Raw genomic sequence first — 57,671 nt, forward strand, 5'->3', positions numbered from 1 at the left:
ATCAAAGGCAATGCCAGAGTTGATGGGTGGGTGGAAATTTGGCACTCCACTATTCGCGGCGACGCCACCATCAATGAAGGCGCCGTGTGCGAATACACAACCATTGGCGGGAATGCGTATCTCAACAAGTACTCAGATATTTTGGTTCTTCAACCCACCCACGAAACAAGCTGCCCCGTCACCGTTTACCGCACCACCACCGGCCACGAAATCCACACGTACCACGGCACATGCACAGCGGAGACGTTCCTAGAAACCATGGATGCGTGGCTTCGTAAGACAGAAAGCGAGGGCGAAGAATATCACCGCTGGTTCACCCTCTACTTAGGCTGGCACCGCCTGATTTGTGATTACGTTAAGTTGTGGGCGGCGTCGACAAGCAAAGAAACCTCTTCCCTGCTTTACAGCGACGATCGGGACACCATCATTCGCGGGCTGGAGCAGATCACATTCGACACCGACTTTGCCGCCATCGAACCGGCGATCTGGCGCTTAACTAGGCTTGACGACGCCGACATCCAGCACGCCCTCACAAAAGCGTGCATCAAATTTCCACACCGCGACTACCTAACAAATTTCCTCATGGACCGGATCCGCGACACCAACGAAGAGCACTTTTGGACGCGGTATGATGCGGTGTGGGTTGCGCTGTACGGCGACATCAGCACCTTCGGTTATGAAGACACATTCCTTGAACTTGCCAGCGGCGGTGCGTGCAGCGACCTAGCTATCGCCGTGCTGTGTAAACACGAGTGCCCAGCGGTGATCCCGCTGGTGGAGAAAAACCTTAAAAGCGGCGCCGACCCCGATCTTTACAATGCCATCATGGGCACCACATCCCCAGAATTCGCACATTTAAGGATGAACTTGATCAGCGAAGAATTACAACAGGTTTTCCACCGCTATTCCACCCACCCCAGTTTCATTAGTGCCGGGCGACTGACCTCAGTGGATCAGCTCGGCTCCATGGACGAGACGCTCCTTAATGCGGCGGTCAACTCCCAGGACAAACACAGCGTGGAAATACTCCTTCAACACGGCGCTGATGTCAACGGCCCAGGTGAAATGGGGTTCACCCCGCTGCATAATGCCTGTCTCCACGGCAACGTGTCCATCGCGCGAGTATTGCTCGACCACGGGGCGAAGGTGGGGCCAAAAAATGAGTTCGGCTACGATGCCCTGCACTATGCCCGCGAAGGAAGCCACGACAAGAAAACGGCGAAAGCACTCACGGAGCTGCTGAAACGTCCTTAACAATCTAGTCGTCGAAAAGCATGTGGAACCACTATCCAACGCAGAAGAATTCGCTAAACCCTGGCCAGCATTCTTCCCCAACGATTTGCTTCGCAATCACTGTTGTTTGTTTATGAAACTCCGGATTCTCATCGCACGATGGAACCTTTAAATCCGCAATTTCAAGGAAAGCGCGCAGAAACTCAGAAAAACGTGGTGCGAGTTTATACTTATCCCAACTGCCGGGAAGCATCCCATACACAACCCCAGTTTCTAGTTGCACAAATGCTGGTCCTTGTTGGATTTCCGTTCCGAAGAAAATGCATTCCCCGAAGTCCCACTCGGGGTAGAGCTCAATTTCCTTGGTCTGACGGTTTTTAAACGTGGCCCACCCATCCGATCCATTAAGACTCTTCGCAAACGGGTTGAATTCAAAATACTTGCCCTGTTTGGAACTCACATAGTCGTCGAAGGCTAGGCGACTGTAAAACTCCGCGATTTCACCACGCGGGTGTGTAAAAAGCGGCGGCGCAGCTTCTAATTCCCGTGCCGGGACCAACTCGACCGATGGGTTTCTGGGATTTCTTTGACTCCATTCGATAAAACGCTCTAACAATTGGTCGTCCATGCATTTCTCCTTGTTGCTGCCAACTATATCCAACGGATTATCCAAGCGAAAATGCCGTGAGAATTTCAGACACTGCTCATGTAACTCACATGGGCGGAAACTATCATGACGCACAAGCAAGGATTTTTAATAACGATTGGCGAATTAGTGTCTGATATCCATTTCGAGCTGACAAGCGAAACTAAAACCAATAGCCAGGGCGAACTTCTGTATCGTATCCGCGCTATTCAGGATATTCCCCTGCGGTTTGTGAGTGAAGGGGACTTAGGCGGTTGGGTAAGTTCCACCCACACTGCTGACGGGAAGCCACGTATAGGTCGAAACGCCTGGGTGGAAGACGACGCTGAAATATTTGATAATGCCAGGGTAACTGGTCACGCCCGGGTGGGTGACACCGCGATAGTGTGTGGGAATGCTCGGGTGAAAGGTCGCGCACGGGTGCGTGGTGCGGCACAGATCCGCGATAATGCAGTGATTCGTGGCGCCAGCGTCATCATTGGTGCGATCATTGACGAACACGCACGTATTGGCGGTGAGGCGCAGGTGTGTGGCACTGTATCCGGCCACGCGTGGGTGACTGAGCAGGCGATTGTTAGTGCGTCGAGCAGCATCACTGGTTCAGCGGTCATTGGTGGTAGAGCTACGATTGAAAATTCCTTTGTAGGCGGCCGAGCAAAGGTCACAGGCACCGCCCATGTCATTGAAGACAGTCATATTTACGGCAAAGCCCGTATTTCGGGCATGGCGTGGGTGTGCGGTTCGAGTGTTGGCGGAACTACCCGGATCACGGCTGCCATACCAGCGAAAATAACCATCGGAGGTTCCGCTGACATTAGTCACCCATCCCAGTGTTTCGTTTTCGGGCCGGTGGGATTCGGTGAGGATATGGTCACTGTTTACCGCAAACGAAATCGAAATGTTGGCGTGCAGTGCGATGTAAAACTCAGCAAAACAGAACGCACTATTTTAGATGCAGCCAAACGCCAGGTGTTGCGAAAAACTCCTGACCTCAAGTTGTGCTTTGAACTCACCGATGAATTCCGCACGCTTGACGACGGCACCCGGGTCTACCGGATTCGCGCGACTCGTACCAATAGTTACTTAGGGGTCGCTAAAGGTGATCTAGGGGGTTGGGTGTCGAGCACCCATACTGCTGATGGCACACCACGCATTATTGATTCCTGGGTGGCAGGTAATGCAATCCTGCGTGACAATGCCCGGATCGTCGAAGAGGTATTGGTGCAGGATAATGCCATTATCAAAGATGATGCGTATCTTTTCCGCGGCGCCGTTGTCAGCGACGATGTTGTCGTTGGCGGTTGCACAACGATCACGACTGTTGCTGAAATTAGGGGCAAGTGTGAGCTTTCCGGCGGTTCGCGCGTATATCCATATGTCCTGCAAAAAATCACCGGACCAATCGAAGATGCAAACATCCGCACGTATGCCGACCATCGGCGCTTTGATTCGAAAGACATGATTGTCACGGTTACTCGGTTGCGTAAAAATCGAGCCCACATTGGGATTTTCAATCCCGCAACGGAGTCGTGGTCGAAGGTTAATACCGCGCAGTTCATTTTGGATCCAACAAGCACAGGTGTTCCTTCTGAGCTGCACCAAGAGATACTTGAGGCGTTACGGGATTGGGAGTGTCAGCACGAAAGTAGCATTTTACTCAACCAAACAGAGCCGTTCCGCAACGGAGTTTCCTTTAAATTGCATAAGAAGTAGTGTGCCCCCTCCATAAATTGGGTAATCTATATAAAAATTCGCACATTTGCACGAAAAGAGGAACTCTTCATGACACGGCTGTTCACCGGCACTACTTTGCTTGACGACGATGGACTCGACCTCGCACTGGCCCCCGGCCTGGGTATCGAAGGACTGGAAGCCTCCCCTAGCTTCTTCCACGGCTTCGCCACCCATCCGCAGGTTTTAGCTCGTGGACTAGTTACCCTGGCAGATATCACCGCAACCAGGTATTTCAATTATGTTCCCACCAGCGAACGCGACCCGATCCTCTCCGCCCACGGCGACCGGCTTCGTGCTGAGTGTTTTTCCGCTTGCAACGGCGTCTATGCCTGTTTAGAAATCAATGAGCAGGGGTTAGACGGCGGCGAAATTGGCCGCGGCACCACCAACGTGGACTTAAGCCCCGCCTCCCGCGCGGTTTTGTCCGCCTTACCCGCACAATCATTGCTGCATGTCGATGTTGGTTCCGAGGGTCTAACCGCTTCCACCCCTACAGAATCGCTTACAGAACGTCCGGTTGAAATGCCGGAGCGTTGGGTTCGGGCTTTAGGAAATGCCTCCAGCATGCATAAGGAATTTGAAGAGGTTTTCAGCGTTCCACAATCTGGTGCCAGGGCTTTCTTGGCCAGCCTGCCTTCCGCCACCGGTACTGGCAAGGCTGGTTGGCTTAGCAATCAACGCGGCACGGTACGTGTTTCCGCCCGCAAAATGCCAGGTGGTGTTCAGGTAAACGGCTTGCACCGGTTGAGCGCATTGAAGCGGCTGCTCACCCACGTACAAAGCATGAGTTTCCACGCCCCGACCGAGTCGGATTCCGTTGCCGGAGCAATGGTAACTCTCGAGCTACCTGGTGCTCGCCTTACGTTAGGGCTCACCGACCAGGAATGGCGTGGACATTCCGGTGAAGGCTCCTTGCTTGTTGATCTCGCTAAACCAGAAGTTCGGGAGGACGCAGCATTACTGAGTGCCTTATTATCTTTTGAACCCATCATCGATGTCGATCGCCTTGCCCGCGAAGCGGCTCTGAGCACAAAGCGAGTGGAAGCCGCGTTGGCGGTTTTGGCTGCTTCCGGCCGGGTGGGGTGGGATATTCACGACCACGCATACTTCCACCGGGAGTTGCCGGACAACCCAGACGCAATTGAAAAGGCCAATCCCCGGTTGGTGTCTGCCCGTAAGCTCGTGGCAGACAATGCGCTACGGCCGTTGGAGGGCTCGCCCCGCACATGGATCGTGCGTTCCAGGGATGCAGAGTACCAAACCACGCTGGGCGAAAACCCCGAAGCACCTGAAGAAGGCGCTCGTTGCACATGCTCGTGGTATCTAAAACATGCCGGTAACCGAGGCCCATGCAAGCATGTTCTCGCGGCAAGCATGGTTTCCTCGATGAAGCCGGAAGAAGCCATTAGTGCACTTTAGATACGAAGACTCATTTCGCGATGAGGAAGCCAGACGATTCTTAGATGCCTTCGTGTCGGAGATTCGTTCTGGCGCCACACATGGTGATGGTGTGACCCGTAAAGTTCTTGTTCCGGGTTGCAGCCACCGATTTTGATGCTAACCCCACCGCAATCCCCGAGTCGTTTTTCCACTTTTCCTGCACCGTAGCGCGGGAGATCTTCGATCAGGTCACTGTCCTGGGTTCCCCACTTGCCAAGCAATTGCAGAAAACCGGAAGCATGGATCTGCCGAGGATCAACACCGCCCAGGCCAACGATGTCCTCGCCACAATCACGATCAAGGAAGAATCCGAGGAAAACTATCGCATTGCCCTGGAATACCTCTGCCAAATCCTCGACATAGCTGATTTTCCGCGCAGCTTTTCCTTTAAATTTAGAGGCCCACGGAAGGAATACCTCAAAGGATTAGCCTGCAACTGCATCAATCAATTCTTTACTTCTGCGGCCGCCTATCCCCAACTCCATCCGCTCATCGCAGACTACACCCGATCCGCGATGCGGCTGGACGAGTGGTATTTGAACCTTTCCGACAGCGCATATATTCCCTTGGTTTGTGATTTGGTTGATTATGAGCATCAATATAACCATCATGCATTCATTAAGGCTTATATCCAACGGCATGGGTTCACACCAGATGCCTTGCGCATCCTAGCTTCCTGCCCGGAGGCGGAACATGTGCCAGCGTATGCGAAACGAGTAGCACATGCCGAAATCCTCAAGACCATTTTGACGCTACCTGACGATACGCGCTGCGGGGAATGAAGATGCCCTCTTCCAAAGATCTTGCCCCGCTTTACGACGAAATCCTCGCACGCGGCTGACTCACTACCAGTGGTGGTGGTTTTGTGTGGTTTTTTCGGTGTTGTGCGTAGGTTTGTCCTTTCATGTGGGTGGGGTGGAGTGGGATTGTTGTGAGTGTGGTTTTTCCGCCGAGGGTCCAGGTGACGCTGTTGTCTGGGTTGAGAGTGTAGCTCCAGGTGCCTGCGCCTTTCAGAGTGTGGCATCGGTGGCAGAGACTGAGGAGGTTACGTGCGGTGGTTGGTCCGCCATCACGGTGGTTGATGGTGTGGTCGCGTTCGATGTGGGTGAGGGTGCGGTTGCATAGTGGGCCGCGGCACTGGTTGTCTCGTAGATCGAGGTAGCGTTTCATTCCGGTAGGGGTTTGGTAGCTTTCGCTGGTACGTGATTTTTCGCTATCAAGGTCACGGTAGTGGGTGACGAATTGCCTATAGTAGTCGGCGGTTTCTGTGTCGACTGCGCCTTTACCGGGAATATAGAAGTGTGTGTTGTTCGTGGTGTATAGGTTGATGTGCACGCTAACCGAGGTTGTGCTGGTGATAAAGTGTGTGAATGCTTCCTCCAACGAGCAGTGCTGTTGGTCCGCGATTGTTGCAAGCGCGGTGGTAAATACCTCGGCGGTGACATGATCGGTGACAGCAGTGATTTCTGTTAATCCCGCTCCGATATCGACGCAACGTATTTCTTTTTCAGCAACGTGATCTTGTGCTTCATCGACGCCGTAGATATCTTCTATGATCCTTAGGCTTAGCTTCTTCAACCCGGCAGTTGTGGGTAATTGCTGATGGGAGTGTGTGGGGGCTAGGTTTGCAACCAAAGCGGCGTCGACGTCCGGGAGGGTGTCGTCGGCAAGTGAAAACAGTGGCTGAAGTAGCGCCCGTAGGTGCTGCATATCGAAAGCCCACGTTGTGGTGTGCCAGTTTTTCAACGCTGGCAGTTTGTCCAAAAACAGCAACGTGTGGATGTTATTACCTGCAATATACGCGCTGGTGCCGGTTTTTGTTGCCACCAAAATTGGGTAGTGGAACATGTCCGCATCCCACACATCGTCCGATACATACCGAGCCCACATACTAAATTCGTGTTCGTGCAGCTGCATAGTCAGTTGCGCATCGATGTCGTCGGGGTCGCAACAGGTATAAAACCCACGGTGAAGATTCATTGCTCCTCTCCTTCCGACGGTTATCTAACATGAATGCGATACCACCATTATAAAATACATGTTCGATTATATTCAATACCCATAAAAGGCAATCCCACCCGCGTTTTACCCCCAACAATCCTAATCGAACATAGTTACATCCAGATTCCACATGCAGCGTTTGCAGAAAAACGTTAGGCTAATCACTATGCAACGCCTTAACCCAGCTCTACCCAAAGCGTTGAAAGTATTCCGAAAACTCAATGGAAAGCTAGGCTCACCAGCTCAAAACGCGGCGGCACGCGAAGGCCTTCTCACCGGCGACATCGCCTACTTCGACCGCGACGCAACAGGTTTTCATCGGTGGATTCTGCCAGATTTCTTCGACAGCTGGCGCTTTCTTCCCAGGTTGCTACCGTTTGCGATCCGGCTAGGAATCAGCCCAGAGCGTATGAGGGATTTTCGATTTACCACCCCCGACACCACACTCACCCTCGCAGCCATACACTCCCGTGGTGCTGCATACGCGCAGGAATGCGCCACGGTGGTGTCACGCACACATGCATTTCGCTATCTTGCGAAAGAACTAGGCGTTGCCAATCCACCGCTTGTCACCTGGTCTAAGCAGATGAGCGAGAACATAACGTGGATTGAAAACAACGTTCTCTACCCGTACTACGACCTCGCCGACTCTGGGGCCACTTATCACCTAAAACGCGGCGGCATGAACCTTGATGAGGAACAGTTATGGTTTCTCATCGACTTCGCCCACACCGTCGCACACAGCGACCACCCCGATGCCACGCGACTTTCGGAACGCATCTTCGACCTTGTCTGTGCGTGCGATGAACTCGATCCCGGCGCGATCAAACGATACAGCGGAATCCCCATCCCCACGGAGCTCGCTCATCTTCAAACCGAAAGCGTGACAGCGCACGCGGAAAATGGCCGGATCACCATCGACTTGCGCGAACCCACCGATCAGATTCTCACATTTCTTATCCGGCTTCTCAGCGGCACCGATTTTCCCCAAGACTTCACGCTCACGGTTCGCCACCGCGGTGAGACCCCGCAGGAAAAAACCATGTCGGAATTCTTAGAACGATTCGAATCCTCACCCCTGAAACCGCAGCTAGAGGCCGTGTTAGGTCGGGATGATAGCTTCTACATCTATAGGTAGGAAAAACATGAAGCTTGCAGAATCACTCACTATTTTCAAAAGTCTCGGCTGGCACGAAGCAGCAGTGACTGACGCCCCCACCTTACCGCTCGGTACCCCTGAGCAACAAAAGCTGGCACTTGCCGGGTTGCGCTCCGGCGAATGGGGGCGCGGCGGGCGCACCAAAGAAAACCCCCGCTACCACTGGATTAGTTATGTGGAGGGGCATGAAACAATGCTCACCTACTTCGCCATCCGACTCGGAGTGTCCATCCCCCGCACTCTCGAACTCCTGCGCGGTGAACACACCGACACAAATGTCGCCGTCATCCTCTCGCGGGGCGAAGAATTCGCCACCACCCTGGTCAAACGTGCCGCACGGATACAAGACGACCGCTTCAACATCGCCCACACGATAGTGAAAGTCGGCCTCGAAGTAGACTGCACCGATGATCTGCGTTACCTGCACTTGTGGGCCGCACAAGTCCGCGAACACCCCGAACTGGCGCACACCAGATTCTTCGAACACGCGCACGCCACACTGGGGCTCGCCACCCGGGCGATCGCTGATCTCGTCACCCACGCCTACAGCACACACATCATCACCCGCGACCAAGCCTTCGAACTGGGACTTTATGGGCTTCGACTATCCGCACGCCCCAGCGACCGCAACCAGTGGGCCACATTCCTAGCCAAAGAACTACCCATCACCGACGCCGAACTTATCCACCACAAAGGAACCATCCTTGGCGCCCTCAGCACGGGGGATGCCACCCCCATTGAACTTCTTGGATTGCCGCTACTCCCCCACCTAAAGGGGCAAGATTTTATAGAAGCAGCCCTCGCCTGCCTCTACGCCAAAACAGCCCAAGCACAACTGAAAACCTTGAGCCTTATCGAAGGACGGGAGCTAGATACCACGCTGCAAACACGGGTGGCGGAGTTGGCGGCGTCGACAAACTCGAAAGTGGCGAAGAAAGCCTCAGCATTCCGCCCACCGCTCGTTAAAGAAAAACCACCCTCCGACCTATGGCGCGACACCCCACCGGTGTGGCACATGCCCCGCTTCGACCGCCCACCCGCCGCCGTGGACGCGCTGGTGGCTGAGCTGCCGCACATCAGCATCGACCGCAGCCGCTGGGAAACATTCGTCGATGAACACGCCGAACGATTCCTCGCGGGGCTTGTCGAACTTGCCGCCAACAACCCCGCCGCCGCACGGCAAGCAATAAGCGGGACTGACGAACATATTTTCAACGGGCTGCTGCACAAGTGGGCGCACGGGCAGGAAATCACCTTGGACGAACGCCACACACTGGACCGAATCCACTGCGTGATGGCGGTGCTCGGAAAAATACCGTGCATGCTTTCCGAACCCAGTTTCGCCGACCTCAGCATCAGCTTGCCGGATCTATGCGCCCGCCTCGCCCGCTACCAGGAGTCGGGGACGGCGGTCTTGATCGCGGATTTCCTGCTCGCCTTGTACCGGCTGCGCCTCACCGACGATTCCGCCAGCGTGCCGGAGTTTCCCATCCCACTCATACATGTCGACGGAACGCGGATCGACGCCGCCGCAGGTGATGTGCTACGCAGCTACCTCGATGACCCCGTGATCGATCGTGGGATCTACCTCCATAACGGCGTACACCCACGCTACCGCCATGAGATTGTGGCGCTACCGGAATCCCTCACGTCGGTACCAGGGCTTTACCCTAAGGATTTCGCAACCCACAACATTTCCCTTGATGCTGCCAGTTTCCCCACGTTCGGCGACTCCGTACTGCTCGATGTGGGGCGGGGGCTTGTACCCCAGAGTGCTGTGCGCGCAACCAATCGTGCGGAGCCGCTAAGCCGGGCCGCGGCAACCAACCTGCTCAGCGTCCCCGACACCACCGCTGCTATTCTCGCGTGGGAACGCGGGCTACTCATCCCAGGCCGCATCGACCTTGAGTACCTCGACTGGCAGCCAGGCGTGACCCACATTGCGGATTTAGTGGGCACAACCTGCGAGTTAACCGAACAAGGGCTGCTGAGCGTGGTGTGGCCACTGTGGGACGCACTGTTGGTTTACGCGGTGGCCCAGAAACGTCTCCCCAGCGGAATCGTCGACGTGGTCCGCGCCATGGGTGAGTATTTTCAGTGTGTTCCCGTGTCACAGCGGGACTGCCCAGGTTTACGTGCGCTCGCCGCAAAATCGGGGAAATCGGAATCCGTGGTCAAAGCTCGAGAAATAGTGGAGAAGCTGTGATGAACCCAATTCCAGTAGTGCTTTTCGACGCCCCCAAGTGCGCCTGCGAGGTGTTTGCCTCATGCACGTAGTCCAGTTCATCGACACCACACTCACCACCCGTAACAAATCCAACTACCAGAAGGTGGTGGAGCTGGTGCACGAGCACCAGCTGGACTACCTGGATAACCCCACGTATCTGCGCGCATGGTACTACACTATCCGCGCGATCACTCACACGGATGAGGTGGCCTGGCGGTTCTTCGACCACCTCGTAGCCGCCGCACGAATCTTAAAATCAACCTGAGTGACGAGATTTCCTTAGGCCTTGAGCTCGGTTATATAACCCGCGACCAGGCCATTAAGGTGGCAGCAATCACGTGGCATGGAGGGTCCATGCTGCGCGAACTTCACCTCACCGATGAGGAGCTGATCCGCAACGCGCACCTGTTCGTCTCTCACGACAGCGCGGTGGTTACCGCGTTTGGGCACCGCATTCTCACGCTCATCGACGCCCCCGATATTGCCCGCGCGGCCCTCGCCGCGGATACGAACACCGCGGTTCGGGAAACCTTGCGAGTGCTTGGAGACGCTGCGACCGGCGTCGACAAGCTTCAAACTGAGCTGAAAGAGTTGTGCACAAGCGTGGATAGCCAGATTGCGCAGCTCGCCGCTGTATTACTGGGACGCCCCGCCGCCACACCCACTTGCGAAATTCACCCATCGCCACCCGTGTGGCAGCCACCTGCGCTCACACATGACATCCCGGCGCGTTTTTTCGTCACCCGTGTGGAAGCACACACGTGGGTCGACCCGCTGACGGCCTGTGCGGACTTAGGGCAGGAGTTTTTAATCTCCACGCCCAGCCACGCGGATTTCAGTATTGCTGCGGATGTTTTCATTGATCGACTTCGGGCGTATGCGCGGGCTGGACAGCCGATTCTGGAACCGGATTTCGTGTTGGCACTGGGCAGGTTACGCATCCACGACGCCGACCAGGTCGCACGTCAGGTGGTGGGTGTGCGTGTGCCGCTTTACCCGGATCCGGGTGTGGATGCCGGCCAGCTCGCCGCCGCCTACGCACACGACCCGTTTCGCGATCCTGGAATGCGCGGGTGCTACGGGAAGGACGTGGAGTATCCCGCTTCGCTGTCGGTGCTGCCTAACCGGTGGGCGGGGAACAGCTACGATCACCGCGCATTCCCCCGATTTGCCGACAGTGCGTTTTGCCGTTTCCTGCACGACCCGGAAGGATTGGAGGGCGTGGCGTTTGCTGGTAGCCCGCTTCCAGCCCCGGCACTTGCTGCCCTGTTCCGGTCGAGTGCGAACCAGGAAACGATCGAAGCGGCGTGGCGGCGGGGGCTCGTGTGGGAAGGCAACATTGACGCCGCGCTTTTCGACGCCACCACCCTGTCCCACGTAATTACCCTGTGCTACCGGTTGGCGCAAAAGGGAATGGCGGGGTTTGTGATCAAGCTCCTGTCTGAACTTTCCCAGTGCTTTCCGGTGCAGGAAGTGGCGGACGCCTTGGTGAATGTGCGCAGGTGTGTAGAACAAGGCCGAAAGTAACGGCGCGTTTCGTGATGAGGAGCCTTTCAGGCTTCTGGTTGTTCCCGCCACTGCTCACGTTGACTTCAAGAAAAAAGCTGCTTTTCCCATCTACATAGCAGGCACGTGGGGTTTTAAGCTGCACAAATTCAAAAATTTATCCCTCTGTTTCTTCACCTCAAATCCTCAACTAGGGGTCCAGAGAAAAGTCACACAGAAGTGGATCCGTGAAAATGCTGCAATGTGGTTACTGATTGTGGAAAGCTGGAACGATAAATAACCACCAGTTTCCTTATTGAGAGGACGTTTCGTGGAAGATATTCACTCCCGCAGCGAGTTTGTGCGCTTCCTCGAAAATTTCCGCGCGGAATTTCAGAGTTCTGATTTTGAGAACACTACGTTGGAAAATTTTCTTGAGGCCATGCAATTCTGGATTGAAGATATGGATGGTTACTACCAGAACATGGGCAAACCAGAATGCTTAGGGGAAGAAACCCTGACATGGCAAATGTTGGTTGATATTTTGGAGGCGGCCCGCATCTACGAGTGATGGTCTATTCCCGCACCTCTGCCTGGTTCTGTCGGGGATGATGAATCCGCTGGTGAGCATGGACACGATTGGGGGCCATGTTGGACCTGTTTATTAATATCTAGAGATGTGACCGCTAACCCCCACCTCCACGACGCCCTTAAAATTTTCCGCGAGCTGGGCTGGGCTGATGCCTCCCAAGAACACGCCTTGGATTTGCCGCTGGGTTCAGCAGAGCAGCAGCGGCGTGCCGTTGCTGGATTGCGCACGGGTGATTTTGGAGAATTTGGCTCGTACCCGGATGGTTCCTTCGGGTGGCTTTCGTACGTGGATGGCCATGAGTTCATGTTGGGGCTGTTCGCTATCCGGTTGGGAGTTTCGCCACGTCGTGCCTGTGAGGTTCTCTCCTCTGGGGAGCTTGGGGTGGCGGTGGATGTTCTTGCTGATAGGGGTGAGGATTTTGCCTTTCAGTTTGTCACTGCGGCAACGAAGCGCCGTGTAAAAAATCCCCTCGTGGTGTTGGGGTTGGTGGAGCGGTTCCAGCTGCCGGTGCCGGAAAACCGCTGGTATGTGGAAGCGTGGGTGAACAACTATGAAAAAGCAACCGACCGGTTTTTAACTCACCTGGGTGTGTCCCTTGCCCACAGCACACAGTTTTCTGGTCAGGTTCTCACATTCGGAGTTCGGGAGGGTTTTCTCACCCGCGATGAGGCGGTCACCGGTGCGTTTTTGGTGGGTTGAGCACCACGAGGAAAGCCACGGAAAGGCGGGCGTGGACGAAAATTCTTGTTGAGGAACTTGCGGTCACAGGAGAAGAAATGCGAGCCTACCTGCCGCAGCTTGAGCAGGTTTTGTCCACCGGTGACGGTGTACTCATCGAAGCCTTCGCTTTGCCGCTGATCCCGATTGTGTCAGATGAGGAGCTTATTCCCCTCGCAGTTGCCGCACTCTACGCGAAAACCGCGAAGGCCAGGCGAAAAGTGTTAGCAAAGCTCAAGCACCGTGTCCTCCCTGCCGAACTCGCCAAGCGCGTAGCCGAATTGGAAGCAGAACTACACTCCACTAAGAAACACACCGCACCGAAAAAACCTGTGCCTGTGCTGGACATTCCCGTTCTTGACGATGAGCTTTTCGCCCTCAAATGGCCAACCCCCGCGAAGCCGGCAAATGATATTCCCGCTAGCTCCGGTTATACTTTCCGCCTTGAACAAGACTTCAGCTTCACAGTGATCAACCCCCACCATGAGGAGAAAACCCACACCCCCGCCCCGTACTGGGCCAAACATGTTGCACACAACCATGAACTCGGTGGGATCTCCTACCCCACCCCAATCCTGATCGCGGTGATGCTGGGCTGGTGCATAAATCCCCGCACCGCCAAAGACGCCCGATGGGAATTCCGCAATCTCATCACAACCAGTGGCGCCACCGCCGCCGACACCCGGATTGCAATCCGTGGGCTGATGACCAGCCCACAGTTTAACCCCAGTGCGTTCGCCCCCATTGTCAAAGAACACTCCCCGCTTCTTCCCGTCCTCTACCCTTTGATTACCGAGCCCCTCAACCACAACATCCAACCGTGGGTCAATAAACTCCTTGACGTGCTGATCCATCACGCCGACGTCCTCCTGGCCGCCACCCGTCGCGGCCACATTAACCCAACCGAATGGGGTGGACTGGCTCAGTTGGCGGCCACGACAAAATCCACCACCGCTCGGACCAAAGCGAGGCGACTGGGTGAGTTTTACGCCGATGGCAGAAATTAAGCGTCAGCCGCGATGTCCATTACCACAACGTGGGCACAGGCGAATACTGTAATGAGGACACCGCTAATTGGCAGATATTCTATCGGCCACCCGAATTTATGAATAACCTCGTATGACGAACATTAGAACCCCTGGATACATTCACAACCCGCACGACTATTGGTTACCCACCCCGCCGCTGTGGGAGCTGCCGCAGTTTCAGCGTGGCAAGGCAACCGAAGCGGAAATCTTCGCGTTGCTGGAGGTACTCGGACCGTGTGAGAAGGTAGTGCCTTGTGTGGAAACCGACCAGCTTTTAGCAAGGTTGGTTGAGCGGGGTTCGCTGGACCGGATTTTCCTGCCGGAAACCATGTGGAGTGCTCAAACGGAAGATTTCTTCTTCACCCACGTTCGCGGGGTGCTCGATCACCTAGGTGAAGTGCCGTTTCTGCTATCGGAACCGTCGTTTGTTGATTTAAGTATTTCCGCCTCAGATCTTGTTTCCAGATTGCGCCGCTACAGTCAATTGGGACTAGACGCACTGGAAACGGATTTAGTGCTTGCTCTGTGCCGGATTGATGTCGCGGGCATTGATGTCGCTGCGGTAACCGATGAGTTGGCTGGCATTGATTCTGAGGCGGCTATCCGGGCAATCGAGTACATTAATGATCCAATTATTGAGCCGGAGTTGGAGTGGACGTCCATCCCTCATGAAGCGTGGCGGGTAGCTTCCCCTCCAGGACCGGAAGGTTTGCTAAGTATCGGATCGTTTCCGCATTTTGGTGCAGCCGCGATGAATCACGATCATTTTCGAGACTTCAACGAACACGAGAAGGGGTTGTATTTCGCCCAGGTGGCGCGTCGAAAAGCACCGTTGTCGGCGGCGATGGCGATAAATCTACTGGCGGAATTGTGTTTCGATAATGTGCCGGGGCCGGTGGATAAGGCCGTGCACGACGCTTGGGAGCGTGGGCTTCTTATTCCCGGCGAGCTTGATTGGGCGATGATTCATTGGACCAGCAATCTCGATTCCTTAACCTGGTGGGATCAGCGGTTGTTTATGCTTGCGGAGGAAGGGTTGTTGTCCGTGGTGTGGCCAGTGTGGGATCAGATCGTTGCGACAGCTGCGACCGCCAACCGCAAAATGCCGATGGGAACGATCAATGTTGTCAAAAATATGGCAGCGTTTTGGGGTGTTGCGCCGTCGCATGGGATTGAAGCGTTGGCGAAGCGCCCAAACCAGTCGCAGGCGAAAAAACTAGCCCGAAAAATCCTGGCAGAGAATGCTTGACGACGACTGATGCGGCGTCGAAAAGCAACATCCTCACCACATCAATTTTTAAATTGACCACAATTTAATTTTGGAGCGGTTGTATTGATCATCACAAGACGCTACATACTCTGTCCAAATCGATACAATGCTTCTTGCCGTAATCCACTGTACGAGAAGGTTTCCTAGCATGACGTTTTCGCAAGAGGTTCTCAACCGCCTCCACGCCCTATCAGCCACCATTGCCGAGCATGATGGCACACTTTTGAGTGCTTTATCAGCGATTTCGTTCCCCAAACCCCCCAAAGCGAAATATTTTACCGACCCGTGTTTCAGTGAATTCGAAGCCGCTTTGATCCTGCAAACCAATCGCGAAAACCCCCGCGACGCCATCACCTGGTACGACATCGAGTGGAACCCCTACACAATCACCCCGTTTACACCAGGCACCGCCGACTTCGAAGAATGGGACGGGATCGCAGATGGTCTCAAACCACAACTCAAAGTCGATCACGAAACCCCAACCCTGATTGCTATCGCAAACCACCTTGGAACCGGCTACGTCGTTGTGGCCGAAGACCCCAACCCAGAAGATCCCGACGTATACGTTATTGACCACGATCTTTGGCTTGGCGAGATTGACTATGACATGAAGTTCTCCGAGTTCCTTGACCGCTTCGCCACAGAAGAAGAATTCCAAGACGAGGTCGCCGACTACTTCCGCACCATCAAAGACGAACCACCCTTAGAAACCTACATCCAGGAATATGTGAAAACCAACCCACACCTCCACGACGCCGTAGCGGTGTTCAAAGAACTCAACTGGCATACCGCCAAAATTGAAGACGCACCCACCCTCCCACTCGGCACCACTGAACAACAGGAACGAGCATTACGTGGGCTCGAAACAGGCGACTGGGAAGCCTACGCCGACATCCCAGGATTCGGCCACACCCGAATTCCCGCCACCGACGTAGACGAAGAAATGCTCGGACTCTTCGCAATCCGATTAGGAGTCACCCCGAAACGCGCAGCCGAAGTGATCTCTGATAGATACGGCGAACAGGTGGCAGCAATCGTGGAAAAACGAGGCGCTGACTTCGCCACCGAATTTATCAACCACAGCAGCACAAGGTTTCCGTACATTGCCGTCCGCCTCGTCCTCACGATGGGGCTCACACCACCAACCTCCGAAACCTACATCGAGACATGGGCCAGTATGCTCAAGAACACATCTCTGCATCCAGATTTCCTGAGGATTCTCGTTACAAAATTCCAACCAAGCTTCGAACAACACTGGAACATAGCGAAAAACACTCCCGCGGCGTCCTTGGTCATTCCAAACGCCGTTGCCGGTGGGCTGCTGGATCGGGATGAGGCTATTGATTGTGCATTCCGCAGCCTTGCTGAAAGCACCCGCCCATCAGATCGGAAAAAATGGGTTATCGTGATCGCCGACGATCTAAAGCTCAGCGCACCTGAGCTACACAAGTATCTGGACACCATCACGAAAGTCGCAGCAACCCACGAAACTGTGGTCATAGATAAGCTTGTGCTTGACTTGCTGCCGATTCTCAGCGCTGAAGAATTGTCCGCACTTGTTCCACACGCGTTGCAGGCAAAAGCCGCGAAAACAAGGAAAGCTGTGGTCGCGTGCTTAGCGTCACGGCCGGAGCTGAAAGAATCACTGGCACCAGTGATCGCAGACATCCCTAGCGCTCAACAGCTTTTCGACGCCTGGGAGCGCTCACGAAAATAACGCATCACCGCAGTTCACACAAGCGTTCGCTCACGCACGGATTGCTTTTCACCCAAGGGGGCAGACACGCCCCCTAGTCTTCGTCGTCCTGGTCGTCCTCGTCGTACTGGTTGTTTCCAACAACCTTGAAATCAACATGGCAGGCAACCAGCTCATCAGCGGCGTTATAGGAATAAACAACTGGGTAGTGCCCATCACCCCAACCAGAGTGGCTGATAACAATGCTCGCACCATCAGCACACCCCGGGATGGGAATGTTCGCCATTGCTACTTCATAGTGATCAGAATCGTCGATGAAATCCCACCACCCCACAGCGTTGTCATCTTTCGGCCAGATAAAATCCTGCGCTTTGTCCTGCTCTACACATATCTTGGCGGCATCAGCATCCACAAGACCGACCGTGGCGGAATCAACCCCCACTCCCCAAAACCCCTCGATGGGCGTAGGATCAGCCTCACCAACACCGACCGGCCGGGCGAGCCGATAGGTCACAGCAGGCTCGTCACGCACAATGATGCTTAAATATGCTTCCCGTTCATGCGACCAATCTTGTTCTTCAGACACATCAGCCACCGTGACCTTCACCGGAAAGGTGCCGCTTAGAAACGGAAATACGTAATCTTCGGAGAGGGTGAAAAACGGATCGCACGCTTCGATTTTTCCTGAACTAATCGTAATCGTGCCCACATCAGCCACACGCAATTGCCACGGACTATCAGAATCTTGGTCGTAATCCGACCCCACGCTGCAAAGCGGATAAAAATCTTGCGCTTCCATACCGGAAATTATAAAACCCACCAGTACATGTCCACAGACGTTTTTATCTCACAGAATTTTCTTCATGATTGATAGCGGTGCAGGTGAGCTCGGATATGCTCTCGCATAAATGGGATCGTGAAATCAAGCACCCCGTGACGCACAGGCTTAATCAACCCCCGGTTGATAAGCCTGCGCCGACGTGTCGAAAGCTGGGTTCACCGGTTTCCCCATATGCTCAGCTATCGCACCGAAAGTGATTGCCTCTTCCTGCTGCGCCCTTGCAACCAGAAATTCCAGCTCACGCTCAGGAAGGCTGCGGACGGCAGGCATGTGCACTTGGGTGCCCATCCGTTCAATCACCAGCGGCACGCTCGCGTCAACCGACTCTATCGCGATTGTGCTTGTTTCAGAAAACAGCCACGCCACGGACCCGATGAGCTGAATAAGATAGGCGTAACCGTGGCACAACTGTGTAGCACGAGCTAATGCATCCGGAGTAAACGCTTTATCCCCCAACTTCGCGGTTGCCTGAAGTATCGTGGCAACCTCATCATCGGATAAGTCTTCGCAACTAAAGGGCACGGCGCGGCGTAGAAAAGTTGTCCCAGGATGTTCTAAAAGCGCGTTGATTTCGTGGGGCAGACCCGCGAAACAAAATGCAATATTGAGATTCTTACGAGCCACGTGCTGAATAACCTCACTCAGCTGCCGCAACTGTTCAGGGGATGCGGACTGCACCTCATCCATCGTGATAAACACACCGCTGTTTTTCGCCGTAAGTATCTCGCAACATCGACTGAAGGTCGTGTTTTACCTGGTATTTCTCTGATTTTTCAACCCCCACCGAACCAAACTTACCAATGTTTATTTGGTTGATGTTGATGGCGTGACCGCCAGGGTTTATGCGAAGCAAAAGTTCCGGCAAAACGGTCTGCTCCAGCTTGTCGATCATGCTTTTCGACGCACTCGCCTGCACAACTTCCCAACCCAAACGCTCGGCTTCAGCTTCAGCTTCATTCAAGAAAACGGTCTTCCCCGATCCCCGCAAACCACTTACAAGACTAAACCGTTAAGCGGCACCCACACCCTCCCGCAGCGCATACTCGACTTGGAGCAGGATGCCTTTGCGCCCTGCAACAATGGATGGGCTGATACCAAAAGTGGGTCGAAACGGATTGGAAACCATATCAACGATACTATCACCCCACGTCAAAACCTATGCCTGTGCGATTTGTACGATTCCAGCAAGGGGTGATGATAAAACTCATCTTCGAAACTGCTTCGATTCAAGGTCGATTAGCTAATACTTAATCCCACCAGCTACAACCGAAATGGCAAGCTACCTTAGCCCAACTCTTCTGGCGGAGTGATTCCAAGTGCAGTACACCAAGCAACGCCCAACTCGGGGCCAGCTTCTTGTGGTGATTGATACTTGTCTTCGGTGTCAGTAGGCAGGCTGGCGTAGGTTTCGACGAATTCTTTGATTGCTTCCTCCCGCCCCGGATACCTAGCGCTAAAGAAACTGACGAACTCTTCCAGGTTGTTTGCCGGGACTTCCGCCGGGTCAAGATCATAGACCAGGGCGGGGTTAGTGCCGAAGAAATATGTGACAGCTTCTCCGTCTTCGGGCGCTATATCAATTGAGAATAAGAATGTATCGGCGATGCTAAACATCCAATCCTCTTCTGGCCCAATGCCAGGGTCGGACAGGTTCCACTCGCCGTCGATAAGTTCCCAACCAGCAAAGTATCCCACGTTAAGCTCTCCTTATGCTTTCCGATTACACCGTTACGGTTTCAGTTCCGTTATTCAACGGTACTGAATGGGGACACTCCTACCCCCATATGAGTGGATCGGTGCAAGGTCATGTCAGGGTGCCCAGCTAGGTTAATTCACGTACAACACGATCCTCATTAGGACGATATGGTGAAGCTTAATCCACAGTTATTCGACGCAGTTGCGGTCTTTCGTGAGCTTGGTTGGGACGGCGCCGAGGTTAGCGATGTTCTTTCCCTTCCGCTAGGTACCAGTGCGCAACGCGCACGTGCTGTAGCTGGGTTGCAATCAGGGCAGTGGTATCAGCCGAAAACCGACGGGCATGCGTACTGGTATGAGGGATGTACCGGTGTCAGAGAAAAGCTCCTGGCATTATTTGCGGTTCGCTGCGGGGTGACCCCGTCGCGTGCTGCGGAGGTTTTAGAAAGTGTTGATACCGCCGTTATCGCGGCTGTGGTTGCCGAACGCGGCGCCGATTTTGCTCAGGATTTCATTGCGTGCTGCGGTAGAACGCGCCGCCGGCTGTGGACGAAGGGCTTAAGTACATTTGGCACGGCATTGGTTTTCCTCGTTCACGATGCTCACTTACCGGTGCCTCAGGACGTGGAATATCTGACCGATTGGTCGATTGTTGCTGCGCGGCAAATGTTTCGGGTGAATTTCGAGGAAGCCGCCTCCCATCATGTTTTTCCGCCGAAAAGCACACTTCTTCCCCGGTTTTTAGAGCACGTCCGCCAGGCCATAACCGCTGGTGTGGCGATCACCGGGCCATTCGGCATGGTTTTCACATCTGCTACACGGGTGGGCAGGCTTGAACGGGAAACTGCTGTGGACTTGGCGTTTTCTGGCCTAAGTACCGCGATCCGACCCAGCGAACGCAAAGAGTGGGCAAAGATTATTGTGTCGGAACTTCGTTGTGACCCCACAGAGATGCTTGGACGGGTGGACGAAATCGTGCCACTGGTTGCAACCGGCGAAACTACCTCGGTGGAGTCTTTCGGTATACCGCTGCTCTCGCTTGTCGACGACATGGTGCTGCCGGACCTTGCTCTCGCCGCCCTGTATGCCACTGCGAAAAAGACGCTGCACCGTGTCATTCGTGCGCTTGCCGATCGACCGGTTCCTAGCGCCGCTGTGATCGATGCCCTCCAGCCACGGCTGTCGGAGCTTGCTCAGGACGCATCACATAAAGTGGCCGCCGATCTCCTTGCTTCGTGGGGCAACCAGGTAGAACCTGAGCCTAAGGTGGAACCTGCGATCGTGGAGTGGCCGGAAACCCCGCCCGTGTGGCAGCTTCCAGCATTTCACTGCGACGATGTGGACGTCGATAAGCTCGTGGTGCTTGCCAGCAGGGATTTCTGGCCCGCCGACGTAGAAACCGAACGGTTCTTTGCCGCACTCATCCGGCTTGCCCATACCGATCTTGCAGCAACCCGCGCGGCGTTACGACGGTGTGACATACATCGAGCACAGTGGAAAGATTTCGATGAGGAATTCTCGTTGCATGACGCCCGCACTAACGCCTTGCTGGCCTGCTACCACCAGATACCGTGTAGTTTGAGCACCCCCAGCTTCGTGGACCTTTCGATCACCGTCGCCGATTTCGCACAACGCGTCCGCGAATACGCTAAGGCACAGGTGCCGGTCTTGCTTCCTGATCTCGTGCTGGCGTTGTGCCGGTTGCGCGACGCCGAAAACGCCTCGTTAGTAACCATCGACCCCACGGTACGGATTAAACCAAAACATGGAATGCCGTTTCGGGCGACCGTGGCAGAGGTTTTCACATCCTTTACCGCGAAACCGGTGGAATCATTACCGAAACGCAACCCCCGATGTGAAAGATTTTTCCACGACGACGATCAATCATTCATGGCATCGGTGAGTGAGTTATTGGAACTTGAGTCCTTTAGCTGGTGCGTTGATGCAGACCACACTACGTTTCCAACCAACCAGACCGTGAGCGGGTATCAATTGCTGTGGGAGAAAACCACTAATCGGAGTCTGGCCCACCACGCGCTGCAAGTGGCGCGGTCAGAAAAGCCGTTTGCCCCACACGTGGCGATCAATCTGCTGGCGGTGTGCCGCGCAACCACACCAGAAATCACCGAACAGTGCGTCACCGCAGCACTTCACGCATGGCAACGCGGTTTGATTCGCCCTGGCGCCACGGATTTCAGTTGCCTGGATTGGGCGGAAAAGCCCAGCAATGTGCCAAGTTTCGTGGCGGCACTGGTGGAGCTTTCACCACACGGCCTGCTTCCAGTGACGTGGCTAGTCTTTGATCAGATCCTTGCCTATTCCGCTAGGCAACCACGATTGATCCCAGGAACTGAGCAGGCCCTTGCGGCGCTGGAGAAATTTTTGCCCAGCGTAATCGCGGCAGTCTCAACAGGACACGCACCACGGGAGGTACTGACATTGCCGGGGCTTCGGGCAGTTGCGAACCGGCGTGGTACAACGAAATCAACCGTGGCAGCACGACGGATTCTCCGCAAGGTGGAGGGATGAACCAGATGAACATCAATCCGAAATTCTATGATGCAGTGGCTATTTTCACCGAACTTGGCTGGGGAGAAGCGGAAATATCCCAAGCGCCTGTTTTGCCGATCGGCAGTCCCGAGCAACAAAAAGCGGTGGTTTTCGGCTTGGAGTCTGGGGATTGGCATCAGCTCGTAGAAAAACCGTCCGGGGCAGTGTTCTCGGAATTTATTGCCGACGTTGATGAAGCGATGCTGGCGCTTTTTGCCATTCGGTGCGGGGTTTCCGCCCGGCGCGCTGCACAGATCCTCGTGCCATGCGACACGGAAATCCTGTCCGTAGTGGTCTCCCAGCAGGGGAAGAAGTATGCCGCTGTTTTTATTTCCGAGGTTTCGCTAAAGGATTTTCGCCGGTGGGAACACGCGATTTCCACTTTTGGCTCAGCTACGGTCGCGCTGGTTGCTCAGTTGGGACTACCGGTTCCGCACTCGCTGGAATATTGCAAAGACTGGGCGGCTATTGCGGCGTTTCGCTTGGCGGGGATTAAAGTTCCCGGTGCGGAGTTCTTCCCCCATCATGTATATCCAAGCCGTGACATCGTGACCACTCGGCTAGCTGAGCATATTGCCGCTTGCCTTGAGGTTGGGGTTCCGGCAACCGGCCCGTTGGCGGCGGTGATCCCGGCGGCAGTTCAGCTTGGTGCCATTACCCGCGAGAAAGCTATTGATTATGTTTTCTTAGCGCTCGACTGCGCGAACCGTCCCGCTGACCGCAAAGTGTGGGTCGATGTTCTCATCGTGCAGCTACGTGTTAGCCCTTCCGAGCTTGGTGCATATGTCCAGCAAATTATCGCCTGCGCTCAGACTGGTGAGGCACCTGTTATCGAAAAGCTGGTAGTGCCGCTGTTTCCGGTTGCCCATGCCGCCACGGTGTTACCAGAGCTGGCGCTTGTGGGGCTATATGCGAAGACGAAGAAATCCCGGACGCTCGTTTTACAAGCACTACGCGATATCTCTCCATCGCCGCAGTTTATCGACGCTTTATCCGCCCGGCTTGGTGAGCTCGCGACCCAAACGCACACTACCGAGGCAACGCTTGCTGCTGAGCTTCTTTCCCGGTGGAATATCTCCCCTGCCCTGGATTCGCCACCTGACTGTCTGTGGCAGCCCACCCCGGATTCGTCGCAGTATTCCGGGATTTCCGTCGAACCTGACGACGTTAAAAAGCTAGAATCAGCAATTTTGTCATTGACTTGCCAGCCGGTAATCAGTGTTGATTCTGCCATAATCGAGTTTTTACGTATCCTTCCGCAACTATCAGACCAACAGATAGCCAGAAGATTGCAGTGGGTAGATGACGGACCTCCTGACCTGGGCCTTAAGGCGCTTGGTGTGGTAGTTTCCGTTCCCACTATCGGCCCGCACACAGCGATGGCGCTGATCGATAGTCAACGAAGCGGTAAGCCGAAGGTTACCGCAGATTGCGCCACCGCACTGGAATTGGCTTGGCAACGTGGCCTTTTGCTGCCGGGGGCCGCCGATTTCGCGGGTTCTCACGTCGGCTTTCACCATATTGGCTCCCTTGTTACTGTGCTGACGCAGCTAGCGGAAACTGCTGGCATGTTGTCCATCGTGTGGCCACTTTTCGACGCCATGCTTGCTGCCGCAGCCACCTCACCCCGCCTGCCCGCTGGCACTACCGATGTGGTCAGAGCCGTTGCCCAGTTCTTGCCGCACGTTATCGACGCAGTCCAGGCGGGCACGGCTTCACCTGCAGTGATTCAGCTGCCGGGCGTTACCGCTATCGCCCGGAGGCAAGGTAAGTCGCAAGCTGTCGTTGCAGCCCAGAAAATCCTAGCAGCGCTTCCAGCACCCGCCTGTGATGATTCATCGCCACCAGCTGATCCGCTTATGCCCAAATCGGAGTTTTCGGTTCTGTGGCCCCGAGGCGCCGGGGAGCAACCTGCGTTACCGGATGGGGTTTGTGTGAGCATGTCACTTGCGCCAACAACAACCACGGCAAACACCATTACCTGCACATTGGACGTGCCGGGTTACGAATCGCCATTATTCTTCTTACCTAGCATTGCACTGTTTAAACCTGAGCTTTCCAACCCGCTGGTTTTATCCACACGTGAAGAGGGCGAACCAGAATACGCCTGGCTATGGTGGAAAGATGGCGTGATGGCGGTGATCGACGCTGCCGCGGTGCGCGGGATAACGACTGAGGAATCCTCACCGATACCGGATAGCTTTACGACGGTTTTGGTCGCATCACTTTCCGGCGATCATGATGTGTGGCTTGCCCGACATGCTATTGAAAGCGCAATCAAAGCTGGGCGGTTTGGTGCTGCTGCCATAGCTAATGCCATGCGGGGGTTATTACCATGCCCCGATTTTTCACCCGGCCGGGCATTATATGTGCTTGAGCACGACCCCAGTTTGATGCCCACGTTGTGGCCGATGATTACCGAATCGCTAAAATTTGCTGCCAGCGAATCAACCCCGCCCCGCTGGATCTCCCGAATTTTAGATTGTGCCATCGACAATGCTCCGCTTCTTGCCACCGCGACCATCCAGTCGATCATTCCAACCATTGAATGGGACGCTGTGGCAAAATTGGCTGCCGCCCCTCGGAAAACTGCTACCCGAACCAAGTCGCAACGTCTATTATCAATCCTGCCCGTTGAATCATGACCGCATACCACCATGTCCGATAAACAGTATAAAATTCCCGCAACCGTAGATTTTTGTTCTGATTCTGTCACGGTGACAGCCGAGGTTGATAAGGCGCTGATCACCGTGCGTGTAACAAACGAATCTGAATCGGCGTACCGCACTGCCTTCGAGTGGATTATCCACGTTTTGTGTTCCGCTAATTTCCCCGACAGCTACGCGGTGGAGTACTCAGGTCCCACATTGAGGTTTCTAGCTATCCCTCACCTGCCTAAGGCGGGTATCAACCAATTATGTGCCAGTGCAGCTGCCTACCCGAATCTGTTACCAGTGCTTAAAAAATACGCCGAATGCGCCATCGCTGAGCACTGTCTTTATACCAATCTCACCGGTTCGGATCGGACGATGCCTGGCGGATTCGCCGTCTACGCACTAGGTATGGCTGATTTCGATTGCGAAGGTCTCATCATCGATTACTTATGTTTGTTAGACGGCGACGGGCTGAAAGCCCCGCAAACAAACAACAAGGATTTCGTACTCGCCTATATTCGCCGCTACGGTTTTACTCCCCGCGCATTACGCTATTTTTTCACGAGCCTGATTAATATCGACGACTTCTACGAACCAGGATTCGCCCAGCTGATTGCCACCGAGGAAAGCATTGCCGCGCTGTGCGCCCTTATATATCAAGACGAAAACTCCTTACCGTTCATTTCGCCGCGCGGTTTACGGTTTATTTTCGGCCCCACCATCGAAGCAGACCCAGCACAGTTTATCGCTTCCGCCGAACCAGCACTTCGTAGCGGTTACCAACAGATTGTGGACCACTACGAAAAATGGAGTGCAGTTCTTAGCTAGGCAATACCGGGCTTCGTCAGTGCCAGCACGATTGCGTCGGCGGCAACGATGTCGGAAGTAACCAGGTCTGGAACAATGTCGGCTAGTCTCGCCCAGGCAGGGGTGGCGGCATCGAGGGTTTTATTCGAAGTGATAAGCCCATGCGCGGACATCCGTGATGCGAGTGCTAAGACGAGAGAAACAACTGGCGCTAATGACCAAATGTTTTCCTTCGAGTCGGTGTCCACCCCATCGAGCTTGTCGAAGCGAATCCGGGCAAGGGCATACAGTGCCTTATTGGAGCTGCGCAGCGTCCGCAGCAAAGTGACGGCGGAGGAAATTAGTGTTTCGGAGCTGAGCAATTCCCGCAGCTTGTCGCGGGAATTGAACGATTCAAAGACCGCGAGCAGCCGGGTGGAATCATCCATGACGGCACCAGGGACGATGTGCTCACCGAATACCTGATTGAGCAAGAACCGTTGCTGGGCTGGGTCCATGCCAGCGACCATGACGGTGGATTTATCAATGCATGCGGTATCCAAGGTGGTGTCGCGGGCGGTTTTGAGTGTGTCGATCAGGTTCGTCCCAGCCAGCGCTGAAATCTGCCCCAGAAGCTCTTTGACCTGTGCCTTATCCTCTTTGGCGTAGCCTTCGGTGCCGTAGAGGTCGCTGAGCTCACCGAGCAGTTCCAGGCTGCCGATCCAGGCGGCAAGGTGGTAATTGGCTTCCTGGTTCTCGTCGGTTTCATCAGGTGTGCTAAACCGGCACCGCACCAAACCGGTTTCGATGAATCGGCCTGGCTGTTGGTGTGAGTCAACGAGTGATTGGGACAATCCGCGCAGCGCTGCATTGGGGTTTGCGTTAAAGACGGTGCGTACCGCGTTTATTGCTTCTTGGCGTTGCCCGCCGGAAGCCAACATGTCCCACAACACCGGCATGACAGCATCACCTGTGGGAACCTCATCCGATTCACCAGACATGAAGGCAGACAAAGAACCCAGCCCACCATCGTTGGTGCCGAAGAACCCTGGCTGCTCAACAACTGTTGCTTCCGGGCCCGGTGCCACCGGGGTGCGCAGTACGGTGAATGGGTCACGGGTATGCAATTGCACGATGAGGTTGCCTGCATTGACATATTCGTCGGGCAACGTCACCGAGTTGTCTGTGATGGCGAAAGTGTCAGCGGGTTGCCACGGTGCGGTTTCCGGCCAGACCCACACGCCAAGATTGGTTGCGCTCTCCGGGTGCTCATGCTTGACGACGATCTGCTTCCCCTCAAGTGTAATGGTCGCCGGTTCGGTGGTTTCCACGTCGGCTAAAGCAACGGAGATTCGTTTATCCGTGGCGGGATCGGTCCATTCCAAATCCACCCGGCCCTTGGGGAGGATGGTTGTGGTCGAGACGATGTTCTTCATCGGGGCGATGTAGGTCAAGCCGCCGTCAAGGGTGGTGAGTTTAGTGGTTTTCACCGGCTGACCGTGGTGATTGCGTACGGAGATTTTTGGATCCCCTAAAACGCCCGCGCCGCGTACCCGCACCACACCGTCTATATCAACCATGCGTGGGTGTATGGTCATTCGGCTGGCTCGCCACATGGCGGGTTCGGTAAGAAGCGGAAATTCAAAATTAAGCCGTGGTGGATTGAACCGAAGTGGCAGTAAGTCGCCTTCGTCGGTGGATACGACAAAATCTGCACCAGGCTCATTGGATTTAACAACGGCGTGGGTTGGCTCGACGGCAAAAGGTTTATCGCTGGGTTTGACGATGAGTGTGGATTCGCTAAGCCCGCCACTTGCCGGGATACGGAAGGAACCGCACAGCCCAGCGTAGGTAGTTACGGTACGCATCCCTTCAACGATGGCAAATTCGTGCCGGAACGATTCATTGCGCGGCCCCCGCATCCGCACAAGGTATTCACCCACCCAGGGGGCGTCGTAAAGCTCCGGGTCGAATACTTCGAAGATACCGCCCTCGGCGGGCACTTCCAGCGGCTCCGGTTGCGTGATCTCTTCGCCCGCGGTGCCCACCCCGGCGAATGAGGAAATGGACAGGTGCCACATTTCGGTGCGGCCCGACGGGGTCGGCGGGAATTCCGCCAACAGCGACTGGGAATGAACCTTCAGACCGCCGGTTGTGGTTACGTGCGGGGTGGCGTCATCGGGGGTTCTAAACATCACGCGCTGGCGGGGGTCAACCACCCGCAATAGGTTCAGATCCGGTTGGGCGCCAGGCTCCAAGGCGATCAGCGAGTCAATATCGGTAAGCGAAAGATTGTGACACACCCACCCGTCCCAACCATCGATGCTAAACGACGACTCCGGCGTGATGTCGTTTCCATGCACCACATCCACGAGTCGGGTTTCTGCTGGAACAAGGGCGCGAAGTCGCTTATGGTGTAGTGACTTTTTATCGGTAACCGAACCGCCACGTTTGTTAAAAAGCAACAATGGGTCTTGCGTGTTGACCACCGGAACGTTCCAGGTAATACCGTTGGCCAAGTCCTCCACGGTGACTTCCCGCACCGCTTTAGGCAGGGTGATATCTAAGGGCTCGGAAAACCCGGTAACATCCCCCCAAGCGCGGCCGGTGCGATATACGGTGGTTGAACCTTCCAAGCTCACCCGCCACGTGATTTCCCCACGGGCGGGAACCCGCTGTTCAGGCAAGCGCAGACACACTTTTTTGCGGGTGGAGTCGAGGATAAGCCGCGGACGCATCTCACGGTTGGCCACACCAACTGCGGATTCCCGATCCTCAGTTCCGACCGGGCGTTCCCGTAATTCCGCGACCACTGCTTCATTAAGGGCTGTGGGAAGTTTCGGCTCAATATGTCCCCGGCCACGATCGAACCAACTGTGTGGGTGACTAATAGTGAAATTCCGTAAGGCTATAACCGCATCGAGGTAGTGTTTCGCTATTGGTGAAGCTGCGTAGAACCCAGCAAAATACGTCGGTAGCGCAAACGTATCCGCGTCAAATTCCTCAGTTTCGACTGCGCCTAGCGTATTATCCAGAACCTCAAGGAGCTTGGGCACTTCGGTATTAATGATGCCAGCATGCCAACACAGGCTGGTAACTGGATCGACGCCCTGGCTTGACCCGAAATCGGCCAACCCCATTACGCTTAAGTACTCCCCTAGTTTTGCTTCCAGAAGAGAATCAATCTGGGGGATATATTCGGCAGCTAGCTGGAGTCCACCAAGATACTCAGCGGTGAAGGTTTCCGGGTCTACCATTTTGGTGGCCCTACCTACCATAGTGGTGATGAAGGTTGCAGGGCTCAACCCCACAAGGGCGGATAGGTCTCCACCGGCTTTTAGCTGCCGAGATAAGAAAATCCCATAAAGTTTCTCAATTTTTTCTAGCTCATCGCTGGACAAATCCACGCTGGCAACAATGGAAATTGTGTCGTGGCTGAGTTTTTGCGACAACTCCAGTTCACTTTGGGTGGCCCACCCTAACAAGGAATCGGTTAAGTCTTTGATGGGGTGTTCCAACTCGCTCATGAATGTAGCGTGCCCTTTCGTTGTCTAAGAAATCCTTCTACCAGCCCACTATAAGCCGAAAAACAAGGCAGTAGGCACCGAATGTATTATTTGTTTCTACTAAGAGTCAACTTAAGATGATGGGGTCATTCGCTGTGAAATCACCCGGGTCACTCCGTCCCCACGCATAGTCACCCCATACAGCACATTTGCCACATCCATTGTTGGTTTTTGGTGGGTGATAACAATCAACTGGGAATCTTTACGGAGCTGCTCAAACAGCGCAATCAGCCGCCGCAGATTGACATCGTCAAGCGCGGCTTCCACTTCGTCCATCACGTAGAACGGACTCGGCCGGGCCCTAAAGATCGCCACTAACATAGCCAAAGCTGTGAGCGATTTCTCACCACCGGATAGCAGTGATAATCGCTTCACTTTCTTCCCCGGCGGTCGCGCTTCCACCTCGATTCCGGTGGTGAGCATACTTTCCGGCTCGGTAAGCACCAAGCGCCCCTCGCCGCCCGGAAACAGCGTGCTAAAGACCTGCGGGAATTCCGCCGCCACGTCATGCCAGGCATCGGTGAAAAGCTGTAAGATCTTCGCGTCAACCTCTTCAATCACGTCGGTTAGGTCTTTCCGCGCCTGCTCCACATCGGCCAATTGGGTCGCCAAAAACTCGTAGCGCTCTTCCAACGCTTTGAATTCCTCCAGCGCCAGCGGATTCACCTTGCCGAGCGCCGATAGGTCCTTTTCTGCCTGCCGCAACCGCGCGGTTTCTTCCGCCAGATCGAAATCCGGGCCGGGACTGTAGTCGCGGATGATGTCGGCAACCGGAACCCCTAATTGCTCTACTAATTTGGCCTGCGCTTCCTCCAACCGGACTTGCGCCTGGCTGCGCGCTATCTCTGAGTTGTGCGCAGTATCGGTCAACCGGTTAAGTTGGGTGCGCAGCGCATTAACTGAATCCTTGGCGGTTGAAAGTTTTGTCTGCAAACCAGTCCGTTGGTGGTGAAGTTCATCACGATTGGCGGTTGCCCGCTCGGTGGCATCAAGGGTTCGGGCATAGAGGTCTCGCGCACACGTTTCCACCACCTTGGCAACCTCGGCTTGGTGGCGTCGCCGCTTGTTGGCCTGCTCGTGCCGGGCTTTGGCGGCTCGCTCGTGTTCTGCTTGTCGACGCAGATTATCGCCCTTATCTCGGATAGCCTCCGCCCGCTCCTCCGTGGTTCGAACCTCAAGACGTGCTTCCATCTCCATTGCTTTAACCTGCGCCAAAGCCGCCGCCGCCTCATCACGGGCCTGGGTGGAAGGTTCTTCATCAGTGGTGTCTGATTCCACCCGTGCCAATCTGTCCGTGACCTGAGTTAAGGACTCGGAAAGCTCGGCTACCCGCAGCTCCGCCTGCACCGCCTGCTGAGCGGTGCGTTCATGTTCTTTTTTATTGGCGTAATACTGGGCTTCCAGCCGCGACTGGTCTTTCCGCAGCTGTTCTAACACTGCTTCCTGCTCCCGTAATGCACTGGTGGCACCGGCTGCCGCTACCCGGCTTTCAGCTGCTGTTTGTTTCGCGCCTTCGAGGGTTGCCGACAAACCGGTCAATTGGCCTTGGATTTCGGCTAATTTCGCCGTGTCTGCATCGATCTCGGCGGCAAGCTCCACCGGCGAACGGCTTCCTTGGCCTAGTTCCGCCCAGTTATGCCCCACGATCTCCCCGGCCGGGGTGACCGCCCGCAGCCGTTCATCGGCGGTGACCACGGCCAAGGCGTGGTCAAGCGTGGAGCAGAAAACAACATCGGCCAGCATCCGATACACCGCCGACCTCACGGCCTTATCGACGCAGACGTGCTCCAAAAGCCACTGTGCTGCGCCGGGTAGGGTGGCATCAATGTGCCAATCGGACACACCGGTAGCGGGGTCGGTGATAACCACCGCCGTACGCGGAATAGCGGTGGCTGCCTTAAGGACGTCGAAAAGCGAGCGCGAACCAGTGACCGCTTCCGCACAGCTGCCCAGCGCAGCGGACAACGCCTTGTCGACGCCCGCCGGAGCACCCGGTTTCGGCTTTACATAGTGCGCAATGGAAGTACAGTCGGCCCCATCAAGCACCTCAGAAATCGGAACGGTCTCCTGCCCCACCTGTTGGCTCAGCGTGTCAATCCGCGACTGCAACCCCGACACGTTTCGCTCCAATGCGCGTTGTTCATCACGCAATTGATCCAATCGGTTCTCCGCCGCTTCCGCCTCCGCAACGCTACGGATATGTTCGTCCCGAAGCGGCTCAAGTTCCAAAACTAACGCATTAATCCGGTCAACGCATTCGCGTACCTCCTGCTGCGCTACATGGGTACGTTCCAGCGTCGATTCCAGCAACTCATCGTGGCGGGCAACCTCGTCCCTCGCCGCCTTAAGCTGCGCCTGAACAGATTCCTCCTGCGCCAACAGCCGAACCACACCTTCCCTGCGATCCGCAATCGCCCGGACCTGTGCCAAATGCTCCCGGTCTGCTTCCTGTGCAATGGCCTCGCGCTGGTAGACCTGCTCTTGAATGCTTTCCAGCCGCTCCGCTGCAATCGCAGCTTGCGCCGCCAATTCCTCATACTCGGCATCGGCACGCTGCGCTTTAGCCACTAACTCATCCGGATCCGGTCCAGTGTAGGCAGTCTCCTGGAAACTATTCTTCCGATCCGCAGCGATCCGAATCGTCGCGGAAATCCGCTCCACCAACGACGAAAGTTCAAACCAAATCTGTTGCGCATGCTCCGCCTGGGGCACCACCAACTCAAGCTCATCCTCGATCGCCACCTGCGACTCGGTTGCGGTTTCCAATTGGGCAGTGACATCCTCAACCTGCTCTAACAGCATACGCGCCTGCGACTCGGCACTGCCCAATGCTTCCTGCAGTTCCACCAATCGGTGGCCAGCCAGTTTCAACCGCGCATCCCGCACATCTGCCTGCACGGTTGCCGCCCGGCGCGCTGCCTCTGCCTGCCGGGCGAGTGGTTTCAACTGGCGCCGTAATTCTGCGGTGAGGTCGCTGAGCCGATCCAGGTTCGCTTGCATGCTCACCAATTTGCGTTGCGCTTTTTCTTTTCTACGGCGGTGTTTTAACACACCTGCCGCTTCTTCGATGAACGCCCGTCGGTCTTCCGGCCGGGATTCGAGGATTTGCGCCAGCCGTCCTTGTCCGACGATCACGTGCATTTCTCGCCCGATGCCGGAGTCGCTTAAAAGTTCTTGGATGTCCATGAGCCGGGCTTTGGTGCCATTGATTTCGTATTCACTGGCACCGTCGCGGAACATGCGCCTAGTGACGGAGACTTCGCTGTAGGCGATGTCGAGCGCACCGTCGGAGTTGTCGATGGTGAGTGTTACTTCCGCCCGGCCAAGTGGTTTGCGGTCACCGGCGCCTGCGAAAATGACATCTTCCATTTTCCCGCCGCGCAGCGTTTTTGCACCTTGTTCCCCCATGACCCAGGCTAGTGCGTCGACAACGTTGGATTTTCCGGAGCCGTTGGGGCCAACAACGGCGCAGATGCCGGGCTCGAATTTTAGGGTCGTCGCGGAGGCAAAGGACTTAAATCCTTTAAGCGTCAGCGACTTCAAATACACCCGTGGGATTGTAGCAAAGGCTACGGGTGTTTCGGTGGAGCACCACGGCTAGGCTGGTACAACCACCGCAATATCTGGGGAAGCTAGCGTACCTCGAAGCCGGTTATTCCACGCGCCGGGTTCCATTGGTGTATGACCCGTTCTACTGATCCGGGGCGGCGGTAGGTGCGCACTGCGTCGGGGATCTCAAGCCGGTGCAGCAATTGTTCGCAATCTTCTTGTGCGCCTTCTACAACAACACAGACCCGGCCGTCGATAAGGTTAGTGGCGGAACCCGATAGCTTAAGTTCTTTCGCCTGACCATAGACCCACCAGCGAAATCCAACGCCTTGAACAAAGCCGTGTACCCACGCCGTGAGTCTAATGTCAGCCATGATTTGTTTCCCTTTAACTTGGTCTTATACTTCGGTGACGATCTTGCCGCCCCGACGGCACACCGCATCGGAGCCATCCCAGCACTCGACATTCTTCAGTTCGGGCAGCATATCCCGGTGGAAGATCGGATCCAGTCCTTTGCGTTTCTGTTCGTTGTAGTTTTTCAGCAGTTTCACCGCTACTCCACCCAGCGGCACGATGGCGATCAAGTTAATGACCACCATGATTGCGGCAAAGGTGTCGCCCAATGCCCACACTAACGGAACCGAACCTATCGCACCGCCTAGAACCCACAGCATGACAAAGGCACGGAAGCCAGTCATCACGGCTTTAGATTGGGTGAAAAACTCCAGGTTAGCCTGGGCGAGATAATAATTACCAATGATCGAACTAAAGGCGAGGAAGAACAAAATGATTGTGACGAAGTGAATGCCCCACTCGCCAACCTGCCCAGCTAGTGCTTCCTGGGTCAACGATGCGCCGGACACTCCTTCGCCGACGGCGGGATCGCCAAGCAGGATGATGAATGCGGTGAGCGAGCACACCAGGAGGGTATCGAAATACACGCCGAGGGTTTGAACCAGGCCTTGTTTAACCGGGTGGGAAACGGTTGCGGTAGCAGCGGCGTTCGGCGCAGAACCTTGGCCTGCTTCGTTGGAGAACAACCCCCGGCGCATACCGTTCATAAAAGCCGCACCGACGGTGGCACCAGCGATCTCTTTCAGGCCGAATGCGTGGTAAACGATTTCTTTGAACATTCCCGGCACCTCAGTGATATTCATCGCCACAACCACAATGCCGACAATCAGGTACAGCACGGCCATAACTGGAACAACAACCTGGGTGAAGTTAGCAATACGGTGAACACCACCAAAAATAATGATGCCAGTCATTACCGCCAGCCCCACACCGATAACAAATTTAAAGGTCGGCGAATCAAAACCGACGGATGTGGCCACAGATTCCGCGATGGAATTGGACTGAATGGCGTTATAGACAAAACCAAAGGTGATGGTGATCGCAACAGCGAATACATAGGCAAGCCACTTGGCGTTCAACCCGCGGGTGAGGTAGTAGGCTGGACCACCTCGATATGTGCCATCGCCTTCTTTTGTTTTCCACAACTGCGCAAGCGTTGCTTCCACGAAACTGGTGGCGCCACCCAGCAGCGCGATCATCCACATCCAGAACACCGCGCCGGGCCCGCCGAGGGTGATAGCGACGGCAACGCCTGCAACGTTGCCTGTTCCTACCCGAGATGCCGCTGAAATTGTGAAGGCTTTAAATGAGGAGATCCCCTCCGCATCGCTTTTTACTTCGCCGCCACGGTCGATGACGGATCGAAACATTTCTGGAATCATCCGGATTTGCACCACCAAGGTGGTAATTCCGAAATATAGTCCCGCAGCGATGAGCAGATATGGGATTACTGTCCAAATATTGTCGTTAACTGTTTTAGTCACGAACTCCTCAAGTTTTTCCATGCCAGTGATGATACAGGTCACACCTTAATTCCTGAACTGTTTTGATCACTGAAAAGAAATACAGCAGGTGAGATATAACATATTTACCCTTATGTATTGTCGGCCAGAGAGATACACTGCATAGATATGCCCTCACATCTTGCGCGATATGTTCAAACGATCAAACGTTCCGTAGCGCTCGCTGCACTGATTGATGAGGAACTTGAGCCTAATGCCGCTGCCGTAGCACACCGATTGATCGAAACATTAACGGAAACTCCGCACGATCCATCCGACTATTCCCGCGAAATATACTCGCTCCTAATCGAAATCGACATGGCGCAATCGACCCTTGGTAGGCCACTATCCCCAGCAATGCAGGCGTTTTTACATATCTTGGAGCTCAGCACAAATCCACCAGATATTAATTTCGACGACCAGCGCACACTGTTGGATGACTGTTTAGACAAACTACCTTCCGATTCACTGCTTAGCACCATCGTGGTGGATTTCGCCGAAACCGCCACCAACGATCTCATCACCGATCAGGGCAGTTTCGTCGCCGAGATTTCCCAGGGGCACGCCGAATGCCATCAATCACCGCCGTGTTTCGATCTGCCACCCCGCTTTTCGACGCTTCCCCGCCTCAGGTTGCAGTTTCGGGCATGGTTGCCGACCGACACCTTGCCCTCCCCCGCCCTGTTATCCGTTAACGCAGACGCATCCCAGCTGAACGTGTGGGAGGTAGCAGGTGGTCGGTTCCTCCTGGGCGAAGCAAACCCATCGCTTAGAGAATCCACCTTCATCGCCGAGATCACAGCCGATGACGGTTATCTCACCGGCGCGGAAATCCTGTGGAAAATCCACCTATTGCTAAAAAACTTTGATTGTGGCTTTCATACTTTGTTTGAGCGATTAGTTTTTCTTGGTGAAGATGAAACCGTTCCGCTGTTTTTCTTAAGCTGCTGCGCTACCTTCGACCCCACAGGGGAACCATTCGCAGATAAATTCCCACCGCTGTAAACGACCTGCGTATAGTCCCTAATCAGTAGCATCGAAAGGTTTGAGCACATGATCACCCATGCGCTTTATCATCACCCCAAACCGCATTTGGTTCCGGCGATAACCGTGCTTTTTAGCTCACCGCATTTCGCAGATCCGGTCGTGCGCATTATCCCCCAGCCATTGGTGGAAGCAGAGGCGGAAATGCTCGGCGCGTTGGGGTTAACCGCTGCCCACCCAGAAACGGCGGTGGGTTTTACCGCGACAACCACCACGGGGTTTCCCGCATGGGCGATCCATATCGATCCACGAAACGCCCATCATGCGGTGGCGGTTGCGCACCACCTGTTGTGGTTGCGTCGGCAAGCACCCCAGTTGACTGCTCGGGTTAAAACTCGCATCGGTGATGTCATTTCTTACCTAGATAGTTCCGCGCCGCATTTTCTTCCGTCGTTTCTTGAGGACGTCGCCAGGTTCTTCGTCGCCGGCGGTAATGCCAAAGCCGCGGCATCGTTTTTCACCAAAGCCCGCACCATTGAACGCACCCACAGTCTCGACATTCACCCGGAACGACACGAGCAGGTATTGAGGGAATTTGCGCATTATGGGGTCATTTCCCACGATATCCTCATCGACGAAATCAAAAACGCAGCACACCGTCACCCAGCATCGATTGCCTACAACTATGCGTTAGCGTTGATCTCTACCCAAGCCCAGGCGGGCACGGCCATTAGACAGCAGTCACTGCGCCAGCTGCAACTGTTAGCAGAAGCAGCTGGATTACCGAAAGCTAAGGCTAACCGAGAAATAGCGTTGTCGCTCGCCGCCACCGACGGTTTAGCGCACTCTCCTGATCCCGTCACCCGGCAGGTAGCACGAGGTTTAATAGAAGCCCCCACGATTCCGCACCGAGTTAGCGACATATTTGTCCAGGAAATCCCCCATTGGTTGGAATTTCCGGACTACGTTTCCGTTCTGCGCCGCAGCGAAATCTGGCAGCAGTTGCTTTCCGACGACCAGGCGTGTCGGGACTGGTTACAGATGATTTTTACTACTGCCAGACACAGACCAGACATATTAAGCACACCCATTCCGGACATCTTTAGCCTGATAAACACCCACGGCCCGGCACTTGCCGGGCAACGCATCACCACCCCGGTGTGGGGAATTAATCCGGACTATTTCGATGCTTTGCTCGCGGTGGAAGTGCGGTGGCAGCCGCGCCCTACCAAGCGTCAACCGAAAGCGATCTCGTTCGCGTTGTGGCTTGAAACCGGCACCCGGGATCTTGCGGCATTGCTTTCTGTCTCTGGACACACTGAACTTCTTTCTAAGAGTCTATCCGGATTGGGCTACCCGATTGCTCCTAAGACGAAGAAATTCACCGCCGACGACCAGTCACGCATTTCTGCCTGGTTACAGGACAGACGCGCTGAACATCACGGACAACCGGTGAAGGGGAATAACTCGGCGCAATCGGCCCCTAGTGAAGCATCAACAGGCAAAGACGTAACAGGTGGGGACTTCCCAGCAGTCAGCGAAAAATCGCGGTTGGCCTTACGTTTTCTATTCCGCGCGATTGATATGGATACTCCGTGGGATAAGGCTTGTCAACACGCCGCAGGTCTGGCCAAGGTTCTGAGCAATCCACAAGAATCCGGCAGGTTGGATCGGAGGATGGGGCGGGAAATCATCCGGTTTATGTTTGAGGAAGAAACCGCGATTCTCGGCAGATTGGTCAGCCCCCATGTGGATTCCAAGACCCGCGCCGAGCTGTGCGATTTCTTTTCCTGGCTTGCCCGGATTGGGTTACTAGGCTGTTGGGTCGGCGAATACTATTCCAAATCAACCGCGGACGGCCGCCCAACCAGCAATGTGTGGGATAACCACCGCGCCGTTTTACGCTACGACTTTGGCTATGTTCGGATTACACCAGCTACGCAGGAAACCGATCCTGTCGATGGTTTCATTGCCCGAGATGGATTTCTCGCCGCCATCGACCGTATTAGGCAACTGGACAGTTCTGGCGAACCCGCTTGGTTCGAACCCACTGTCCATCGGTTGGCAGCGGAGACAGCTATTAATCCGGGGTTGTGGCGGCTGGCGCTGAGCGGAATTTCACCAGCATCGGTTGCTGGTTACCACGTGAAGTGGGATAAGGCCGACCAAGATTTACTTAGCGTAACCGCCACCGAATTGAGCCACTTATGGGATGCGAATCGGTCACTGTGGAACACGTTCCACAAACTCTTGGCGGCTGGGTGGCGGGATAAATACCCAGATAACGGCCCTGATACCACCCGCATGGTGCAGTTATGGCAGCAGATGTGGGGGCTGCCATGGCTGCACGTCACCGACGACATGTTTGCCATTCCGATCGTACGACAGGTTCTCCAGTGGACGCCGGAAGCTGCGTTTCGTCGTGATTACGTATTTGAGCGTAATGGCGGCATTCACCAAGGCGAGCTTTTTCAGTTTTATGTCCATATTGCCCACCTAGTTCCCGCCGGAAGCGAATGCGCCACGGTGCTCGCAGATCGGATCGAAAGTTTCGCAGACTACACCACGGGTTCCTCGACCATTGCGTTGGGAGCGCCCTATGACCAGCTGATTCGGCGCGGTATCGAGGCAGAGATGCTTTCACCCAGGTTGGTGTCCGAAGGATACCTTAGAGACTTAGTGGTGCATCTGCGCACTGGTACCTCCGTTGACGGGTTCGCGGAAAATCCCCTGGTTTCTGCACCCAGCGTGGTACGGGATGTCGAAGCCGAATTGCAGCTCTCCCCCGCCGCTGCCCAGTATTATTTACAGGTACTCGCGCTTTCCCACCCGACCGACACAGAAGTTAAAAGATGGAACGGCTGGACGAAGAAACAACTGGAAGCCGCCGAGGCGGAGCTTAGCCGACGGCAGCTGGTGGTAACAGCCAAACGGGCAACCGTTGGCCGCAGAGTTTTCCTCCCCGGCGGGTGGCTTGGGAAAAGCCCCACTGGCCCAGCCATGGAAGCGTGGAAAGCCTCGCTGTATCCGCTGTGGAAAAGTGATAAAACCCGACCTATTGTTCCCGGTTGCCCGCCGCTCGTGCCGCTGCACGTTTTGTTCCAGAATGCGTGGGATCGGTGCAGGCAGGGGGATGGTCCGCGTTATGAGGATCTGTAACACATCTAGCCCGTGTGAATATTTTTCTTCGCTAGAATTGAGGGCAAAAGACGTAGCGTGAATCTAGGTGAGAATCGTGCCGATGGTAGCTTTATGGTGTGTGCCGGTCATAATTTATTTCCTGGTGCAAGCACGGAAACCGCAGAAAACCGCCCGCGACGTGTGCGCCACTCTTGGGTTGCAGCCGGGCACCAAGCGAGGTTACGGCTATGCGGCGCTCATCTTCGTTGTCTTTTTCGCCCTAAGCGTCGGTGCCCTGAAGCTACTGCCCACAGAACTGCTTAATAGCAGCGGCACCACGTTCGGCCGGATCACCAGCATTGCCGCCGGAATCGCAGTCGTGTTGTTGGCCGCTGGGGAGGAACTTTTCTTCCGCGGGTTGATCGCAGGCGTTGCTTTTCGACGTTTCAGCTTCCCTATTGCCAACCTCATCCAATCGGTATTGTTCTTCCTCCCCCATCTTCTACTTTTAAGCGTCGACCTGCGATTTTGGCCCCTCCTGCCGCTTCAATTCGCAATTGGTTGGGTGCTAGGATGGCTGCGGTACACATCCGGGTCGATTCTGCCCGGGGTGATCATTCATGTGCTAACGAACGTCCTTATTGGTTTTATGATTTCATGACCTACCACCATGCTGAACAAGCGGTTATCGCCTGGGCTGATGCGGCTGACGTCTCGGATTTAAAGTCCACTGCACGTGCTGCGCTATCAGCATTAGCTGCCCTGATCGGTGACAAGGACTATCCATTAACGAAAGAAGCTCACGTCAGCCTGCGGGCGGTAGCCGCTGACTTTCCCACCGCCACCAGCGATGAGATTGCAACATGGTTAGAAAGCATTGATGAGGGCGATCGTGATCCGGGCAATATGGAACCGGAGCCGTTCTTTTTCCTAGCCGCGCTCAACCACTACAGCAACTTCCTAGCCAGCCACGACTCCGACCACTGCGTCGATGTCCTCATTCTGCTGCTTGACGCCGTAGATCATTACGACGATGATCCACAGCTTATGGCAGGTTACCTAGAATTGGAGTTCTTGGTTCGGGAATATGCCCAACCATAATGCAGTCTCGTTCCGCATCCGAACATTATTTGCCACAGTCGAAGAATCAATAGGACGCAATTTATTTATCGGTGACTAAATATCAAACCCGGGTGGTTGTGTCTTCCTCGTTGTTTAGTCTCACTCGTCACCGTAGTCATTGTTAAAGCCGTTGGCACTGGGGGCAGAAATGACTCGATCGGTTCGTGAATTTCTCTTTGATTATTTCCGTTCCGCAGCGATCACACGGCTTGTTATGTTGACCGTAGGCGTTAAGGCGCACATCGAAATATCCCGACTCGCCATTGACGTTGACATAAAGCTCGTCGAAGCTGGTGCCGCCTTGTTCCAACGCGGCCCGCATGACGGTTTGGCCGGCTTGCAAAAGGTGCGTTATTTTCTTCTTAGAAAGGTTCGATCCGGGTGTACGCGGATGGATTTGCGCTGCCCAGAGCATTTCGTCGGCGTAAATATTGCCGATACCGGCGACGATCTCCTGATTGAGCAGCAGCTTTTTAATCTCAGAATTCTTCGCTGAAATCCGCCTGCTTAGCTTGTCCATATCGAGTTCCGGGTCTAGTAAGTCCCGCGCAATGTGGGTGATCGTGCTAGGAATGACACCCGTTCCGACGTCGACAAGCGTCGTCGGCAACCAGTAACCGAAGGTGCGCTGGTCGACGAACCACAGCTGGGTGCCGTCGTCAAGCGTGGTGCAAATGCGCGCATGTGTTGTTGGCTGCACGTCGCTGTCTTTGATCAGCATCTGGCCGCTCATGCCCAGATGTACCACCAAACACGGCTGATCCGGGGTGGAATTTCCCAGTTCTAGCCATAAAAATTTACCCCGCCGCCGAACCTGCTGCACAGTCTGCCCCGCTAAAGCGGCGATGAGTTGGCCCGCGCCGCCGTCGATACCCCGAATCGCGCGCGGGTGTCGCACATCAATATCGCGGAAGCTTTTTCCCACCAAGTGTGGCTCTAAGCCCCGGCGGACGACTTCTACTTCTGGGAGTTCTGGCATGCGATCAGTTCGGCCCTTGTCTTCGGATCGTTGAGCTTTTGCAATCCCTGGTGGGCGCCAGCTTGTTCCGCCAGCTTCTTATTAGTTCCTTCCCCAACGCCGATGACTTTGTCGCACACGGAAACCGTGGCGGTAAATAATTGCTCGTGCTCCGGGCCAACCGAGGTGGCTTCATAGACCGGCATGGGTAATTTATATTCCGCAAGGCGTTCCTGGAGGGCGGTCTTCCAATCCTGATGCAGCCCCGTTGCCGAAGCAGTATCTATCTTGTTTTTAAACAGCCGCAACACCACGGCACGAGCGGGTTCAAAACCGTGCGCCAAATAAACCGCACCTAACAGCGCCTCAGTGGTATCCGCAAGGATCGAATCCTTATTACGGCCATCGGTAATCAACTCCCCCTTGCCCAGCAAAATATGTTCGCCTAAGTTGATCTCACGGGCAATATCAGCCAAGCCGTAACGGGAAACAATACTCGCCCGCATCTTGGAAATGTCGCTTTCCGCCCGGGTTGGGTATTGCGCATAAAGCTGCCCTGCCACCGACAATCCCAAAACGGCGTCGCCTAAAAACTCCAATCGTTCGTTGTTCGGCAACGTGCCATTCTCATTGGCAAAAGAGCGGTGCGTGAGCGCGAGTTTGAGAAGATCCTCCGGGATATCTATCCCCAATGCTGCAATCAACGGTGTGTGATCGGTGCTGGAGAACACCTGGTCGAGCGCTTCGGTTCCGGTAAGCCGGTTCTTTTTCTTACTCACAGGAATTTCTCCAAACCAGCCCAACGGGGATCAACCTTTTCCTCCTGTGCTTTCTCCGATTCCCCATCCGGCGCTGGGGTATCTTCGTTCGTGCAACCATCCGGACACACCGGGTTGAACGGCAACGTCATTCCTGCCTCATCTAACACGGTTTGCAGCAAGTCAATGTGGTCTTTTTCCACCAACGGAAGTTCATCGTCTTCATCCTCAGCCTCGTCGCCTTGGATAAAATCTTCAGTCAGCGCAAAGACCTGGGTGACATGAAGATCACTTTGCGGCGTCAATGGTGCCAAACAGCGCACGCATTCCCCTTGCAGCTTAGCCGAAATATCCGCATCGACCATGACCGCTTCTCCAAGCGGATTTAAGGTGGCAGAAACGGTAACTTCCCCACCTTCGGGGATTGCGATCATCGCCGGCCCGATACGGGTTGGGCTTAGTCCGGTTTGGGTGCGATAGTCGGTAATGCCATTGCGTATAACGTCGGCGACATAAAAAACAAAGGGAGATTTCTTTGTGGTATTCATCGAGATTCAAGCATACTACCTGCCCGGCCAAAGACAATGATCAATCCATCAGTCTGCAGAGCGGACACATAGCCAGCGGAAATATTGCAAGCTTGCCTGTCTGATTTAAGACACTGCGACTAAGGCGCTATGCGTAACGCAACGTCTGGGGTATCGAAGGCGCAAACGTGGCCTTTTGTACGCTTATTCTTTCATTTAGTTCGTTGATTCCGTTCACCTGAGCCCATCGCATGCTGTGGTTTTAGGGTTCATGGCCGAACAACTCGACCTTTTCATTACCTAAGCCACGAAACCAACCACCACGTCACGAAAAGGTCGAGTAGCCCGTACATGCTACACCAGCTACCTGCTTATGCCGCAGGTTATGAAATTAGCCCGAAAACTTCAGCACCACTATCGCATAGGCCAAGTTTTGGGTTGTCATGGTATGGATAGAACCGAATCCCTTGCATAAAAACCACTGCCGCACCACAAAAAGTTAGTTATGGTGCTATAGCAGTGGTTTCATTAGAGTTTTGGTTCTTAGTGGGAGCCGGTGTCTTGTTTACCGTAACCGTAGTCCATTCAAGAACTGCGGGAACATGGTCATAACCGCACCCAGTGCAGCAGCTATCGCGGCCAAAACTCCGAGAACGCTACCAACAATCACCCATGGCTTCTTCTCCTTAGACACCGAACCAGTATCAGATGGTTCCTTCGGACCTGGTGCGGGAGCGGGAGCGGACGAGGTCGGTGTGGTGCTTGACGGGGTTGTTGCACTGGTGGTTGGGGTCGTTGTTGCTGTAGTAGGCGTGGTGGTCGCGGTGGCGGATGGGGCTACTGATCCGGCAACCTCCAATGGCAAACTGCTGTCAAGCGACCGGTCGGTTTGTGACAATGCATGTGCTGCAAAGGTTCCAATCGCCCACTTTTTCTTCGGATCGAGGATTCCTGCTGGAATCCGCAGATCAACGGTGAATCGGCCATCAACTATTGCCTGCGAACGCACCCATTCAGCCACGGCGTTTCGAGCGGTAGGCTTTTGGCCAGGCTTCCACGTGGAGGTGTCATACACCACCACATAAACACCCTGTGCCGCACCATCACCGACATAGCCGGAACCGGAAACTTTAACAACAGCGTCTTTAGTGGAATCGACCTTATTGTTATCCACGGTTAGCCGCGGTTGAGCAGCAGCCGGGTCTTTGAACTTCAGTAGCGCCCGAGCTTCGTATTTACCGCCATGTGATGTCATGACGGTGTATTTTTTGCGTGGATCAAGAGTGCGCGCTGGAATCAGTAACTTGTGCCGGAAATTTCCGTCAGTCACCGCAACCTTGGTTGCAGCAAACCGAGGAGCTGCGGTTTCAGCTTCGACGACAAACAAATCAACTTCCGAGATGCCGGTATAGCCGTGTCCAGTTACTTCAATGCTGGAATTGTTGGATGCATCAATGCGGGTATCCGCCAGGGAAATTTCTGCATTTTCGTCTTCAGCAGTTGCACCTGCGTCGAGAGTGACGCTTGCGCTTGGAGCAGAGGGTGCGGAATAGCCTGCAGCATTGCGGGCTTCTATCGTAACGGTGTAGGCGACCCCAGCTTTAAGATCACCAAACACAACACTGGTCTCGCTCGCACCGAATTCCTTAATCACTGGTTGGGCGCCACCGTTAAGGGTTGCACGGTAACCCGTTAGCCGACCGCCACCGGTATCAGTTGGGTCAATCCAAAACGCCTCAACCTGCCCAGGTACTCCGGTGGCACGCAGCGTGACACTCGTAGGTGGCTGTGGCTTGGTAATTTCAGGTGCCTTGATTTCCACCACATTGCTGCGGACTGGGGTGGAGAAGTTTTGTACCAAGAAATCCTCAGAGATATTTGCCTCAACGGTTGCAACGTATTGGCCTGGACGCTGGTTGCCGAATTCCACTGTGCGGATATTAGGACCCTTTGACAGTTGGGTGAGGTAGTTTAATTCGCCTGACGGTTGCACCTGGAAAAGTTTAATCCGGTACTCAGAAACCTTCGTATTCCCCTGTGGTGGATCCCATGAAACCACGACGTTATCGGTGTTAGCGATTGCTGCCTTGACATTCGCCACAGGTTGAGCCTGTAATTCCAGCGGCACTGCTTTGTCAACCCTGCGATCGGTTCCGATTGCCGAACCACCAGCAATCGTTCCGATGAGGTAGTCGGCACCGGTGGATTGATCGAAGGAATTGGCATCAATCGTGATCTTCTTGGAAAAATGTCCGTCGTTAATTTCAGAAGGAGCGACCACAAAAGACCTGCTAAAAGCAAAGTCTTGGGCGGAGGGGCGTTGGCCTGGTGTCCACTTTCGGCTATCCCAGACGACGATGAATACCCCGTCTGTCACTGCGCCGCCAGTGTAGCCGACACCAGCTACCGTGAACTCAGTTGTTTTTGTCGCATCAACTTTGGTTGGAGTGACTGTCAGTCGTGGACCGGCAGGATCAGGGGTGACAGCTATCGGGTCAGATGGTTGAGATTCTGGTGAGAAACCTTGACTATTTCGATTGCGCACAATTGCAGTGTAGGCTTGACCTTGGACAAGGCCAGAGATTTCCGCCGTACTGGTTTCCCCTTCCACCAGTTTTGTTATATCTGCCCCGCCACCGTGTGGCCGCAGGATCACTTCAGATCCAGTAATGTCACTGCCACCGTTGGAATTACGCTGCCACTGAACCCGTGCAACCCCACCGCCAAGCAGTTCAAAAACAGGAGCATCGGGTGCCGCAGGCACTGTTATCTCACCAGTTATCTCGACCTGGGCAGACCGCACCGGCTCGCTATGCTGGGTCGCCGATTGCCATGCCGTTACCTGCACGTAGTAACTGCCTGGCACCGCAACGGTAAAAAATGATTGGTTGTGGACGGTGTGCAAGGACTCTCCAACCACCGCACCGTTTGCCACAGAAATCAGTTCGGCCGTGTAGTGATCTGTACCTTCTATCGCATCCCATTCTGCGGCGATGGTAGTACCATCAACTCGCAGTCGGATTTTTGTTGCTTGTTGTGCATCGGCTGCGGGTGGAGTTTGCGCAAAAGCTAGCGGCTGAACCATGCCCAGGGCCAAAGACAAGGACGTTCCCAGTGCTAACGCAGTAGTTCGCCAGGTATGTGAAGACATATTGTTCCTTCCATGTTGTTTTTCGCCAGTAGCTTAAACCCAGGTAAGGCTCACCTTCAATCGATTTTTAAAATAAAACAAATAGATACCTTTGATTTAAAGTAGGTTTACCTTAGTTTTTATTGCGATCAGGGTAAATTTAAATAACCAATTTCGGGGGCGATGCAGTAAGCGCTTCACAATCGCCACCAATATAAAGAGAATTTGCTACCCATATAATATCGGCGCCAACGCACCCAGAGATTGCACAAACCGTGGAATCGTCACCTCACATCAACTAACACCGCATCCGAAGTTTCTCCCGCTCCACCAAACCACCCCCATAAGCGCATAGTGACCTTAAAAAATTTTTCGTTTTGGTAAGGCTACTCTAATATCCTAGCTGTCTTATTGGTTTCGGCGGTTTCCTATCGCCATGAGCGAAAAGCACATTGATGAAAAAATCTTTCGGCCGATGCGCCCTCATAATCACAGCCGTCACGGCCTTGCACCTATCCGTTCCCAGTGCAGCGGCTGGTACCCCGGTGAACCAGGGCGACCGGATTTCGCTAGCAGATGGACAAGGACGCAGTGGCTGTACTGCAGGATACATCGATAGCGCCAATTCCCGCATTTGGACAGCTGGGCATTGTGCGGACGACCAAGCAAACGCATTTAACCAATTCGGGGAGTATATCGGCCAGTTCAAACACCGGTATTCCATCAAAGATGAGTCGTTATCAGCCACAGATGAGGAAAAACGTCGAGAAGCGAAACTACGCTACCAGTTATATCGACCTCCACAGTCCAGATTTTGCTGGTAAAAATTCTTATTCCGGTGATCGGCCTTATATTCCAGAAGTCGGGGAGGAAATTTGCCGGTTTGGCGCTACCACCCGCGCGGTTAACTGCGGTGTTGTCCTGCGAGTTAGCGAACACCTCATTTATGCCATCGATTTACGTTCGGATCGGGGCGATTCCGGTGGCCCTAACTGGGTGCCAGGAAAAGGCTATGTCGGCCAAACCCTAGGTATTAACCGCATTCGTAATTCCCACAACCGAAGCGCGGTTACCACTGTTATTCACCGGGAGGATCTTAACCGTCAGGTTGTCCCGTTTCCCACTGATGCACCGGTACCACGGGATCAACCGTCCTATGACGAGCTCGTCGCCCACGACGCGACGATCCGCAATAAACTCGAAGTGTTTGGTGCAGATATGCCCAGCCCGAGCGAGCTTGCCGGGATTCTACGCAACCATGAAACCGCGCTCAAAGCAGCGCAAGAAAAGGCCGACCTGGCTACAAAGAAACTAGCCGAAGCCGAAGCAGACATCGAGCGCAGACAAAGCAACGAGGCCGATTACCAGGAACAGATCCGGAAACTTAAAGCAGAGAAAGCCGAAGCGCAGGCAGAGGTGGAGCGGATCAAGGCGATGACTGACATGGCAGGGCTTGAAGCCAAAGACAAAGAAATCGAGCGATTAACTGACCAGCTCAACAGTCAAAAAAGCTTCCACGCCATCATTACTGCCGTGATTTCACTCGCAGTTGCAGTACTCGCTGGCGTTGGCGGTTGGATTGCGCACATGCTCACCCACAACGGCATAATCCGTATGTAAAGAATCACAGTCGCTGAACAGATAACATGTCCAGCGACTGTGACCACGATGGCCCGTTGAGGCGTTATTAATCCGAGTAGTCTCCGCTATATCCGGTATTGCCGCGCCCGTATTCTCGTTCAGCAGAATCGCTTCGGTCACTTCGATCGGCCCGTTCCCGATAGTTTGTGTGGGCGCCGCCCACACCAGCGCCTTTTCGTAACGCACTTCGATCACGGGCGACGGCGCGTAACGTCGCAGATAGTGATTCTTCGAATTCGGATAGCTTCGCATCGACAAACTGATCACATTCGCTGCGCAGGCGGTTAGAATCAGCGTGAGCTGCATCAACAATACGGTGCGCTTCTTCGTTTGCTCGGCGCACAACCTCGGCTTCGCTAACCAAACGATGCTGTTCGGCTAAACCTTCGTCGATACTGCGCTGATACTGTTCGTTGCCGGAGTCGATCATTCGTTGGGCTTCGTTCTGAGCCCGGTTAATGGTGTCCTCTGCGTCGCGCCTGGCTGTGTCAACTATGCGATTAGCTTCGTCCTGTGCCTTCGCCACGGTGGCGTGTGCGCGATTTTCCGCGTCATTGAGCATGGCGTCAGATTCTTCACGCGCCCGATTAACCAAGGAATGAGCCTCAGAATTGGCGTCCTCAACAAGCTGATGTGCTTGGTCCTGGGCATCGCCTAAGATCTGGTCTTGCTTATCTAATACGTCTTGGGCATCGTCGACTTCGACAGGCAGTGCATTTCGCAGGTCGTCGAGAAGCGCGAGCATTTCATTGCGGGGAACCATGCAGTTAGAAGTCATGGGAACGCCATAGGCTTGCTCCACGTTGCGAACTAATTCATCTAGGCATTCAAATACGCGATACATGGTTAACTAGCTTAATCTTTGATTCGCCACGCCATCGGGTGACGCTCGCAGGAATCATGCAAGTTTTTGCTTTTCGACGACAAAACCCCGCCGGTTGGACCAACTGTTAGTAACAATGGTCACACTACCGGCGGGGTAATGCTTATGGGCCAGGATTTGGTGAAATAGGCTTAGATCACACCCTGTGCCAACATCGCATCAGCGACTTTTTTAAAGCCCGCGATGTTTGCGCCCACCACATAATCACCTTCGTGACCGTAAGCCCGCGCAGTTTCATCGCAGGTACGGAAGATATTCTTCATAATGTCGCGCAACCGTTCATCGGTGTACTCAAAGGACCACGAATCACGAGACGCATTTTGTTGCATTTCCAGCGCGGAGGTGGCAACGCCACCAGCGTTTGCAGCTTTGCCTGGCGCAAAGTGAACCCCGGTTTCGCGGAACACTTCAATAGCTTCGGCGGTAGATGGCATATTTGCCCCCTCAGCCACGAACTTGCACCCATTAGCTGCCAGGGTACGAGCGTTATCACCATCTAGCTCATTTTGGGTAGCGCATGGCAACGCCACATCACACGGCAAGTCCCAGATGGATCCCTCAGAGTGGAAAGTAGCGCCTTCGACTTCATCAACGTATGCGGTAACCCGCTCCCGACGAACTTCTTTGATTTCTTTGAGCTTGGCAACATCAACGCCGTTCGGGGTGTGGACCCAACCAGAGGAGTCGGAGAAACCGATAACGGTTGCGCCCAATTCTTGTGCCTTTTCGATGGCATAGATTGCAACGTTGCCGGAACCGGAAACGATAACCTTAGCGCCTTCGAGGGTGGTGCGATGTGCTTTCATCATCTCTTGAGTGAAGTACACACAACCGTAGCCGGTTGCTTCGGTGCGAACCAACGAACCACCCCAGGTGAGACCTTTGCCGGTAAGAACACCGGATTCGTGTTGGTTTGCCATGCGACGATATTGACCGAAAAGGTAGCCGATTTCCCGGCCACCCACACCGATATCGCCAGCTGGTACGTCACGGTATTCACCGATGTGACGGTGCAGCTCCATCATGAAGGATTGGCAGAAGCGCATGATTTCTGCGTCTGATTTACCTTTGGGGTCGAAGTCGGAGCCGCCTTTACCGCCACCGATGGGAAGGCCGGTAAGGGAATTTTTGAAGATCTGCTCAAAACCAAGGAATTTGATGATGCCGAGGTTGACGGATGGATGGAACCGCAACCCGCCCTTGTAGGGGCCCAGAGCTGAGTTGAATTGGACTCGGAAGCCACGGTTGACTTGAACAACACCCTGGTCATCGACCCACGGGACGCGGAAGATTAATTGCCGCTCAGGTTCGCAGAGTCGCTGGATTAGTCCATAGTCTGCGTAGTGTGGATCTTTTTCTAACACAATTTTCAGCGATTCCATTACTTCCGCTACGGCTTGGTGAAATTCCGGTTCACCAGCATTGCGTTGGAGTAGGAGGTCGTAGTAGCCAGAAACCTTTTCTTCAACAGTGGACATGTGGTTCCTTTCCCTCATGTGGCTTGTATGTTTCGCTATCGCGCGAATTTACGGTTGGTTATTCTACACAGCAAGAAAAAAGAATACCTATCTGGTTATGAAAATTTTTTAGGATTAACACTAAAAAGCGCATTTCATTAAAGTTATATTCTTGCAAACTATTCAAAACACGCGCTCCGTCCCAGCTGCTGAGATTGCCCTGGCAATCGTGATATTTTCATGAGATTATTGCCAAAAGCTTTATGTCAGGTTTTGATCACATCATGTAAGGGCGTGGCGGTTATGCGCATTGTAATTGCACCAGATTCATTTAAAGGCACTGTGTCGGCCCAGGAAGCTGCCGATCTTATCGGTTCGGGAATTCGCCAGGCAGTTTCAGGAACCGATTGTGCCAACAATCTAGAGATCATCGCAATTGCTATGGCCGATGGCGGTGAGGGCACTGCGGCGGCTTTCCACGGCGAGCAGATCACCTTGCCCACAACTGATGCCAATGGCCGACTAACCGAGGCTAGTTATGTTTACGACGACGCCACCCACACCGCCTTCATTGATGTTGCCGCCGCCTCCGGTTTACCGCAGGTGATAGATGATTTGCGCCCACTGACTGCTGACACGTTTGGCACTGGGGTACTTATCGCTGATGCCCAAACACGCGGTGCGACGCGAATAACATTGGGGTTGGGGGGTAGCGCAACCACAGACGGTGGCACCGGAATTTTGGCGGCATTAGGGGCAAGCCCGCTGTCCGCAACAGGCTATGCGCTGCAACCAGGTGGCGCGGCGTTGCGGGATTTAGATTCGATTGACACCGCCCAATTGAATATCCCGGCCGCTGCGATGGAATGGGTTTTGCTTGCCGACGTGGTTAATCCCGCTACCGGCCCCACTGGTTCGGCGGCAACCTTCGGCCCACAAAAAGGCGCATCGTCTGAGGACATTGCAGCTTTGGATGCTGGCATTTCACGCTTGTGTGAAGTGTGTGAGATTGACCCTACAACACCCGGCATGGGGGCGGCGGGCGCATTGGCGGTTGGAATCACCTGGCTTTCTACCCTCATGCATGGCACATCATCCCATGTTCATTTATTGCCCGGTGCTGCGGTTGTCGCTGAGGCGACGGGCTTGGCGGAGTACATTGCTGATGCCGATTGTGTCATCACAGGTGAGGGACGGCTCGATTCCCAGTCGCTTTCTGGAAAGGTGGTGGGTGAAGTCCTAAAACTCACCCACGGTACACCTGTGATCGTGGTGACTGGCCAATCGCTCATTAGCCCGCCCGCCCAAGCTACTGTGCTTGAACTTATCGACGCCGACCCGCAGGCTCAGTTTATCGATGCTGGGCACCGGATCGCTGCCCTGCTTAACGTGTCACAATGACAGTCCACGGGTACCTGGCGGGAATTTCCAGGGATTGTTCGTCGAAAAGCATCGTTGCCGGGTCGCTTGTTGGCGCTGGTGGGGTTAGCAATCGGGAATATAGCATCGCAATCTGATTGACTGAGCCGCTGACGGAATCAAGCGTGATCATAATCCGGTGAATCTGTGCCGCATCGGGGTCAAATAACCCATGTTCAGTCATTCGTTGCTGGGCTACATCACGTGGTGCCTGTTCGATACTTTCGAAAAGCTCGTGGTGCTCGTCGCGGTAAGTTTGTCGTAATTGCTTAGAAATATCGGGGGCGACTTGAGGGTTATCGCTAACGCTTATGTCCGCACCAGCCACTCGTCCATCGCGAGTGAGAATATCGCTTAGAGTGCGAAAACGTCCAGCAAGCTGGTCGATTTCCACATCGGGAACCAGGCAATCAAAGCATATGTTTGGCATACCTTACTACCATACCGATTTTTCTTCTTTCTGTTCACCAGCGATCATGGCATCGTGATGCCGCAGCACCAGGCCCCGACGAGTCGCCAAACGTAGCGAAATTCGATTGAGTACAATAAAAATAAAGACTGAAACCACCAACAGCGCTAACGCACTCTCCCATGGGTGCGGATTGCCACAGCACCATCGGATCAGCGCGTTCAATTGCCCCGGCACATCCGTGAGCGCAAATAATGCATACAATAACCATGGGATCGCGTAGCTAATAAATACCGGAACATGCCATCGCCACTGGCGATAAAGTGCACACCGCCGCTTCACCCCAACTGCAGGCACTGGATAAAGCACAGAGAGGATATTCCCCACCCCGAGCCACAGTAACATTGGATACAACACTGCAGGAATCGCCAGCATCACTTCCGCAGGCCCATTGACTACCCAGGTGATTACCACAGTTATAACCGTCATCGGCATCATGATCACCACCGCCTGCACGATGTTCTTATTTCTCAAGAGTTTTGTAAACTGGCTCCGATTAGACGAAGCCGCCTGCGCCCGTAGAAAATCATGACCGAATATGTTTGTAGTGGTCACATCCGCCATTATGAAATTAGCGAAATACACCGTAAATAATGTCACTACATCGTAGTGATCGTCAGCCGCAAGCGGTCGAACCAACAGGTAGATCGCTGCCAAAAGCACGTTCAACCCCACCCCCTGTAGCCAACCGAACGGCCAAGTAAACGTGCGGGCATATTCGTCGACAAGCGAAAACCTTGCAGCAGACTGCGATGAGGAAGAATCAGGGGTAATCATAATATCCGCGAGCATAGCGCCACGCGCCATCGCCCGTCACCTCACTGCGATGTGCCCGCTTCACTATGAAACGCCAAAACCTCCCTACTACATTAATAGCCATGACATCACTCGCAGCCCGTATCAACCCCATACAGATAATGGCGGATAGCACCGTTAAACAAATTAACCCGTTCTCCGGCACTGAAGTGTGGACCGTCCCTGGCAGAGGTAATCGACCTTTAACTCAACCTCAGCAGGACCATCGTCCGCTAACTCCCGGCGACCACCAAACTAACTGCGCCTTTTGCGAAAGCCGGAAACTAGAAACCCCACCAGAGAAATCTCGGGTGGTCCGCGCTGGCGATAACTGGGAAATACTGCGTGGCATTCCCGCCGCCGAATTAGATACCACCCGCGCCGAGTTTCGGCGGGTACCCAACCTGTTCGAAATCGTTACCTATGATTACTGGAAAGCAAACTACCAGTACGAAATGGACCCAGGCACAGCCAAACACATGGCCGAATACGTGGCCACCCCGGCAGGAAAACAGCACGTGTTAGACACTGTGGCAACCAAACGCAATGCCAGTGGCGACACCACCCCACTGAGCGAGGAGGAACTACTCCAGTGCGCTGAGTGTTTCTTTGGTGGCGGCCACGACATCATTATCGGAAGACGACACTTTGTCGACGGTGCCACAGACCACAGCCAATTAGCATCAAGCGGCAGCCTTAGCCCGGAAGAACACTTCACATTCACCACGTTCACCGTGGATTCCATGCGTGACTTGTATGCACGAAATAGATACGCACCATATGTTGCGGTTTTCCAAAACTGGCTGAAACCAGCCGGCGCATCTTTCGATCACTTGCATAAACAACTGGTTGCCATAGATGAACACGGTTTCCAAGCCGAACATGAAATTTCCAAGCTCAGACAGAACCCCAACATGTATAACGAGTGGGCTGTCGATTACGCCGCCACCCGAAACCTCATTATCGCCGAAAATGACCACGCCGTATGCTTCGCCGGATTCGGTCACCGCTTCCCTACTTTGGAGGTGTTTTCTAAGTCAGCCACCCCGGAACCATGGCTGCAATCCACAGCCGAAATCCAAGCATTAAGCGACCTCATTCACGCCTGCCACGCCGCTGCTGGCCCTGAAATTCCGTGCAATGAGGAATGGCACCATAAGCCCATTGATCTCGATATCCCCACCCCGTGGCGAGTGATGATTAAATGGCGAGTATCAACTTTGGCAGGTTTCGAGGGCGGAACCAAAATTTATCTCAACACCATTTCCCCGTGGGATATGCGCGACCGAGTAGTCTCAGCCATGTACGAGCTGAGAAAAGAAGGCGCAATCGCCGCGAATATCCGTATTGCCACGGAATGTCGTGTCCAGCGCAATAGCCTTAAATATAACCCGCTTCTACAACGATAGGTAACCATGGCCGAAAACAATATTTCACTACCACCTACCGACTTCGACTGTGACTTAAGTTGGCAAGAAGAGTTCTACCACTATTTACACGCTAACCCCGAACTATCCGGCCACGAAGCGGAAACCGCAGCCGCCATCGCAGCGAAACTAGCGGACTTTGACTGCGAGGTCACCACCGGCATCGGTGGGCACGGCATCACCGCAATCTTTCATAATGGTCCGGGGTCTTGCGTACTCATGCGGGCTGATTTCGACGCGTTACCAGTAAAAGAAACCACTGGCGTTTTCTATGCGAGTGAAAAAGAAATGCCGTGGCACGATGGCACTACTCCGGTAATGCACGCGTGCGGCCATGATCTTCACGTAACCGCATTGCTTGGGGTGTGTGCGAAGTTAGATGGCAATCGGGACAAATGGGCTGGAACTTTTATCGCCTTATTTCAGCCAAGTGAAGAAAACGGTCTCGGCGCGTTAAGTATGATCAATGACGGGTTAGACCAGATAATACCCACCCCGGATGTGTGTTTTGGTCAGCATATTATTGCTGGGCACGCGGGAACCGTCATGAGTTTGCCTGGCGCGATTTTAGCCGCTTGTGACTCCATTGAAATAACCATCACCGGAAAATCCGCTCACGGTTCCATGCCACACACCAGCATTGATCCAACCTTTGCGGCTGCGATGATTGTTGTTCGGTTACAGGGAATTGTGGGGCGAGAAATCCCACCGGAGGAATTCGCGGTGGTGTCGGTAGGAACTTTGGAATCTGGTCGTTCCAATAACACTATCCCGCATGAAGCACGGTTGGTGCTCAATTGTCGAACATACAGCGACGAAATCAAGCACCAACTGTATTCCGCCATTGAACGGGTAGTGCGGGCAGAATGCGCCGCTTCGGGGATTCAGGAGGAACCAACATTTCGTTACTTTGGCACTGGGCCAGTCACTGACAACAGTACGGAGGTTTTTGCCAAGGTACGGCCGCTTTTCGACGCTCACTTTGGCGCGCAATCAGCTACAGCAACCCCATGGTCGGCATCAGAAGATTTTTCTCATATTCCACGGTTTTTCGGTTGCCCATATCTATTCTGGTTTGTTGGTGCAACCCCTGCCGAGCAGTGGGATGCAGCTGAGGCATCTGGCACCATCGCTGAGACGATACCTGTTAATCACATGGGAAATTTCTTGCCCGATTTTTCTCCCACAGTTAAAGCTGCTCAGGAAGCCGGGTTGATTGCCGTGTTGGCGTATCTAAGTGGTCCCTAGGGTTTATCTGTTTTAGGATTACTGCCGAATCGAACATTGTGGGGCACCAATGAAAGCGCTGATTGCGCTTCGGTGCCTGGCGATACGGTAATAAATAGCAGACCACAGTGGCGATAGCAGCGGAATGGTCAGCGTGAAACCTGAAAGCCGTACACCTGCATTTCGGCCATGCGTGCGTAGTATTGCCCCTATCGCCTGGTGCGCGACAAAGAGTGTGCCACCACAGTAGGCCACCACATGGTCGGTTATTTCGCGTCGCACTCGAAGATCGCAGTCGGTCCATTCTGGGTGGGCGGGGCGAATGTTCACCGAATTTGTGGTTAATCTCCCTAGAAGGTGGCTGGCACGCTCGCAAAAGCCACAATCGGCGTCGTAAAACAGGACATCGTCCGAATCTACCAAGGTGGCCCCTTCCCTGCTGGATCTAGGCTACGTAAATTACTTACACTCTTTGAGCAACCATCCACTGCTCGTTGGTCTGGTATTAAAACGGTGACCGAATCCCGAGTTTACGGATTAAAGCTACGATGCCTGCGATTACCACCATGACCGCTGCAAAAATGCCAACGCCTTTGGCTATCATCTGATCTTTTTCGGAAGAACCCTGCCCAGGGTTTTCTGGCTGTGGTTTGGGGGAAGTATTTCCGTCTGGGGTCTTATTCTCTTTTTCTTCCGGCATCGCAGGATTAGCTGGCGATACTACTGGCGCTTCGGCACCGGTTTGCGCAATAGCTGCAGGCGGTTGTGCTGCCGCCGGGATTGCCTGACTAGTTGCAACAGCAAGGCTGAGCATGGCTGCTGCGATATAGCGGTTTTTCATTTGCTCTCTTTCTCGCATTTTTTTAAAGCTTATTTGATTTTAATGCACACTTAGGTTCAATTGAATCCCCAAGTCAGCGTCGTATTTTTGACTCTCAACGGAAAAATACGCCCAGCTACCGGGCCATCCCGCTCAGCCTTTAAGTCATTTTTTAATAAAACATTCACATTCTTCAATATTTAGCTCTTCTTTATTTAGAAATGAAGTCTTCGCAACACACCAGAGACGGAAATTCACCAACATGGACGCAGCAAAATCCCTGCATAGAATACAATTATGTACTAAAACTTGCACTTTTTCTACATAAATAGCTATGCTCACGATTGTAAGATTTTCCTAAGCTTTAAATAAGGGGATTATTGGAACATGTCTAAGTTCTCCCGCATTTTCACCGCAGTCACCTGCGCTACCGCAGTAACCGCTTCCGGCGTCATCCCAGCTTTCGCAGCTGAAGGTGTAGCAAGCCCAATCACCCTCACTGGCACAGTTGAAGGTGCCAAGTGCACCATCGCTGCCTCCGATGCGGATGCAGCAAAACTGTCTGAGTTCAAGAACAAGTACGTTGAAGGCATCGAAGCTGGCATCACCGCAGCGAAAGAAAAGTTCGGCCTTTCCGAGGAGAACTACACCAAGTTCATTGGCGCTACCAAAGACCAGCCAGCATACACCGAAGTAGCTAAGGTCATTAAAGAAAAAGACGACAAGCTCACTGACGCTGAGGTCGAGAAACTGCACGCAGCTCTCGTAGCCGCAAGCAAGCTTGTTGCAGCTAAGGACCAGGAAGGCTTCGCTGAGGGCATCAAGTCCACCTTCACCAAGGCAGCCGCCGACAAGTCCACCGAGGTTGAAAAGATCGACGCTGCTATCGCAGCTATCAAAGCTGACGCTGCTGCTGCCAAGACCGAGAAGCTCGCAGTAATCGAAACCCCACTGGCTTTGGTTCCAGAAACCATCAACGCCGAGGTGATCAGCGCACTCGAAACCTGCAAGGGTGACAAGAAGGACAAGCAAAGCGGTTCCAGCAAGGCCAAGGGCAAGCTTGATGAGCTTAGCTCCATCATCAAGGACAAGGACAAGTCCAACTTAGGTGAGAAGCTACTCAACTACTTCTCTTCCATTGCTGCAGCCATCGGCCTAGGCAAGGTATTCGAGAAGATCGTTGAATTCTTCAAGAAGATCAAGGACTCCTTCAAGGCATAATTCTTCCCTACGCCATATTTTTCTTCCGCTTCCAGCCTCCTTTGACATCCCATCAAAGGAGGCTCGTTGTATCTATACATAAAATCAAGCGTCGAAAAGCATGCATTCTACAAACCCGAATAACCGTTTTAACACTCGAACGGTTAGACTGGTTCCCCGAGAAACTTAAATAACAAAAGTTTTTACTGTCTATCTTCAGGAGATTTCACTCGAATATGAGCGTTTCTAACCAGCTCCCCGAGCTACAATCCACCGTCAGCGGGCATGTCCGCGCGGCTTCTGGCGTAAGCCCCGAATCTGCGACCGACCGGAAATTCTGGTTCGGACTTTCCGCATCCGTGATGGAACAAATCGCGGATAACTGGGAGAAAACCACCAAGGCATACAACGCCACCCGGCAACAGCATTACTTCTCTGCCGAATTTCTCATGGGCCGCGCCCTTCTTAACAACCTGACCAACCTTGGCTTGGTGGAACAAGCCGAAGCCGCTACCCGTGCCAACGGACACGAACTCTCCGACGTTCTCGACGCTGAAAACGACGCAGCGCTTGGCAACGGTGGTCTCGGACGCCTCGCAGCCTGTTTTCTTGATTCTGCGGTGACTCAAGACTACCCAGTCACCGGCTACGGCATTCTGTATCGTTACGGATTGTTCAAGCAGATCTTTTCGGACGGCTTCCAAACCGAAGAACCCGACGCTTGGAAAGAAGACGGCTACCCGTTTGTCATCCGGCGGGAAGACCAACAACGCATCGTGCACTTTGATGACATGACCGTGCGCGCCACCCCATACGACATGCCGATTACCGGCTATGGAACCAACAACGTGGGTACCTTGCGTTTGTGGAAAGCAGAACCCATGGCCGAGTTTGACTACGACGCCTTTAACTCCCAACGCTTCACCGACGCCATTGTGGAACGCGAAGCCGTCATGGACCTGTGCCGGGTGCTTTATCCAAACGACACCACCTATGCCGGAAAAGTGCT

Annotated in this window: 47 protein-coding genes (2 of these 47 only partly in view); 27 read left to right on the top strand and 20 right to left on the bottom strand. The window is 54.1% G+C overall.

Annotated features, from left to right (window positions below; all coding sequences use genetic code 11):
* Window positions 1-1,254, top strand: the 3' portion of a protein-coding gene (locus CMUST_RS16960) for an ankyrin repeat domain-containing protein (protein ID WP_201779198.1). The gene continues 270 nt to the left of window position 1, outside the view; only the last 1,254 of its 1,524 coding nucleotides appear in the window; its start codon lies off the left edge, out of view; it ends in the stop codon at window positions 1,252-1,254.
* 31 nt (window positions 1,255-1,285) lie between these two features.
* Here the strand turns inward: CMUST_RS16960 and CMUST_RS09875 are convergent, their stop codons facing one another.
* On the bottom strand, window positions 1,286-1,861 hold the full coding sequence (locus tag CMUST_RS09875; protein WP_047262377.1) for a hypothetical protein: 576 nt from the start codon (window positions 1,859-1,861) through the stop codon (window positions 1,286-1,288).
* A gap of 105 nt (window positions 1,862-1,966) precedes the next feature.
* Here CMUST_RS09875 and CMUST_RS09880 point away from each other — a divergent pair, with 105 nt between their 5' ends.
* The 3 genes from CMUST_RS09880 to CMUST_RS09890 all read left to right on the top strand — a co-directional run bounded on the left by CMUST_RS09880 (window position 1,967) and on the right by CMUST_RS09890 (window position 5,835).
* Window positions 1,967-3,592 (top strand): LbetaH domain-containing protein, encoded by a 1,626-nt coding sequence (locus CMUST_RS09880; protein WP_047262378.1) that lies wholly within the window; start codon window positions 1,967-1,969, stop codon window positions 3,590-3,592.
* Window positions 3,593-3,661: 69 nt separating this feature from the next.
* Complete coding sequence (locus CMUST_RS09885) at window positions 3,662-5,032, top strand: SWIM zinc finger family protein (RefSeq protein ID WP_047262379.1); 1,371 nt, start codon at window positions 3,662-3,664, stop codon at window positions 5,030-5,032.
* Window positions 5,033-5,139: 107 nt separating this feature from the next.
* Entirely contained in the window at window positions 5,140-5,835 is a 696-nt protein-coding gene (locus CMUST_RS09890; protein WP_052844643.1) for a DUF6138 family protein, read from the top strand.
* A 31-nt stretch (window positions 5,836-5,866) separates the two neighbouring features.
* On the opposite strand, the gene CMUST_RS09895 is transcribed toward CMUST_RS09890, so the two are convergent.
* Window positions 5,867-7,033, bottom strand: a complete 1,167-nt coding sequence (locus CMUST_RS09895; RefSeq protein ID WP_047262380.1) for an HNH endonuclease — start codon at window positions 7,031-7,033, stop codon at window positions 5,867-5,869.
* Window positions 7,034-7,220: 187 nt separating this feature from the next.
* On the opposite strand from CMUST_RS09895, the gene CMUST_RS09900 reads away from it, so the two are divergent.
* The 9 genes from CMUST_RS09900 to CMUST_RS09940 all read left to right on the top strand — a co-directional run bounded on the left by CMUST_RS09900 (window position 7,221) and on the right by CMUST_RS09940 (window position 17,249).
* Entirely contained in the window at window positions 7,221-8,192 is a 972-nt protein-coding gene (locus tag CMUST_RS09900) for a hypothetical protein (protein ID WP_047262381.1), read from the top strand.
* A 7-nt stretch (window positions 8,193-8,199) separates the two neighbouring features.
* Complete coding sequence (locus tag CMUST_RS09905) at window positions 8,200-10,419, top strand: hypothetical protein (protein WP_047262382.1); 2,220 nt, start codon at window positions 8,200-8,202, stop codon at window positions 10,417-10,419.
* A 61-nt stretch (window positions 10,420-10,480) separates the two neighbouring features.
* Entirely contained in the window at window positions 10,481-10,705 is a 225-nt protein-coding gene (locus CMUST_RS09910; protein WP_047262383.1) for a hypothetical protein, read from the top strand.
* An 89-nt stretch (window positions 10,706-10,794) separates the two neighbouring features.
* Window positions 10,795-11,967 carry a DUF7824 domain-containing protein gene (locus CMUST_RS09915; RefSeq protein ID WP_047262384.1) on the top strand — a complete coding sequence of 391 codons (1,173 nt, stop codon included), beginning with the start codon at window positions 10,795-10,797 and terminating at the stop codon, window positions 11,965-11,967.
* 289 nt (window positions 11,968-12,256) lie between these two features.
* Window positions 12,257-12,496 (top strand): DUF7660 family protein, encoded by a 240-nt coding sequence (locus tag CMUST_RS09920; RefSeq protein ID WP_047262385.1) that lies wholly within the window; start codon window positions 12,257-12,259, stop codon window positions 12,494-12,496.
* A gap of 108 nt (window positions 12,497-12,604) precedes the next feature.
* Window positions 12,605-13,216 (top strand): hypothetical protein, encoded by a 612-nt coding sequence (locus tag CMUST_RS09925; protein ID WP_047262386.1) that lies wholly within the window; start codon window positions 12,605-12,607, stop codon window positions 13,214-13,216.
* Window positions 13,213-14,241, top strand: coding sequence for a hypothetical protein (locus CMUST_RS09930; RefSeq protein ID WP_144414178.1), 1,029 nt, complete (start codon window positions 13,213-13,215; stop codon window positions 14,239-14,241). Before CMUST_RS09925 ends, CMUST_RS09930 begins: the two co-directional genes overlap by 4 nt.
* Window positions 14,242-14,353: 112 nt before the next feature.
* Window positions 14,354-15,511, top strand: coding sequence for a hypothetical protein (locus CMUST_RS09935; protein WP_047262388.1), 1,158 nt, complete (start codon window positions 14,354-14,356; stop codon window positions 15,509-15,511).
* A gap of 169 nt (window positions 15,512-15,680) precedes the next feature.
* Complete coding sequence (locus tag CMUST_RS09940) at window positions 15,681-17,249, top strand: hypothetical protein (RefSeq protein WP_047262389.1); 1,569 nt, start codon at window positions 15,681-15,683, stop codon at window positions 17,247-17,249.
* Window positions 17,250-17,322: 73 nt separating this feature from the next.
* Here CMUST_RS09940 and CMUST_RS09945 read toward each other — a convergent pair whose 3' ends face one another.
* From CMUST_RS09945 to CMUST_RS09955, 4 genes are all read right to left on the bottom strand, one after another.
* Window positions 17,323-18,027 carry a DUF4241 domain-containing protein gene (locus CMUST_RS09945; protein WP_144414179.1) on the bottom strand — a complete coding sequence of 235 codons (705 nt, stop codon included), beginning with the start codon at window positions 18,025-18,027 and terminating at the stop codon, window positions 17,323-17,325.
* Between the two features lie 147 nt (window positions 18,028-18,174).
* Entirely contained in the window at window positions 18,175-18,768 is a 594-nt protein-coding gene (locus CMUST_RS16015) for a hypothetical protein (protein ID WP_144414180.1), read from the bottom strand.
* A complete protein-coding gene (locus CMUST_RS16020) occupies window positions 18,749-19,030 on the bottom strand; it encodes a hypothetical protein (protein WP_052844647.1) in 282 nt (93 codons plus the stop codon). Before CMUST_RS16020 ends, CMUST_RS16015 begins: the two co-directional genes overlap by 20 nt.
* A 323-nt stretch (window positions 19,031-19,353) precedes the next feature.
* The gene (locus CMUST_RS09955) at window positions 19,354-19,764 is read right to left on the bottom strand and encodes a hypothetical protein (RefSeq protein ID WP_047262391.1); all 411 of its coding nucleotides are present in this window, start codon (window positions 19,762-19,764) and stop codon (window positions 19,354-19,356) included.
* A 168-nt stretch (window positions 19,765-19,932) separates the two neighbouring features.
* Between CMUST_RS09955 and CMUST_RS09960 the strand changes: the two genes are divergently transcribed.
* Genes CMUST_RS09960 through CMUST_RS09970 form a run of 3 tightly spaced genes read left to right on the top strand, consistent with a single transcriptional unit; the run spans window position 19,933 to window position 25,796 of the window.
* Window positions 19,933-22,293 (top strand): hypothetical protein, encoded by a 2,361-nt coding sequence (locus CMUST_RS09960; RefSeq protein WP_047262392.1) that lies wholly within the window; start codon window positions 19,933-19,935, stop codon window positions 22,291-22,293.
* The gene (locus tag CMUST_RS09965; protein WP_047262393.1) at window positions 22,290-24,959 is read left to right on the top strand and encodes a hypothetical protein; all 2,670 of its coding nucleotides are present in this window, start codon (window positions 22,290-22,292) and stop codon (window positions 24,957-24,959) included. The genes CMUST_RS09960 and CMUST_RS09965 overlap by 4 nt, the downstream gene beginning before the upstream one ends.
* A gap of 12 nt (window positions 24,960-24,971) precedes the next feature.
* Entirely contained in the window at window positions 24,972-25,796 is an 825-nt protein-coding gene (locus CMUST_RS09970) for a DUF6138 family protein (RefSeq protein WP_047262394.1), read from the top strand.
* On the opposite strand, the gene CMUST_RS09975 is transcribed toward CMUST_RS09970, so the two are convergent.
* From CMUST_RS09975 to CMUST_RS09990, 4 genes are all read right to left on the bottom strand, one after another.
* Window positions 25,793-29,281, bottom strand: coding sequence for a hypothetical protein (locus tag CMUST_RS09975; protein ID WP_047262395.1), 3,489 nt, complete (start codon window positions 29,279-29,281; stop codon window positions 25,793-25,795). The two genes, CMUST_RS09970 and CMUST_RS09975, sit on opposite strands and share 4 nt — an antisense overlap.
* 111 nt (window positions 29,282-29,392) lie before the next feature.
* Complete coding sequence (gene smc / locus CMUST_RS09980; RefSeq protein ID WP_047262396.1) at window positions 29,393-32,869, bottom strand: chromosome segregation protein SMC; 3,477 nt, start codon at window positions 32,867-32,869, stop codon at window positions 29,393-29,395.
* Window positions 32,870-32,952: 83 nt separating this feature from the next.
* A complete protein-coding gene (locus tag CMUST_RS09985) occupies window positions 32,953-33,243 on the bottom strand; it encodes an acylphosphatase (RefSeq protein WP_047262397.1) in 291 nt (96 codons plus the stop codon).
* 24 nt (window positions 33,244-33,267) lie between these two features.
* A complete protein-coding gene (locus CMUST_RS09990) occupies window positions 33,268-34,728 on the bottom strand; it encodes an alanine/glycine:cation symporter family protein (protein ID WP_047263553.1) in 1,461 nt (486 codons plus the stop codon).
* Window positions 34,729-34,854: 126 nt separating this feature from the next.
* Here CMUST_RS09990 and CMUST_RS09995 point away from each other — a divergent pair, with 126 nt between their 5' ends.
* The 4 genes from CMUST_RS09995 (at window position 34,855) to CMUST_RS10010 (ending at window position 39,930) form a co-directional block, all read left to right on the top strand.
* A complete protein-coding gene (locus tag CMUST_RS09995; RefSeq protein WP_047262398.1) occupies window positions 34,855-35,730 on the top strand; it encodes a hypothetical protein in 876 nt (291 codons plus the stop codon).
* 48 nt (window positions 35,731-35,778) lie between these two features.
* The gene (locus CMUST_RS10000; protein WP_047262399.1) at window positions 35,779-38,868 is read left to right on the top strand and encodes a hypothetical protein; all 3,090 of its coding nucleotides are present in this window, start codon (window positions 35,779-35,781) and stop codon (window positions 38,866-38,868) included.
* Window positions 38,869-38,968: 100 nt separating this feature from the next.
* Entirely contained in the window at window positions 38,969-39,490 is a 522-nt protein-coding gene (locus tag CMUST_RS10005) for a CPBP family intramembrane glutamic endopeptidase (RefSeq protein ID WP_158408222.1), read from the top strand.
* A complete protein-coding gene (locus CMUST_RS10010) occupies window positions 39,487-39,930 on the top strand; it encodes a hypothetical protein (protein ID WP_047262401.1) in 444 nt (147 codons plus the stop codon). The genes CMUST_RS10005 and CMUST_RS10010 overlap by 4 nt, the downstream gene beginning before the upstream one ends.
* Window positions 39,931-40,072: 142 nt before the next feature.
* Here CMUST_RS10010 and mutM read toward each other — a convergent pair whose 3' ends face one another.
* The 4 genes from mutM to CMUST_RS10030 form a co-directional block, all read right to left on the bottom strand.
* Window positions 40,073-40,930 (bottom strand): bifunctional DNA-formamidopyrimidine glycosylase/DNA-(apurinic or apyrimidinic site) lyase, encoded by an 858-nt coding sequence (gene mutM, locus CMUST_RS10015; protein ID WP_047262402.1) that lies wholly within the window; start codon window positions 40,928-40,930, stop codon window positions 40,073-40,075.
* Window positions 40,909-41,688, bottom strand: coding sequence for a ribonuclease III (gene rnc, locus CMUST_RS10020; RefSeq protein WP_047262403.1), 780 nt, complete (start codon window positions 41,686-41,688; stop codon window positions 40,909-40,911). Before rnc ends, mutM begins: the two co-directional genes overlap by 22 nt.
* Window positions 41,685-42,215, bottom strand: a complete 531-nt coding sequence (locus CMUST_RS10025) for a YceD family protein (RefSeq protein WP_047262404.1) — start codon at window positions 42,213-42,215, stop codon at window positions 41,685-41,687. The genes rnc and CMUST_RS10025 overlap by 4 nt, the downstream gene beginning before the upstream one ends.
* A gap of 544 nt (window positions 42,216-42,759) precedes the next feature.
* A complete protein-coding gene (locus CMUST_RS10030) occupies window positions 42,760-45,345 on the bottom strand; it encodes a fibronectin type III domain-containing protein (RefSeq protein WP_047262405.1) in 2,586 nt (861 codons plus the stop codon).
* Window positions 45,346-45,779: 434 nt separating this feature from the next.
* Here CMUST_RS10030 and CMUST_RS16585 point away from each other — a divergent pair, with 434 nt between their 5' ends.
* Window positions 45,780-46,148 (top strand): hypothetical protein, encoded by a 369-nt coding sequence (locus tag CMUST_RS16585; RefSeq protein ID WP_144414182.1) that lies wholly within the window; start codon window positions 45,780-45,782, stop codon window positions 46,146-46,148.
* Window positions 46,075-46,944: a hypothetical protein gene (locus tag CMUST_RS16025; RefSeq protein ID WP_144414183.1), complete on the top strand. Its 870-nt coding sequence runs from the start codon at window positions 46,075-46,077 to the stop codon at window positions 46,942-46,944. The genes CMUST_RS16585 and CMUST_RS16025 overlap by 74 nt, the downstream gene beginning before the upstream one ends.
* Before the next feature lie 67 nt (window positions 46,945-47,011).
* Here the strand turns inward: CMUST_RS16025 and CMUST_RS10040 are convergent, their stop codons facing one another.
* Window positions 47,012-47,809 carry a DivIVA domain-containing protein gene (locus CMUST_RS10040; RefSeq protein WP_047262406.1) on the bottom strand — a complete coding sequence of 266 codons (798 nt, stop codon included), beginning with the start codon at window positions 47,807-47,809 and terminating at the stop codon, window positions 47,012-47,014.
* Between the two features lie 170 nt (window positions 47,810-47,979).
* Window positions 47,980-49,326 (bottom strand): NADP-specific glutamate dehydrogenase, encoded by a 1,347-nt coding sequence (gdhA, locus tag CMUST_RS10045; RefSeq protein ID WP_047262407.1) that lies wholly within the window; start codon window positions 49,324-49,326, stop codon window positions 47,980-47,982.
* Between the two features lie 282 nt (window positions 49,327-49,608).
* Between gdhA and CMUST_RS10050 the strand changes: the two genes are divergently transcribed.
* The gene (locus CMUST_RS10050) at window positions 49,609-50,706 is read left to right on the top strand and encodes a glycerate kinase (protein WP_047262408.1); all 1,098 of its coding nucleotides are present in this window, start codon (window positions 49,609-49,611) and stop codon (window positions 50,704-50,706) included.
* Here the strand turns inward: CMUST_RS10050 and CMUST_RS10055 are convergent.
* On the bottom strand, window positions 50,690-51,154 hold the full coding sequence (locus CMUST_RS10055; protein WP_047262409.1) for a hypothetical protein: 465 nt from the start codon (window positions 51,152-51,154) through the stop codon (window positions 50,690-50,692). The genes CMUST_RS10050 and CMUST_RS10055 overlap by 17 nt on opposite strands.
* Before the next feature lie 6 nt (window positions 51,155-51,160).
* Window positions 51,161-52,000, bottom strand: a complete 840-nt coding sequence (locus tag CMUST_RS16030; RefSeq protein ID WP_052844651.1) for a hypothetical protein — start codon at window positions 51,998-52,000, stop codon at window positions 51,161-51,163.
* Window positions 52,001-52,071: 71 nt separating this feature from the next.
* Here CMUST_RS16030 and CMUST_RS10065 point away from each other — a divergent pair, with 71 nt between their 5' ends.
* A complete protein-coding gene (locus CMUST_RS10065; protein WP_047262410.1) occupies window positions 52,072-53,397 on the top strand; it encodes a DUF4921 family protein in 1,326 nt (441 codons plus the stop codon).
* A gap of 6 nt (window positions 53,398-53,403) precedes the next feature.
* The gene (locus CMUST_RS10070) at window positions 53,404-54,663 is read left to right on the top strand and encodes an amidohydrolase (protein ID WP_047262411.1); all 1,260 of its coding nucleotides are present in this window, start codon (window positions 53,404-53,406) and stop codon (window positions 54,661-54,663) included.
* A gap of 18 nt (window positions 54,664-54,681) precedes the next feature.
* On the opposite strand, the gene CMUST_RS10075 is transcribed toward CMUST_RS10070, so the two are convergent.
* Both CMUST_RS10075 and CMUST_RS10080 read right to left on the bottom strand, forming a co-directional pair.
* Window positions 54,682-55,065, bottom strand: a complete 384-nt coding sequence (locus CMUST_RS10075; protein ID WP_052844653.1) for a DCC1-like thiol-disulfide oxidoreductase family protein — start codon at window positions 55,063-55,065, stop codon at window positions 54,682-54,684.
* Window positions 55,066-55,147: 82 nt separating this feature from the next.
* Window positions 55,148-55,501, bottom strand: a complete 354-nt coding sequence (locus tag CMUST_RS10080) for a hypothetical protein (RefSeq protein ID WP_158408223.1) — start codon at window positions 55,499-55,501, stop codon at window positions 55,148-55,150.
* Between the two features lie 348 nt (window positions 55,502-55,849).
* On the opposite strand from CMUST_RS10080, the gene CMUST_RS10085 reads away from it, so the two are divergent.
* Both CMUST_RS10085 and CMUST_RS10090 read left to right on the top strand, forming a co-directional pair.
* Complete coding sequence (locus tag CMUST_RS10085) at window positions 55,850-56,683, top strand: hypothetical protein (RefSeq protein ID WP_047262413.1); 834 nt, start codon at window positions 55,850-55,852, stop codon at window positions 56,681-56,683.
* Between the two features lie 215 nt (window positions 56,684-56,898).
* A protein-coding gene (locus tag CMUST_RS10090) for a glycogen/starch/alpha-glucan phosphorylase (RefSeq protein WP_047262414.1) crosses the window boundary here: on the top strand, window positions 56,899-57,671 show its start. 1,615 nt of this gene lie beyond the right edge of the window; the window shows 773 of its 2,388 coding nt (coding positions 1-773); the start codon lies at window positions 56,899-56,901; the stop codon falls past the right edge of the window.

The organism is Corynebacterium mustelae, from assembly GCF_001020985.1.
GTDB lineage: Bacteria > Actinomycetota > Actinomycetes > Mycobacteriales > Mycobacteriaceae > Corynebacterium > Corynebacterium mustelae.

Excerpts from the sequence above, each read along its gene's own strand:
- CMUST_RS09875 (WP_047262377.1), bottom strand. The coding sequence starts at position 1,861 with ATGGACGACCAATTGTTAGAGCGTTTTATCGAATGGAGTCAAAGAAAT.
- CMUST_RS09880 (WP_047262378.1), top strand. The coding sequence starts at position 1,967 with ATGACGCACAAGCAAGGATTTTTAATAACGATTGGCGAATTAGTGTCT.
- CMUST_RS09885 (WP_047262379.1), top strand. The coding sequence starts at position 3,662 with ATGACACGGCTGTTCACCGGCACTACTTTGCTTGACGACGATGGACTC.
- CMUST_RS09895 (WP_047262380.1), bottom strand. The coding sequence starts at position 7,033 with ATGAATCTTCACCGTGGGTTTTATACCTGTTGCGACCCCGACGACATC.
- CMUST_RS09900 (WP_047262381.1), top strand. The coding sequence starts at position 7,221 with ATGCAACGCCTTAACCCAGCTCTACCCAAAGCGTTGAAAGTATTCCGA.
- CMUST_RS09905 (WP_047262382.1), top strand. The coding sequence starts at position 8,200 with ATGAAGCTTGCAGAATCACTCACTATTTTCAAAAGTCTCGGCTGGCAC.
- CMUST_RS09910 (WP_047262383.1), top strand. The coding sequence starts at position 10,481 with ATGCACGTAGTCCAGTTCATCGACACCACACTCACCACCCGTAACAAA.
- CMUST_RS09915 (WP_047262384.1), top strand. The coding sequence starts at position 10,795 with ATGCTGCGCGAACTTCACCTCACCGATGAGGAGCTGATCCGCAACGCG.
- CMUST_RS09935 (WP_047262388.1), top strand. The coding sequence starts at position 14,354 with ATGACGAACATTAGAACCCCTGGATACATTCACAACCCGCACGACTAT.
- CMUST_RS09940 (WP_047262389.1), top strand. The coding sequence starts at position 15,681 with ATGACGTTTTCGCAAGAGGTTCTCAACCGCCTCCACGCCCTATCAGCC.
- CMUST_RS09945 (WP_144414179.1), bottom strand. The coding sequence starts at position 18,027 with ATGGAAGCGCAAGATTTTTATCCGCTTTGCAGCGTGGGGTCGGATTAC.
- CMUST_RS09960 (WP_047262392.1), top strand. The coding sequence starts at position 19,933 with ATGGTGAAGCTTAATCCACAGTTATTCGACGCAGTTGCGGTCTTTCGT.
- CMUST_RS09965 (WP_047262393.1), top strand. The coding sequence starts at position 22,290 with ATGAACCAGATGAACATCAATCCGAAATTCTATGATGCAGTGGCTATT.
- CMUST_RS09970 (WP_047262394.1), top strand. The coding sequence starts at position 24,972 with ATGTCCGATAAACAGTATAAAATTCCCGCAACCGTAGATTTTTGTTCT.
- CMUST_RS09975 (WP_047262395.1), bottom strand. The coding sequence starts at position 29,281 with ATGAGCGAGTTGGAACACCCCATCAAAGACTTAACCGATTCCTTGTTA.
- CMUST_RS09985 (WP_047262397.1), bottom strand. The coding sequence starts at position 33,243 with ATGGCTGACATTAGACTCACGGCGTGGGTACACGGCTTTGTTCAAGGC.
- CMUST_RS09990 (WP_047263553.1), bottom strand. The coding sequence starts at position 34,728 with ATGGAAAAACTTGAGGAGTTCGTGACTAAAACAGTTAACGACAATATT.
- CMUST_RS09995 (WP_047262398.1), top strand. The coding sequence starts at position 34,855 with ATGCCCTCACATCTTGCGCGATATGTTCAAACGATCAAACGTTCCGTA.
- CMUST_RS10000 (WP_047262399.1), top strand. The coding sequence starts at position 35,779 with ATGATCACCCATGCGCTTTATCATCACCCCAAACCGCATTTGGTTCCG.
- CMUST_RS10010 (WP_047262401.1), top strand. The coding sequence starts at position 39,487 with ATGACCTACCACCATGCTGAACAAGCGGTTATCGCCTGGGCTGATGCG.
- mutM (WP_047262402.1), bottom strand. The coding sequence starts at position 40,930 with ATGCCAGAACTCCCAGAAGTAGAAGTCGTCCGCCGGGGCTTAGAGCCA.
- CMUST_RS10025 (WP_047262404.1), bottom strand. The coding sequence starts at position 42,215 with ATGAATACCACAAAGAAATCTCCCTTTGTTTTTTATGTCGCCGACGTT.
- CMUST_RS10030 (WP_047262405.1), bottom strand. The coding sequence starts at position 45,345 with ATGTCTTCACATACCTGGCGAACTACTGCGTTAGCACTGGGAACGTCC.
- CMUST_RS16585 (WP_144414182.1), top strand. The coding sequence starts at position 45,780 with ATGAAAAAATCTTTCGGCCGATGCGCCCTCATAATCACAGCCGTCACG.
- CMUST_RS16025 (WP_144414183.1), top strand. The coding sequence starts at position 46,075 with ATGAGGAAAAACGTCGAGAAGCGAAACTACGCTACCAGTTATATCGAC.
- CMUST_RS10040 (WP_047262406.1), bottom strand. The coding sequence starts at position 47,809 with ATGTATCGCGTATTTGAATGCCTAGATGAATTAGTTCGCAACGTGGAG.
- gdhA (WP_047262407.1), bottom strand. The coding sequence starts at position 49,326 with ATGTCCACTGTTGAAGAAAAGGTTTCTGGCTACTACGACCTCCTACTC.
- CMUST_RS10050 (WP_047262408.1), top strand. The coding sequence starts at position 49,609 with ATGCGCATTGTAATTGCACCAGATTCATTTAAAGGCACTGTGTCGGCC.
- CMUST_RS10055 (WP_047262409.1), bottom strand. The coding sequence starts at position 51,154 with ATGCCAAACATATGCTTTGATTGCCTGGTTCCCGATGTGGAAATCGAC.
- CMUST_RS16030 (WP_052844651.1), bottom strand. The coding sequence starts at position 52,000 with ATGGCGCGTGGCGCTATGCTCGCGGATATTATGATTACCCCTGATTCT.
- CMUST_RS10065 (WP_047262410.1), top strand. The coding sequence starts at position 52,072 with ATGACATCACTCGCAGCCCGTATCAACCCCATACAGATAATGGCGGAT.
- CMUST_RS10070 (WP_047262411.1), top strand. The coding sequence starts at position 53,404 with ATGGCCGAAAACAATATTTCACTACCACCTACCGACTTCGACTGTGAC.
- CMUST_RS10080 (WP_158408223.1), bottom strand. The coding sequence starts at position 55,501 with ATGCGAGAAAGAGAGCAAATGAAAAACCGCTATATCGCAGCAGCCATG.
- CMUST_RS10085 (WP_047262413.1), top strand. The coding sequence starts at position 55,850 with ATGTCTAAGTTCTCCCGCATTTTCACCGCAGTCACCTGCGCTACCGCA.